The following is a 57,671-nucleotide window of genomic DNA, read 5'->3' as shown; positions in this document are numbered from 1 at the left end:
CATCAGCACGGGCAGGTTCTGTTCCAGCGGCGCCTGCGCAAAATGCAGATCCATCGCGTGCGCGCCGGCCAGCATTTCCTCGAAGCGGTCGGCGCCGACATACAGCATGATCGACAGGCCGATCGCGCTCCACAGCGAATAGCGCCCACCAGCCCAGTTCCAGAACGGAAATACGTTTTCCGGCGCGATGCCGAATTGCTGAGCCGCGTCGACATTGGTGCTGAGCGCGACGAAGTGCTGGCAGATCGATGCCTGCGGGCACCCGCGGCCGAGCATCCATGCGCGCGCGGTGCCGGCGTTGGTCAGCGTCTCCATGGTGGTGAAGGTCTTCGACGCGACCACGAACAGCGTGGTTTCCGGATCGGCCTGTTGCAGCGTGTCGGCCAAATGGCGGCCGTCGACGTTCGACACGAAATGCAGCGTCAGGCCTGGCTGTGCCCACGGCGCCAAGGCGCTGCAGGCCATCTGCGGGCCGAGGTCGGAACCACCGATACCGATGTTGACGATGGTACGAATCGCCTTGCCGGTATGGCCGACCCAGCGGCCGTCACGCACCGCGTCGCTGAAACTGCGCATCCGCGCCAGCACTGCATGGACATCGGCGGCAATGTCTGCGCCGTCCAGCAAAAAGCGCGTGCCCTTCGGCAGACGCAGGACGCTGTGCAACACTGCCCGGTTTTCCGTGCTATTGATCGCCGCGCCAGCCAGCATCGCATCGCGCCGCGCTTCGAGCTGCTGCTGACGCGCCAGTGCCAGCAGTTCCGACAGCACCGGGGCATCGATCCGCTGCTTTGAATAGTCCAGCAGCATGCCGCAGGCCGACACCGAGAAGCGTCGAAATCGCTGCGGATCGGCGCGGAACAATTCCTTGATGGTGGAAATGCCGGCCGCGCGCTGCTGCAGCGTCGACCACAGCGGCGTCTGCGAGACCAGATTGACGGCGGTATTGAGGCAAGGCGGCTCGGATGGCGCAGAGGCGTTGAGCGATGCAACGGATGCGTGGGAAGACATGATTTTTGTGGGAGTATAGGTTTTTATGTACTGAATGCGCTTATATCTAAAGCGCCCCGAATGAATTTAATTATTTACTGGGGGCAGTATTTACCCTGCCAGCGGCACTGGCCTGCGCCGCCAGCTGGCCGATCGCCTGCCAGTCGTTGGCCGCGATCAATCCGGCCGGACACATCCAGGAGCCGCCGACGCACAGCACATTATCCTGTTGCAGCAACTGCGGCGTGGCGTCCAGCGTGACGCCGCCGGTCAGGCAGAAGCGCACATCGGGGAACGGCCCGCCCAGCGCCTTCGCCATCTTGACGCCGCCGACCACATCGGACGGAAATAGCTTGACCACATTAAAACCGTGTTCCAGCGCCAGCATCAGATCGCTGGCGCCGCCGACGCCGGGAAAATACGGCAGGCCCGATTCCCCCGCCGCGCGTGCCAGCACCGGCGTGATGCCCGGGCTGATGCCAAAATGCGCGCCGGCGTTGCGCACCGCGTCGAGCTGGGCCGCGGTCAGGATGGTGCCGGCGCCGACCACCACGTCCGGGCAGGCCTTGACGACTTCGCTCAACACCGTCAGCGCGTTCGGCGTGCGCAAGGTGATTTCCACCACCGGCAGCCCGTTCGCCGCCAGCGCAGAGACGCAGCGGATGGCCTGGTCGACATCGTCGCTGACCAGGATCGGCAGCACGCGCACTTGTTGCAGCTGCTGCAGGATGGTTTGCTTGTTGTATATCATATTCAATCGACTCCTTCAGATATGGGGTGCAGTGGCGCGCCACCCGCACGATCACACACGGTAGATAAACAAAGACGGATATTGGTTCTGAATCATTGGCGCTGATGCTGATTCTGCTGATTATGCTGATTATGCTGATTATGCTGATTATGCTGATTATGCTGATTATGGCCGCTACCGGCTCAATCGACAAACAGGGTGGACGCGCCGTGCTCCGGCGTGCTCACCACGCGACGTTGCGCCACGAACAGGTCGCGACCGTAGCCATGCGCCGATTCTGCGCGCATCGGATGCGGCGTGCGGGCAGCCCATTCCGCGGCTGGCACCAGCGCAGCCAACTCGCCGGTGTGGATATTCAGTTCGATCAGGTCGCCGTCCCTGACACGCGCCAGCGGGCCGTCCTGCGCCGCTTCCGGGCTGACGTGCAGGGCCGCCGGCACCTTGCCGGAGGCGCCCGACATGCGGCCATCGGTAACCAGCGCGACCTTGTAGCCGGCCGACATCAGGCTGCCCAGCACCGGCGTGAACTGGTGCAACTCCGGCATGCCGTTGGCCTGCGGACCCTGATAGATCACAACTGCAACAAAATCCATGTTCAGCTGGCCGGCCTGGTAGCCGTCGACCAGCGCCTCCTGCGAGTCGAACACCCGGGCCGGCGCGCGTATCACCCAAGCGTCCTCTGGCACCGCCGACGCCTTGATGATCGCGCGTCCGAGATTGCCCTGCAGCAGACGCAGTCCGCCGGTCGGCGCAAACGGCTCGCTCACATTGCGCACTACGCTGGTATCGGTCGATTGCGGTGGTAGCGCTTGCCATTGCACCCTGCCATCCTGCAACGCCGGGCGTGCGGTATGCCCGTTCAACCCGGCGCCACCAAACACGGTCTTCACATCGCCATGCATCAGCCCACCCGCCAGCAGTTCCCGGATCACGAACGTCGGGCCGCCCGCGTCTTCGAACGCGTTAACGTCGGCACTGCCGTTCGGGTAGACCCGCGTCAGCAGCGGAATCACCGCCGATAACTCGTCGAAGTCCTGCCAGTCGATCACGATCCCGGCAGCGCGCGCCACCGCGACCCAGTGCATCGTGTGATTGGTCGAGCCGCCGGTCGCCAGCAGCGAGACCAGCGCATTGACGATCGCCTTTTCATTGACGACATGACCGATCGGCGTGTAGTCGCCGCCGTGCTCGGTCAGCTGCAGCACGCGCTCCACCGCGCAGTCGGTCAATGCGGTGCGCAGCGCGGTATTCGGATGCGCGAAGGAGGCGCCCGGCAGGTGCAGGCCCATCGCTTCCAGCAGCATCTGGTTGCTGTTGGCGGTGCCGTAAAAAGTACAGGTGCCGGCGCTGTGATAGGCCGCGCTCTCCGATTGCAGCAATTCTTCCTTGCTGGCCCTGCCCTGCGCATAGCGCTCGCGCACTGCCGCCTTGTCCTTGTTCGACAGCCCGGAACCCATCGGCCCGGCCGGCACGAAGATCGCCGGCAAATGGCCGAAGGCGAGTGCGCCGATCAGCAGGCCCGGCACGATCTTGTCGCAGATGCCGAGACACAAGGCGGCGTCGAATGCGTCGTGCGACAGCGCGATGGCGGTCGCCTGGGCGATCACGTCGCGCGAGAACAAGGACAGTTCCATGCCGGGCCGGCCTTGCGTGACGCCATCGCACATCGCCGGCACGCCGCCCGCTACCTGGGCGGTGCCACCATGGCGCAGCGCCGCCTGCTTGATCTGGTCAGGATAAGTGGCATACGGTTGGTGCGCTGACAACATATCATTGTAGGCAGTGACGATGCCGATGTTGGGCCGTTGCGCCTGATTCAGCCAGATCTTGCTGCGCGATTCGGCGGCGGCGTTGGCGTGTGCCTGGTTCGCGCAAGACAGGCTGGCACGGCGCGGACCGCGCCCGCGCATCTGCTCCAGCCGGGCCAGATAGGCATCGCGCAAGGGCTGGCTGCGCTCGCTGATGCGGCGGGTCACCTGCGCGACGACAGGGTGGATTTTTTCTTGCTTGATGAAGGTCATAGGAAGTTCCGGCGCTTGGTTCAGATGCCTAAAAAGATAGCACGGAACGCGCTCTTTTTGTAGCAAACTTTCATTTAAAGTCGTTTTTACGTGAATATCACGAAATAAATAGACATTGATTGTAATTAAATTACATTTATGAAGGCAGTCTGGCATAATCGACAGCACGGATTATTCGCCACACATTCTCTTCCATCGGAGTCAGCATGACCACTTTTGTCTTGTTCGGCGGCACCGGCGATCTCGCGAAGCGCAAGATCATCCCTGCCCTGTATAGCGCCTTCGTCAACGGCCGGCTGGATGCCAATTTCAGCTTTATCGGCGTCGCACGCGAAGCGCTCGACGACGCCGATTTTCGGCAGCGCGTGTTGGCCAGCGTTTCGGCCAGCATCGAAGGCTCCTCGGCGAATGGCGGCGGCAGTACGCCGGCCACCTTGCAGGCGTTCCTGGCGCTCACCAGCTATTGCAAAATCGATGCGCGCGAAGCGGCCGATTTCGAACCGCTGAAACAACGCATCGACACCAGCGGCGCCAACGCCGCCCTGTTCTATCTGGCGACCGGCCCCGATCTGTTCATCCCGGTGGTGCAGCAGCTGGCGGCGCACGAGCTGGTCGGCGACAATGCCCGCGTGGTACTGGAAAAGCCGCTGGGGCGCGATGCGCAATCGGCGCGCGAGATCAACGCCGCGCTGCGCACCTATCTGAAGGAAAAGCAGATCTATCGTATCGACCATTACCTCGGCAAGGAGATGGTGCAGAATCTGCTGGTATTACGCTTTGCCAATTCCTTCCTCGAGCCGCTGTGGAATCGCAAATGGATCCAGGACGTGCAGATCTCGATTTCGGAGCAGGTCGGCGTCGAGTCGCGCGGCGACTTTTATGACCACACCGGCGCCTTGCGCGACATGGTGCAAAACCATCTGCTGCAGTTGCTATCGATCGTCGCGATGGAGCCACCGGTCAATGCCAACCCGGACGCGATCCGTGATGAGAAAGTGAAAGTATTGCGCGGCCTGCACAAGTTCACACCGGAAGAAGTCAGCAAGCACACCGTGCGCGGCCAGTACCGGGCCGGTGCGATCGACGGCAAGCCGGTGATCTCGTACCAGGCCGAACCCGGCGTGCCGGCGGCGTCGCGCACCGAAACCTTCGTCGCGATCCGGGCCGAGATTGACAACTGGCGCTGGGCCGGCGTGCCATTCTTCTTGCGCACCGGCAAACGGATGGCCAGCCGCAGCGCCGAGATCACCATCAATTTCAAGCCGATTCCGTATTCGATCTTCGGCACCAACCAGCGCAATCTGCGCTCGAACCGCCTGGTCATTTCGCTGCAGCCGGAAGAAAGCGTCGAACTGTTCCTCAAGACCAAGGAGCCGGGCGAAGGGATCCGGCTGTCGGACGTTGCGCTCAACCTGGATTTTGCAGAAGCGTCCACATCGCGTCGGGTCGAATCCTACGAACGCCTGCTGCTCGATGCGATGCACGGCGACCTGACGCTGTTCGTGCGCGACGATGAACTGGGCGCCGCATGGGACTGGATCGATCCGATCCTGAGCGCCTGGCAGGGCGACAGCGAGGGACTCAAATCCTACATCTCCGGCAGCTGGGGCCCGGCCGCGGCCAGTTATTTGCTGGCGCAATGCGGCTCGGCCTGGGGCGAAGAATACGTCGAGGATTAAACCATGCTGCGTCTGCATGAATATGAAAATTTTGACGCGTTGCGACCTGCACTGCTGGCGCAATGGCTGGCCGTGATCGACAACGCACCGGCGCATGCCGGCGCCAGCTTCGCGCTGGCCGGTGGCACCACGCCGGCCGCACTGTATCGCGAACTGGATCAGGCACTGGCGCAGCGCGACGCCGGACCACACCCGATCCGGCTGGTCGCGACCGACGAACGCTGGGTCATTGACGCCGATGCGCAGAGCAACGAGGGCTTGTTCCGGCGCTGCCTGGCGCAATCGAATCGCACCGCCGAACGCTGGGAGCTGGTGTCGTTGAAAAACGCCGCAGCCACACCGGAAGTGGCGATTGAGGCGATCGGCACGCGCTTGCACCAGCAATTTCCCGACGCGTTCAGTGCAGTGCTGCTGGGCATGGGAACCGACGGCCATATTGCGTCGCTGTTCCCGCATCATCCGACCGAGGACAACCAACAACCTTGCCTGGCCGCGCTCCATCCGCAGACCCGGCAAAGCCGGATCTCGCTGTCGCTGCCACGCCTGCTCAATACGGAACGGTTGTGGCTGCTGATCACCGGCACCGACAAGCGCAGGGTGTTGGAAAAGGCGACCAACAGCGACCTGCCGATCGGCGCCTTGCTGCGGGGCGCGCAGTGCGATGTCGACGCGTTCTGGTGCCCGGCGTAACTCCTTGGCGTCGACCGGCAATGACGAGCTCTGGTGCCAATAGCAGCATTTTGGCGAACCAATTCACAATGCCGCAATACTTCAGGCTGACAGCTGTCGGTGTGAGAAATGCATTTACTCCGCAGGTCGGCAGCACATGTTCTGACAGCCGGGAGTAAGACTTTGTGGCGCCGTTGATCATTGATGGACGGCGCTTTTTTGTTAGCGTTGGCGCTCTGAGTGGCCCCGCTCGAAAATTGCGGCGCCATTAACCTTCGTCAATCGATTTATTTGTCCAACTTCAGGAACAGATCACGATCGGGTGCAAAGTTCGCATAAAGCGGAAGTAAAGCACCGCCGATCGCTCTGGCATCCGAGCCGATGGTACCGGCCAACACAACGGGGCGGGTAATACCTTCCCAGCTATAGTAATCCAATGAAGTTTCAACTTCCTGCATGAGTTTATCGAGTAATTCTCGATCGATAGAGCCATCGATAATCACGCCATCCAGATCGAGCAGGCAGGTTGCGCTATTGATCGCAAATGCGATGGCGCGCGCGGCGTCGTCCAGCCATGCGGTCGTATGCGTCAGCCACGGTGCTTGCAGTGCCCGCGCATCCACCGATGCAGTCTCATCCAAACCTGCGGCACCGAACAATTGTTCCAGATTGAACAGCGATGCGTCACTCAGCAACTGCTCCGGCAAAGTACCCTTCTCACGTCTGGCTAGTCCTAGCGGGATGGAACCTACAGCCCCCGCATTGCCATGCCGTCCGCTGCGCAGATGACTGTCAATGACCAGGCCACCACCAATAAACGTGCCAACGAACACATAGAGAAAGCTCTTGATGCTGCGTCCCCTGCCAGCGACTAATTCAGCCACGCAGGCAGCTGCTGAGTCTTTTGAGAACTCTACCGGCAAGTCAGTCATGGCTTGCACCCGTTCGCGGATATCGATCCGGTTCCACTTATCGGCTAAGTCTGGCTCGATACTGAGCAATTGTTGCCATCCTCCCAGCGCCAGAGGTGCAGCAATCCCGATACCACTCAGTCGCGATTCTCGTTTTGGTCCAAGGAGAGCGCGCATACGGTCGAGTTGCAGTGCGATCTCAGCGAACAGCAGGTCGGGATCGGGGAATGCATACGCCAACGCAGAACGTTCACGCACCCGCCCGGCGAAGTCCACCAGCAACACATCCAGACTGCGGCGGCCAATTTTGATGCCGATAGAATAAGCACCGTCGGGATTGAGCGCTATCGGCACGGATGGCTGGCCGACCTTGCCGCGCAGGGATGCCTGTTTGGCCACCAGCCCCTCTTCCAGGAGACGGTTGATGATCAGTGACACCGTTTGGGTGCTGAGGTTGGTGAGCCTGGCAATATCTGCTTTCGGCATGCTGCCGTGAAAGCGGATCGCCTGTAACACGACACGCTCATTGAACTGGCTCATCCCGATCTGATTTGAGCCACGTGGTCTGAGTCGGTTGAGGTCATCTTCACCTGGCTCAGTGAAAGGGGTTTGCATGGTAGTGTCTAACATAGCCGAGAATTATGCCAGAGCTTCAGCGATGACCCCTTTTTTGAAAATGAAGTTCGCGTATGGCTGCATTTCACCGGTTTGCACGATCGCGTAGGCTTGCTTTACACGCTCATAAAATGCGAAGCGCTCGACCGCCTCACATTGTGCCGGGTCGGCCGAGCCGGTTTCTGCCAGCAAGCCAATCACCGCTTGTTGCAACGCTGATGCGTATCCTGCCGGTGTATCGCATACTTTCATGTAAGCAACGGGCTGCGAGATAGCCGCGTCCAGCGGAAACACCGACAGCACCGCCTGGCATGCGCGATGCAGGCTGATGCCGGGCAGCCGGATGAGTTGCTTGTCATGCCCGAGTGTTTCGGCCGTAAAGTTGGCATCGGCCACAACGACCTCATCGCCATGCCCCATTTCGCACAAGACCTTGAGCAACTCCGGTGAGAGCAGAGAATCGATACCTTTAAGCATGGGCGTCCTGCGGCAAATCTGCCGGATTTTTAGCGCCGGTCATGACGGCAACCGTATCCGACATGCTGATGGTTTTTGGATTGACGACTGCGGCCCGTTTGCCCAGTCGCTGAATATGGATACGGTCCGCGATTTCGAACACATGCGGCATGTTGTGGCTAATCAAGATTACCGGCAAACCTTTGTCGCGCACCCGACGAATCAATTCCAGTACCATATTGCCTTCTTTTACGCCCAGTGCAGCGGTCGGTTCATCCAGAATCACCACATGCTTCGCAAATGCGGTACTGCGCGCCACCGCCACGCCTTGACGCTGACCGCCGGACAAGGTTTCAACCGCCTGATTCATGGAACGGATGCCGATTTTCAGGTCCTGCATGTGACGGGTCGCCTCCGACAGCATGGCCTTCTTGTCGATGATCCGCAGCCACTGCCCCAAGATGCCTGAACGCAATATCTCCCGACCAAGAAACAGGTTTTCAGCGATGGTCATCGCCGGGCATACAGCGAGATCCTGGTAAACCGTTTCGATGCCATGCTTGCGCGCATCAATCGGTGAGTTGAAATGCACCTGCTTTCCATCCAAAAACATTTCCCCCTCATCCGGCACGAGGGCACCGGAAAGCGCCTTGATCAGCGAGGATTTGCCTGCGCCGTTATCGCCAATGACCGCCAGGATTTCTCCGGCCCGCAAATCGAAATCGACCCCATCGAGTGCCGTGACATGGCCGTAACGTTTAACCAGACCGCGGGCCTGGAAGATCGTGGTTGAATTAGCTGCGTTCATGATTCAACCTTTCTTGTGCGTGAGTTGGTCGGTTGCAACCGCCAGGATGACGAGGATGCCTGTGACCAGGATCTGGAAAACGGACGGTACCCCCATGAGAGTGAGGCCGTTACGGAATACACCGACGATCAGTACACCGATCAAGGTACTGATCACCACACCACGGCCACCGAACAGACTGGTGCCACCAAGCACGACGGCGGTGATGCTGTCCAGATTGTCGGTTTGACCGGCTTGCGGGTCGCCTACCCCCATGCGGGCAACAGACAATAGCGCGGCGATGCCGTAAAAAAGACCCGCCAGCGTATACACACCAATCAACACGCGATTGGTCGCGATACCGGTCAGGCGTGCGGCTTCCGGATTGTTGCCTACCGCATAAATGTGCCGGCCAGGTGCTGTGTCACGCAAGAACAGCCAGGTCAGCAGATAAAGCGAGACCATCAGCACGGTGCCGTAAGTAATATTGGTCTGCCCAATCTGGAAGGTATTACCCAGGAACAGCATCGCTGCCGGTAAATCTGTGACGGTCTGCGCTCCGGAATACAGTTGGGTGGTGGCGAAAATGATGTTCATCGTGCCGAGTGTCACGATGAATGACGGCAGCTTGATCAGCGTGACCAACGCGCCATTGGCAAATCCTATCAAGGTACAAACCAGAATGCCGCACAACATGGCAAGGTAAGGATTCATGCCATGCGCCACCGCAAATTTGGTGATGACGATCGACCCCAATGCCATCGCCATGCCACAAGACAGATCAATGCCGGCGGTCAGGATGATCAATGTTTGGCCAATCGCAATGACGCCGACGACCATTACTTGCTGCAAAATGAGTGAAAAATTTTGCCCGCTCAGAAAACGGTCCGATTGAAAGGCAAAGAAAATACACGCTGCTAAAAGCGCGAAGAATGGCCCCGTGGAAGAAAGGGGCGGCAAACGGTCGAGGAGCGATTTCATGACGTTTGATCTTTCCGAATTCAGTGATTTCAGTGATAAATGAGCAGTACGCAAAACGGTCTCCCAAAATTTAAATATGCATCACCAGTGATGCTGTGAAACCTATAACAGCTAGATTCGTTGCGGCCATTACACCCGCCCAATAGAACCGGGCATCATGGCCGCGTTTTTATCCAGCCCTCAGGCATACATATTGATGTGCCGGCCTTATTTGTTGCCCCAGCAGGCATCAAGGCCGAATTTTGTATCTTTGCTATTGATGTCTTTCATCGCCTTGTTCGCAATCAATGTCACGCCGGTATCGTAATAACCCGCTACCTTTTTACCGGTTTTCGCGTAAGCAATCCCTGCATCCACGCCCATCGCAGCCATTTTCAATGGGTATTGCTGGGAGGTTGCAGCGATCATGCCGCTCTGCACATCTTTAACACCGGCACAACCGCCATCCACAGAAACAATCATCACGCTCTTTTCCTTGCCGGCGGCCTTCAATGCCTTGAATGCACCCTCGGCAGCTGGTTCGTTGATCGTATAGACCAGATTGATGTCAGGATTTTTTTGCAGGCAGTTTTCCATGGCGGTCTGGCCTTTTGCCTGATCACCGAAACTGTCCGCCGTACAGACCACCTCCGCCGTTTTTACGAGTTCAACCGTCTTTGCGTCGATACCTGCGGCGCCAAAACCGGACAGGAAACCGTTATGGCGTGTAATACCGACCGGGTGCCCCGGGAACAGGTCCAGCATGGCGATTTTTGCGGGCTTGCCCGCCAAGGCTGCCTTCGCATACTGGCCGATCAACACCCCTGCTTTGAAGTTGTCTGTAGCAAACAAGGCATCTACCGCCGCCAACGGCTCGGTCGGGCTATCTAATGCAATCACCATGACGCCCTGCTCACGCGCTTTCTTGATTGCCGGCACGATGGCTTTCGAATCGCTAGGCGTAATCAGGATCGTCTTGGCGCCTGCCGCAATCATGTTTTCGATTGCCGTAATTTGCCCTGCATTATCGCCATCCGACTTGCCTGCGCCAGTGAGCAGTTTGGCGCCATTGGCTTTAGCGGCCTGCTGCGCACCTTCTTTCATTTTCACAAAAAAAGGGTTGATCTCGGTTTTCGTGATCAAGCCAACGACAGGTTCAGCCGCCATTGTCACACCTGCCATGGTGGTCAAGATGCCCGCTGCGACGATCTGTTGAAGCTTCATTTGATGTCTCCTCATGTTGTATTGGATTGGGTTTTATTGTTTTGCGAAATACCACTTTACTGCAGCAACGATTAGGAATATATTCTCTAAAAATTAATAAATCAAGTGGTTTTATTAATTAACTGAATGCGAGGGCTGAGCCGATTTCAAGCCCTCTACTTTTGGTGTGTTGTTAATTCCACCACTACCCCTAAGAACCTACGAGCAAATTATGATCGCGACTATCGGTGAAGCATTGGTTGATTTGATTGAACAGGCGGATGGACGCTTCGAGGCCTGCCTGGGTGGTTCCGTCTGCAATTTCACACAAGCCCTTGCCATGCAGGGTGTGCCGACGACCTATCTCAACCCCTTGTCTCACGACAAATTCGGCACACGGTTTAGCGAGCTTCTGCTGAAAAAAGGCGTCAGTCTGGGCGCAGGCAACCGCAGCAGCTGCCCTACTTCCCTGGCCATCGTCAGTCTGGACGAGCAAGGCTCGCCAACCTATGCCTTTCACCGGGAATCAGTTGCGGATCGCGACATCACTGCCGACCTGCTGATAGCCGGCCTGCCAGTGCCATGTGCGTTGCTGCATACCGGCGGACTGACCCTGGTTCCGGCCGATCTTGACAAGATCCTCACCACCATTGGTACTGCGACCAGCCGCGGCACGCTGATCTCGATTGACGCCAATCTACGCCCGATGGCGGTCAAGCAGCATGCCAACTACATCGCCGGCGTAAAGCGCGCACTGCAGCAGTCACATATCGTCAAAGTCAGCGATGAAGACCTGGAGCTGCTCGGACTGGGCAGTGCCACTCTGGAGGAGCTCTCGGCAGCCCTGTTTGCAGAATCGAGCGTGCAACTGATTGCATTGACCCGCGGCGCTGCCGGCGCTGCCTTACTGACGCGGCACTGCCAGGTCGAAATGGCCGCGCCTGCTGACCTGGATGTCGTCGACACGGTCGGCGCAGGCGACTGTTTCCACGCCGGATTGATCGCCTATCTGCAGCGGGCGGGCAAGCTCGGCTCGGCAGGCGCACTCGAACAACTCGATCGCGACTTCCTGCAATCGGCACTGCAGCATGCGGTCGCTGCGGCCAGCCTCAACATCGCACGCGCCGGCTGCGACCCGGCCACATGGGAAGAAACCATTCAATTTAAAAATTGCCACGCCGTGGCTAATGACGTGCTGTAGCACGCGACAGACCGAGCCGCAAAAAGCGGCTCAAATCACGAGGAGATGCAGGACGATGAATTCCACAAAAAAATATGCACTAGCGGTCGCTATCTTGAGCTCAAGCATGGGCCAGGCATACGCCAGTGATGCGGAGGGCGAATACCATGGTTACTTCAGGGCGGGAGTCGGGTCGAACTCATCGAAAGGCTCGCAAGCCTGCTTCGGCCTGGAGGGCGTCGGCAAATACCGTCTTGGCAATGAATGCGATACCTACGGTGAATTCCTGTACAAAAAGGAGGTCGCCAAGTCAGCCAACGGCGCCAGCTTTGTCGGCAATGTGATGGCCGATTTCTCTAGCCCTTCTTCTGACATCGGCGACAACAAGCTTGGCCTGGCGCAGATGTTTGTGGAAGCGAAGAACATCGACTTCCTGAAGGGCGGCACTGCCTGGATCGGCAAGCGTTTTTACAATCGTCCCGACATCCATATTCTCGATTTCAAATGGCTGCAGGGCGACGGCGTCGGTGGCGGCATAAGCGATCTGCCTTTGGGTCCAGGCAAGTTCAGTTACGGCCTGTTCCGCAACGATATCGACAAGAGCAATGCCGCGACGCGCCACAATTTTACCTATGAAGGTTTGGCCGTGAATCCGAACGGCAGCCTCAAGTTCGATCTGACATTGATCAAGAAGGATGCCGCGGTCGTCGGTGCGCATAACGGCTGGTCGTTATCGGTGGTGCATATTCAAGACAAGGTACTCGGCGGCGACAACAAACTCGGTGTGCAGTACGGTGTCGGCCCCGGCATCAAGATCGGCGGCACCGGCGACATCATGCAGGGCTCGGAGGTTAAGCGCACGCGCGTGTTCGACAATATTACCTGGCAGGTCACGCCGGAATGGAGCGGCTCGGCCGTCGCGCTGGTACAACGCGACAAGAGCAGCGCCGGGACGCAAACCTGGACTTCGTTCGGCGTGCGTCCGGTATATGCATTGACGGACAACATCAAGCTGCAGCTCGAACTCGGTCACGATCGCATCAAGCCGGCAGCCGGCGGTGATGTACAGCAACTCACCAAGCTCACGTTTGCACCGACCCTCGCGGCCGGCAAGGCATTCTGGTCGAGGCCTGAATTGCGCGCATTCGTGACCTATGCCAAATGGAACCGCGCAGCGCAACTGGCTGCGAGCGCAGGCACGACGCTGTCGAGCACCGGCGTTTTCGGTGGCAGTACCAACGGCACATCGATCGGTCTGCAAGTCGAAACCTGGTTCTGATTTTGCAGTTTTATCCGCGCACGCAGAGTTTTTTGTGCGAGCCCAAGACTTCACATTCGAGTCAATTCGGGGGTCCGAGTTTTACGGTTTGCACGAGAACCGTTTCGCGTAATCGGTTCTCGGCGGCGCCGCGGCAGAGCAATTTCAACGTAAGCCGGTCATCATGCGCAGTGGCTGCTGGCAATCGTGCCGGTCCAGTTGGCGCATTCTCGATTCCAGGTCGTAAATGGACGTTGCCTCGGCAAGAAACGCTTCCTGCCGTGCGCGCTGCCGGTCTTCATGGCGCTGCGCCAGTGCGTTCAGGATGCCGGACAGATAAGCCGAGACGGACTTCACAGCCGACTTGTACGACACGCGGCCGAATGGCGATACAGGCGTACGTGCGGGCGGCGCCAAACTGGCGAGGTGGTTGGTAGCGGGTAGCGTAGACATTGAAAACTCCTATAAGGCTATCGAATTGCTGCATTGCGATATCACTATAAGAGATCGACAGTTATACATCCAATTGTTATCAATGATAATTGTTATCAATTTTGTGAATGGATTGGAACGCAGATGAATCACAATGTAGGCTGGGGACTGATTGGCGCCAGTAACATTGCGCGCGAGTGGATGATTGGTGCAATTCGTGCACAACCCGGGAATTCCGTGGTTGCGGTCATGAGCAGCAACGCTGCGCGCGGGGCCGCATTCGCTGCGTCGAATGGTATTGCCGCGTCGTACACCTCGGTAGCGGATTTGCTCGCCGACCCCGCGGTTGATGCCGTCTATATCAGTACCACCAATGAATTGCACGCTCAACAGGCCATCGCCGCCGCCGCCGCAGGCAAGCACGTTTTATGCGAAAAACCCCTGGCACTAACCATCGCTGATGGACATGCAATCATCGACGCCTGTCGGCAGGCCGGGGTCGTACTAGGCACCAATCACCACTTGCGAAATGGCGCGTCACATCGAGCCATCCGCGCACTGGTACAAGAAGGTGCAATAGGCCAACCCTTGTTCGCTCGCGTATTCCACGCGGTAAAGCTGCCCGAGAACCTGCAGGGCTGGCGCGTCAACAACCCGGCCGCAGGTGCCGGGGTCATTCTTGACATCACCGTGCATGACGTGGACACCTTGCGCTTCATCCTTGATGCCGAGCCGGTCGAAGCGATCGCGATGACACCGCGATCAACACTTGCGACTGAACTGATAGAAGACGGTGTAATGGCCGTGCTGCGTTTCGGAAACGGCGTACTGGCCCAGCTGCATGACGCCTTTACCGTGGAATACGCTGGAACGGGGATTGAGATACATGGCAGCGCGGGGTCGATCGTGGGACGCAACGTGATGACCCAGCAGCCCATCGGTGAAGTCGTGCTGCGCGATAGCAAGGGGGAGCATGTAATTGCCATAGAGCACACCAATTTGTATGACCACGCCTTGGCATCGTTCAATGAAGCGATTAAGGGTGCCAGTTCACCCGCTGCAACTGGCGAAGATGGCCTTCGGGCGTTGGCCGCGGCGTTAGCAGTGCTGGAATCATCACGCACGGGCAAGAGTGTCTTGGTGGCAGTGTGAAGCGGCAGCATGAAAAAGTGGATTGCGATGTCGTTATCATTGGCTAGTGATGCGTTCCCGTGCCGCGCCAATGCCAAGGGTAATATGGAAAAATGCCTGATTAACCCAGCATTGCAGAGTCCCAGCATCACGCCATCGCTCGTCGTGCTAATTGCAGGTGCAATTAATTCGGCAGTGCTGTTAAAGCTGGCGCTCTGAGCGGACCCGCTCGGAAATTGCGTGGCCGCAACATGGGAGGGTATTGGGACCTCCTTATATAGACCGATTCTCAATATTTTCTACAGGAGAACTAAAATGGCAGCGAAGAAAATTCTATTCTTGGTCGGTGATTTTGCCGAAGACTACGAAACCATGGTGCCGTTCCAGGCGCTGCAAATGGTCGGCCACACGGTGCACGCAGTCTGCCCCGGCAAGAAGAGCGGCGACAAGATCAAGACCGCGATTCACGACTTCGAAGGCGACCAGACCTATACCGAGAAGCCGGGCCACCTGTTCGCGCTGAATGCGAACTTCGATGACGTCGATGTCGGCAAGTACGACGCGCTGATGATCGCCGGCGGCCGCGCGCCGGAATATCTGCGCCTGAACACTCGGGTGATCGAGATCGTGCGCCAGTTCGCCGCCGCCAGCAAACCGATCGCCGCGGTCTGCCATGGCGCGCAATTGCTGGCCGCGGCCGACGTGATTCGCGGCAAGCGGATTTCCGCCTATCCCGCCTGCGCGCCGGAAGTGCGGCTGGCCGGCGGCGACTATGCGGACATCGAAGTGGATCGTGCAATCACCGATGGCAACTTCATCACGGCGCCGGCCTGGCCCGCCCATCCACAATGGCTGGCGCAATTCCTCAAAGTACTCGGAACCGAAATCGCACTCTGAGCATCAGATCGGGCCTCGCGGACCATCACTCCGGGCCGCGAGGCTGTCCTCACCGCTATCGCAAAGGCTGAATACCCATGCTCTCGAAGCCTCCCCGTTACAGAATCGGCCTGGCTGCAAGCCGGGCCCATCAAGATGCTGCCGACTCGGCATTAGTACGCTTGCTCCAGGGCGGGCAGGCGGCGATCGAGACCCATCTACAGCCGCAATTCATCGTCGTCGGCAGAACCCTGGATGCGATCCGCAATCACGGGCTGCTCCCGGGCTATCCATCGATCGAGCGATTTCCTTATGGCCGCGAAGGTGGCCTGATGATGCTGGTGTCGCGCGTCGTCGATACCGATCCGGCAAAGACCCTGGATGCGGTGATTTACTTGATGGATCCGGTCGATCCGTCGTCTAATTTTCCCGAAGCGCAGGCGCTGAAACGCCAATGCGTCATCCACGGAAAACCGTTTCTTTCGACCCTCGCCGGCGCCCGCGAGTGGCTGGAACTTGAAGCGGTGGCCGTCGGCGCAGCGCCCGATCCGACGCTGGATGCGACCTTTGATCTGGCCAATGAAAGCATCGCGCTGATTGCGCACGACGCGATGAAAGGCCGGATGCTGGAACTGGCCGAACAGCATTTTGAGTTGCTGGACAGGTTCGCGATGCGCTGCGCGACCGGCACCACCGGTGGATTGCTGAATCAGCTTGCGCAAAAGATCAAGGGCCAGGATGCCGGGCGCAATTGGGTGAGGCCTTTCCTGAGCGGTCCGATGGGCGGCGATGCGCAGATTGCCGAACTGATCCTGCATCGCCAATGCCGCCGTGTGCTGTTTCTGGAAGACCCGCATGTCGCGCGTCAGCATGAAGCCGATATTCAACTGCTGGAGCGCGCAGCGCGTACCGTCACCGATTATGCCTCTTGCAGCAGCGATGCCAAGGGTGTGGAGCGCTGGCTGAGTTTGCTGGCCGTGCGGAGCGAGCGCACTGCATGAACGCCGCTGCGGGACCGAGTGCAACAGACACAGGCGAAGCTCTTTGTCGCAATGCCTGACGCAGGTTGCACCGGGCGACGATCATTTTGATTGTGCTTCTTCACGCTGAAAATCGATGGCGATACAGTCGCAACACCAGTCCATAACCCGCCTGCGCCATCAAGCCAGGTTACCAACTTCGGATTGCATCGGAAGATAGCGATACGCTTCACTTCTGGATAATTCCCGATCGCCAAAAGCCGATTCGTAATCATCGCGCGATAGCGCCATCCTGATACCGACGCCACGCGTATCGGGGATTGCCCTGGGTTTTGCAATGACCACATCGACCCACTCGATCCGCGCATCATAGTCGAAAATAAAGTGCATCAATTCGCGCAATCTTGTCTCAAGCAGCGGCGTGTGCGGCTGCGCGGGCCATTCATCGGTGATCCACCGACATACCGGTTCATAATTCAGGCAATCCTCGATCGATTGCGGAAATGCCGGTGCGATCGCGCGCAGCGAAAGACTGATCCGTAGCGGTTGCAGTTCGCGTTCATGCTCCCAAATGCCGACCCGCGATTGCGTTTGTATCTCGTCGACCTCGATTGTCCAAGGTATTACTCGTGGGTTCATCTGGAACATTCAAAAAATTGAAACATGAGAAAAAAATCTTGCTAATCGGCCAGCTCGCGCAAGCGAACCTGATGCCGGCGCAATGCAGCAGGTCGCCGCTATCGGGGCGCGCCCGATCTCGGCAAGCTTATGCCGCCCGGGAAATGCGTGCTAGCGGCATGCAGTCTTCTGCATACACCGGGAAATGCCTGCACAACTGCCTTACCTGTTCACGCACGTGATGAATGACGGACTCATCGCCAGGGCGATCCAGCACATCGCACACCAGTGCCGCAATCAACTTCACCTCGGGCTCCTTGCAGCGTCGTGTTGTAACCGCTGGCGTAGCGATCCGTATTCCGCGCGCGGCGCAAGGCGCTTGCGCATTGTTGTTGACCGCAATGTGGGCCTGGCCCAATGCCAGATGCGCCTCTTTGGCACTGATCCGCTTACCCGCCAAATCGACAACAAACATATGGTTATGGGTGCCGCCCGAGACGACCTTGTATCCGCGCGCGAGAAATATCTCCACCATCGCACGGGCATTGGTAATCACCTGGCACTGATAGGCGATGAAGCTGCGGTCTAGCGCCTCTTTAAAGGCAACGGCTTTCGCCGCCATGACATGCATGGATGGGCCACCGTGCGCGTCAGGAAATACCAGCGCGTCAAGCTTCTTTTCGATCTTCGGATTGGTGCGCGCCAATATCACGCCGCCACGCGGACCACGCAGTGTCTTGTGGGTGCCGGCGGTGACGATATCCGCGATGGGAACCGGATTCGGGTACAGTCCCGCGGCCACCAAGCCGACCACATGGTCGATATCGACCAACAGATACGCCGCCACCTCATCAGCTATTGCGCGCAGGCGCGCAAAATCGAGTTTCCTGGATTGTTCTGAAAACACCGCAACGATGAGGCGTGGCCGGTGCTTGCGTGCCAGCGCATGCATCTGCTCATAGTCGATCTCGCCCGTTTGGCGATGCAGTCCGTAATGCACAACGTGATACAGACGGCCTGAAGAACTGGCGGCTGCGCCATCAGCCCAGTGTCCGCCATGCGCCAGGCTTGGTCCCAGAATGGTGTCGCCGGGATTGAGAAGCGCGGCGTATGCTGCCGTATTCGCCTGCGCGCTTGAATCGGGTTGCACATTCGCATAGGCGGCGCCAAACAATTGCTTGACGCGAGCAAGCGCCAGTTGCTCGATGCGGTCGGCCGGATTGGGATGATGTGCCGTATATTGATTGCTCAAGACCGACGCTTGCGCCTGCAACACACGTGGGCTGGCATAGTTCTCAGAAGCGATCAGCGTGACATGCTCTTCCTGGTAGCCCGATTCGTGCACCATTGCACCCCACAGCGCGGGATCGAAGGCGGCAATTGCATCGTGCTGGTGGATCATGGCTGAGACTCCGAGCAGCGATAGGACCCGCGGGAGGCTTCCCGCGGCCCTTGTCGCCAGCAGTTAGGCCGCTTTCTTCAGCAAGTTGTGCGGATCGATGACAAACTTTTTCGGCGTGCCGGCATCGAATTGCGCATAGCCGCTGGGCGCTTCGTCGAGCGTGATCAGTTGCACGCCGACGATTTCCGCAATATTGATGCGATCCCACAAGATTGCCTGCATCAACTGGCGGTTGTACTTCATGACCGGTGTTTGGCCGGTGAAGAAACTGTGCGATTTGGCCCATCCCAAACCGAGGCGGACGCTCAGACTGCCACGCTTGGCAGCTGCATCGACCGCACCCGGGTCTTCGGTCACATACAGTCCCGGGATGCCGATGCGGCCGGCGGCGCGCGTGACTTCCATCAATGAGTTGAGCACGGTCGCGGGGGCCTCCGCACGTGATCCTTCGTGACCATGCCCGCGCGCCTCAAACCCCACGCAATCCACTGCGCAATCGACTTCCGGCGTGCCGAGTATTTGCTCAATCTGTTCGGAAAGCGTCGCATCCAGCGATAGATCGACCGTCTCGAAGCCCACTTTACGGGCGTGCTGCAGTCGCGCCGGATTGACATCGCCGACGATCACCACGGCGGCACCCAGCAAGCGCGCCGATGCCGCCGCCGCCAATCCCACCGGGCCAGCGCCGGCGATATAGACCGTCGTGCCGGGGCCGACGCCGGCGCTCACCGCGCCGTGGAAACCGGTCGGCAGAATGTCCGATAGACACGTCAGATCCTTGATCTTGGACATGGCCTGATCCTTGTCTGGAAAACGCAGCAGGTTGAAGTCCGCATACGGCACCATCACGTATTCGGCTTGTCCGCCGACCCAGCCACCCATGTCGACGTAACCATACGCGCCGCCGGCGCGCGACGGATTGACCGTGAGGCAAACACCGGTGTGCTGTTCCTTGCAGGTGCGGCAACGGCCGCATGCGACATTGAACGGCACCGACACCAGATCGCCCTTCTGCAGCGTCTCGACATCGGCGCCGAGCTCGATCACCTCGCCGGTGATCTCATGGCCGAGCACCAGGCCCGCCGGCGCCGTGGTTCTGCCGCGCACCATGTGCTGGTCAGACCCGCAAATATTGGTCGAGATGACTCTCAGGATCACGCCGTGCCCGATTTTCTTGCCGTTCGGCGTTTCCAGCTTCGGAAACGGAATCGAATGCACTTCCACTTTGCCCTGCTCAATATAAACGACACCACGATTGCCTGACATATCATCTCTCCAGAATTTGGCGCTACGTCTTCGGTTCCCGCTAAAGTGCTTGTACGGGGCTAAACTGCTCTACTGCAAATTCGGCATGCAAATAATTTCAAGCAGATCGTTTGCGCAACACCGGCCAAACACCGGGCTCATTTTTCGCTGCGAGCCAGTTTTAGACGGGGTGTGTCTAGCGTTCAAGGACCACGTCACCGAGCGGTTTGCTGCAACAAGGCAAAATCCATCCCTGATCGATTTCACGCTGACGGATGCCGCCTGCGTGTTTCATGTCGACTTGCCCTGAAACCATTTTTGTTTTGCAGGTGCCGCACAGACCCTGCGTACACGATACCGGCAAGCGCATACCGACCTCACGTGCCGCTTCCAGTATGGTTTGACTGCCGCTGCAGGCCACTTCGTCGCCGCTGCGCGCGAAGCGCACCGTATGCCGGGCGGCCGGCTCGGGACTGGCGGCCACGCGCTGTTCCGCCTGTGCGGCAGGGACCGTTGCTGCGCTCAATGTTTCGAACGAAAAGCTCTCTTCGTGGTAACGCGCCATGTCAAAACCGGCTTGCTGCAATATCGTTCGCACCGCAGCCATATACGGTGCCGGGCCGCAGGTAAACACTTCGCGCTCCAGAAAATCGGGTGCGATGTTGTGCAGCACCGCCTGGCTCAGAAAGCCATTGAAGCCGGCCCACGCAGGCTGATCGCCGTGACGTTCGCAGACGAAGCCCAAACGGAAATATTGGTGATTGCGCGCCATCAATTCCAGCTCGCGCGCAAAAATGATATCGCTGGGCGTACGCGCACTATGCACGAACGCAATATCGGCATTCAGCGTCAAATCGTGCACCGCGCGCGACATCGACATCAGTGGCGTAATGCCGCTGCCTGCCGATAAAAACAAATATTTATGCTGCGCTGGCACGGCTTGCATGAAGCAGGAAAATTCACCCGCCGGACCGAGCACGCGTAGCGCGTCGCCTGCTTTCAGATTGTCGTGCAACCAGTTCGATACCGCGCCGCCTGGTACGCGCTTGACGGTAATCGACACGGTATCCGGACGCGTCGGGCTGGATGACAAGGTGTAGCATCGATTGATATTCTGACCGTCGATTTCCAGCTCAAGCGTGATGAACTGCCCCGGCGCATAGCGCAGCAAGCGTGGTTCCACTGCGCTTAGCACGAAGGTTTTTACATCGTGGGTCTCCTGCCGCACTTGGCGGCAGACCAGCGTGTCATCGCGATTGCGATCCCACAGGATCGGCGCCATCGATAGATCGGGTAGCTGCAAATCGACCATGAATTACTCTACCAAGGCAGACAAGCGATTGACATACCAGTTGCAGAATTTTTCCACCAGCATTTCGGTGAAAGGCGAATACGGCCCCGGCTCATAGGCATCGCTGCGAATACCCTGCTGCGATTGCTCCACCAGCGCCCGATCCTGTGCATTGGTGGCGACCCATACGGCGGTCAGATTGTCGAGGTTGTAGTCGCGCCCTTCGACTGCATCCTTGTGCACCAGCCAGGTCGTGCGCACCATCGTTTTTTCTGCCGAAATCGGCAATACCGTAAACGTCACGATGTGATCGCTCATGAAATGGTGCCACGAGTTCGGCTGCGTCCAGAACGACAAGCCGCCCAATGCCGCCTCGTCGAAATCGCCCAGCAATTTTTTGCAGGCCACTTCGGCATTCATGGTTTGCGATTGCCCGGCGCGATCCAGCGGCAAGCGTTCGGTGCGGAATCCGGTAATGCGGTCATCCAGATGTTCCAGCTCATTCGAGGGCAAACCGAGCGCTTCCCATTCGGCATGGCGGCGCTTCACGGTTTGCTGGTACTGCTCGAGTCCCTCGCAATTCTCCGGATTGGGCGCATAGCCGAAACCGTATTCGTACAGCGAGATGGTGAGTTCCGGATGGTTGGCGCGGCAGTGATAGCACTCGCGATTGTTTTCCATCGTCAACTTCCAGTTGCAGTCTTCGATGATATCGATCTGCTTGGCGATTTTGCAGTCGGCCATGCGATGCGGCGCGATATAAGGCTCCATCGCGCGCGCCATGTCGTCGATATCGGACGGCGGATTGTCAGCCAGACAAATGAACAGCAGGCCGCCGATATTACGCAAATGCACGGGTTTCAGCTTGTGCTGCGATACGTCGAATTGTTCACCCATATGCTCGGCAAACATCAGCGCGCCTTGCAGGTTGTAGGTCCATTGGTGGTAAGGGCAGACCAGGTTGCCGACTACGCCTTTTTGTTCCTGACACAAACGCGAACCGCGGTGGCGGCAGACATTGTGGAAGGCGCGCACCTGCATGTCGTCATCGCGCACGATCAACACCGAGGTGCGTCCGATCTCGACCGTGATGTAATCGCCCGCTTCGGGCACGCTCGGTTCCGGGCCGACATAAATCCAGTGCTTGCCGAAGATCAATTCCATGTCCAGCTCAAAAATCCCTGGATTGGTATAAAACGGCGCTTCCAGACTGTACTGCGGCTTACGGCGTGCCAACAGGGCGTGAATATCCGGTGTCTTGGCTGTCATTTGAATGGTTTTCATACGCAATAATCAAAAGTCGATGAGACGATGTTCACGTAAATAGGTGAGCAAGACTTGTGCTTTTGCGACAGCATTTCCCTGTTTAACGACTTCTCCGCCGCGCGCACCGCTATCGCCGCCGATTGCACCCAACATCCGGCTATGGCCGCTTTGCGCCACCGTGGCCTTGAACGGACGGGGGCGACGGGCGGGCTCATATTGCCAGGCAGACGCGGCAATATTGCCAGAATGACCACCACCTGTGGTTTGCGTGATGCGGCCGACTGCGGCGCGTGCATGGGCGAACTGCCGCGTTTGCGGCGCGCGCGGGTGCACCGCCAGTATCGCCGGCGCCGACATTTCCAGCCGGCGCCGCATCCCCTTGGGCAAAAACTGGCGCACAGTGAGCAGGCGGCCTTGCAGCGTCGCTTCCAGAACGTCGGCGATCAAGGGCATGCGCAATCCCTCGGCCAGCAGATAGGGCAACAGGCCGGACGCAGTTTGTCCCTCCGATCGGTTGCCGCATAGCACGAGATCAAAGCCGGATAAGCGCGCCAGCAAGGCCGGCACCACATCGGCTTCGGCCGGCACTGCCAATACCTCGATGCTGGCGGCGCCCAGTCCCAGGTAATCGCGCAAGTCATCTGCGCTCGCGCTGCCTGCGCACAGCACCGTGAGTCGTTCCGGCAGCGCCAGCGAGCAAGCCAGTTCGAGTGCCGCCGCGTCGCTTGCGCTGCGCAGCGGTCGGCCACTGACCGGGTGCCGGGCGTGTGATACGAGTACCGCAATCTTGAGGGAATGGTTCATATTGTCGGGAGCCTTGGGGAAAAATTTCACTTGCATTCCCGCCCCTTCAAGGGGAGGGTTAGGGTGCGGATGGGTTAAAAATTATGGCGACACTTGCGATGTACCCCATCCCCCACCCAACCTCCCCCTTGAAGGGGGAGGAGCCTAAAAACCGCGCTGTGCTTGACTCTTGAGACTCACGGGTAAAGACCAGGTCGTAGGATGGGTAGAGCATAGCGAAACCCATCGCTTTTTCCTGATACACCTGATGATGGGTTTCGCTACGCTCTACCCATCCTACAAATGCACTCATTTGCGTAAGTCCTACTAATACGTACTCGCAGTACGCGCCTGTTGCACCAATTGCAACAACGCTTGCATCAAGGCTTGCGTATCCTCGACCAAGGTCAGATTGGCGCGCTTGGCAATCGGTGCGCTCTCATCCAGGTTGACCGAAATCACATGGCGGCAATCTTTAATGCCTTGCAAATGCTGGACCGCGCCGGAGATGCCGAGCGCCAGATACACGCTGGCCTGCACGGTCTTGCCGGTGGCACCGATTTGCTTGCCGCGCGCAAAGCGCCCATCGTCCACAGCGACCCGCGACGCGCCGGTGGCGGCACCCAGCACTTGCGCCAACGCGGTAAAACTTTCCATATCGCGCATGCCGTTGCCGCCCGACATAATGAAATCGGCTTCTTCCAGCGCAATCTGATCCGGGCTGCTCGCTTCCAAACCCAGATCGCGCACGCCTTCGTCCGGCAAGGCCGCCAGTACTGGCGCCGGTTGCACTTGACCATGCCCGACGAAAGGCAGATTCGCATCGACGGCATGGCGCGCCAGCAGCATGATGTCAGGCAAGGCACAGCGCGCGAATCTGCCGCCTGGAATGATGCGGCAAGCGCTGTCGCTGCTCAGCTCCACCACGTCGGTCGCAATCGTGCGCCGGGTGCGCGCAGCCAGCCGGCGCCCCAGATCGGCATCGGCGTTGCGGTCGGGCAGGAGAATGTGCTGCGGCTGATATCTGGCAATGAGTTCCTGTACCAGCGCCAGCTTGAGGGCCGGATTAAACTGCGTGGCCGCGAGTTGCGGCAGCTGGATCACGGTATCCGCCGCAGCCGCGCCCAGCTCTTCGCCGGTGCCGCCCAGCACGGCCACCACGACACCGGTGTGCGCATCGGCCAGCAGCGCGGCAGCGGCAATCGCCTGTCGCGCATGTTCGTCCAGCGCGCCGCGTTCGCTATGCAGCAACACCAGGATGTGACGGCTGGCTGCCTGCGTGCTGCGCAAGGGCTTTTGTTGTGCCGCATGTTGCGACGTATGCACCTCGCGCGAACCCTGTTCGGTCCCGACGATGATGCGCTTCCTGCCGCTGGCGGCGATGACATAGGGACGGCGCGGATTGACGCGGCGCACAGCCTGCTGATGTTCCATTTAATCCCCCAAGCGTTGCGCAACCAGTTCGGCCAATTCCATCACTTCCGGGCGTGGACCCACCACGCCTTCGAGCATCCCGGTACAGTTCGGGCACGCTACGGCGACCGTCTCGGCACCGGTGGCGCGCGCATCGGCAATGCGAATATCGGGAATCCGCGTGGTACCCGGAATATCGGTAAACGGCGCCCCGCCGCCGCCGCCGCAACAGCGGCCGCGTTCGCGCGAACGTTCCATTTCGCGCACGCTGATACCGAGTGCGCGCAATACCGCGCGTGGCGCTTCGAGTTCGCCGTTATAGCGGCCCAGATAGCAAGGGTCGTGATAAGTCAGCGGCGCAGCGGGCGGCGCGTCTTTCAGGCGGATCCGCTGCTGCTGGAACAACTGCGCTAGCAATTGGCTGTGGTGCCATACATCGTAGCGACCACCCAGTACCGGATATTCATTTTTCAGGCAATGGAAGACATGCGGGTCCGGCGTGACGATGTGCTTGAATTGCAATCCATCGAGCAGCGCGATATTGCCCTGCGCCAGTTTTTGAAACGTCGCTTCATCACCCAAACGGCGCGCCAGATCGCCACTATCGAGCTCGGCCTCGCCCAGCACCGCAAAGCGTACGCCCGCATGTTGCAGCACCCGCACCAAGGCGCGCAGCGCCCGCTGATAACGCATATCGAATGCGCCTTCACCGGCAATCAATAGCCATTCGATTTCCTGCCCGGTCGCGAGCGTCGGTACATTCAAGTCGATCGCCCAGTGATAACGCACCGCCTTCGGATAGCCGCCGACGGTGTCGGTATGGCGTAAATTCTCCAGCGCTTGCGCCCCCTTTCCAGGCACCGCACCTTGCACCATAGTTTGCTCGCGGCGCAGGTCGACGATGGCATCGACATGCTCGATCAGCATCGGGCATTCCTGCACGCAGGCGCGGCAAGTGGTGCAAGACCAGATCGTGTCGGCATCGATCAAGCCCGGCACGATCGCCTGGTGCGGCGCGCCCCGGTGTTGCCCGACCGGCTTGCCGGGATAAGGCGTGCCGGCATAGGCCGCATCGCTTTTGCTGGCCAAGCCTGCCACCAGATCCTGAATCAGCTTTTTGGGATTCAGTGGTTGCCCGGCCGCGAGCGCCGGGCAAGCCGCTTCGCACTTGCCGCACTGCACGCAGGCATCGAAGGACAACAGGCGGTTCCAGGCGAAATCCGCCGGTTTCGCGACTCCATAGTCGCCCCTGGACAATTGGAGCGGCTTCAAATCGGTCGAGCGCTTGCCGGAAAAACGTTCGGGACGCGGATGAAATGCCAAATGCAGCAAACCGGCGACCGCGTGTTTCATCGGGCCGCCAGCACCAATCCCGAGTGCCAGTTCGGCACCGCCTATTACCAGCAGCGCAATGACGATGAAAGCCGGAGCCTGGCCGCTGGCAGGCGCCCACCATGCGGCCAAACCGGCACCGCAGGCAAAAACGGCCAGCGTAAAAGGCAGGCGCATCCAGGGCCCGCGCGACAAACGGGTGGGTGGCGCACGCCGACGCCAAGCCATCAGTGCCGAGCCTGTCAACATCAAGGCCGAGGCTGCCAGCAGCACGCGGTCCAACAGCGGTGAATACAATGCCAGCCCGTAGTTGATCGCAATGACCAGAATCGCCAATACCGCACCGCCTGCCACTGCCACGTGAGAACGCGCAATGAAAGGCTCGCGCGCCACCACATGATGCAAGTCGACAAAATAGCGTTTCGGAATCGCCAGCAAACCGCTCCACGCAACTCTCGCAGGGCGACCGTTGTGCCACAGTCGCGCGCGCTGCGCCAAGCCCAGCAGCAGCAGCCCGAAGGCACACCAGAACAATAGAGTCAGGACCAGCGGAAGCATATTAAAAGTCCTTGCACAAGCGCAGCGCATCGTAAATGGCCGCATGGATGTTATGCATCGACACGCAGTCGCCGACCCGGAACAACAGGAACTGGCCGTTTTCCAATGGCTGCGCCAGACTGGGTTGCGGCTCTGCGGCAAACAGCGTGTGGATGTCGGTTTGCCCCAGATTGGCGGAACGCTCTTTCAGCTCCCAATACAGGCCATCGTTGGGCAGGATGCCGTTTTCGATCACGACTTGATCGACTTCGCGCTCTTCCAGCTCTTCGGTATATTCGTTGCGCAGCACCGCAATCAGCTTGTCGCCCTCGCGCTGCACGCTGTCGAGCCAGTAATTGGGCGTCATCACGACGCCTTGCGCATACATGCGGCGGTAGAAAATCGGGAAGGTGGTACCGCCCACGTCGTCCGCCACTTTGACATCGGGCGTGACGATTTCGACGACACTGCCGCGGCTCGCCAAGAAGTCAGTCACGCCGGCACCGGCCTGGTTGCTGACGCCGTCATACACCAGCACATTTTTTCCAGGCGCCACTTTGCCGGAAAGTATGTCCCAACTGCTGACCGCCAAGCCTTCACTCGCGCCCCACGCCGGCACTTGCCCGGTATGACTGGTGCCGCCGGTGGCTAGCACCACGATATCGGGTTGCTCCGCCATAATGGTTTTAGCATCGGCTGCCACACCCATGCGACGATCCACCCCCAGGCGCTTGGTTTCCATATCGAACCAGCGCACGATGCCGGCCATTTGTTCGCGTTGCGGCGCCTTGGCAGCGAGCATGATTTGACCACCGACCTGCTCGCTCTTTTCAAACAACACCACGTCGTGGCCGCGTTCGCGCGCGACGCGGGCCGCTTCCAGCCCGGCTGGGCCGGCGCCGACCACGACCACCTTGCGCTTTTTCCCTTGCGATTTTTCAATCAGGTGCGGCATGGTTTGCTCGCGGCTGGTGGCGGCGTTTTGCACGCATAGCACATCCAGTCCGTTATATTGGCGATCGATGCAATAGTTGGCGCCGACGCATTGCTTGATCTGGTCTTCGCGCCCGTCGCGAATTTTCACCACCAGATACGGGTCGGCGATATGCGCGCGCGTCATGCCGACCAGATCGCACATGCCAGCCGCCAGAATGCGCTCGGCCTGCACCGGGTCGCGTATGCTTTGCGCGTGCATCACCGGCAACGACACGACCGATTTGATGCCGGTCGCCAAGTGCACGAAAGGCTCCGGCGGCAACGCCATCGGCGGCATGCAATTGACTAGCGTGTTATGCGTATCGGCACCGGAGCCAATCACGCTGATGAAATCGATCAGCCCGGTCTGCTCCATTGCTTGCGCAATTTCCTTGAGCATCTCGTGGCTCAAGCCATCTTCGTGGAATTCATCGCCGCACATGCGCAAGCCTACGCAAAAATCGCTGCCGACTGCTTCGCGCACCGCGGTCAGCACCTCAATCCCGAAGCGCAAGCGGTTTTGCAGACTGCCACCATATTCGTCGACCCGCTTGTTGGTGCGCGGGCTCCAGAATTGGTCGATTAAATGCTGGTGTGCGGCAGAGATTTCGATGCCATCCATGCCTGCCGCCTGCACTCTCTTTGCGGCCGCAGCAAAATCTTGCACGATGCGGCGGATCTCATGCATCTCGATGGTCTTGGCATTGCCACGATGCACCGGCTCGCGGATGCCGGAAGGGGTGACCAGGTGCGGCCAATGTTCGCCGTGATAATTGGAACGGCGCCCCATATGGGTCGCCTGAATCATGATTTTTGCACCATGCTTGTGCATGGTTTCGGCCAGGCGCGCCAACGGCTCGATGATGCGGTCATGCGACAGATCGACCGATTTCCACCAGCCCTGCGGGCTATCGATGGAGACCGAGCTGGAGCCACCGCAAATCGCCAGGCCCAGGCCGCCTTTGGCTTTTTCTTCGTAATAGCGGATGTACCGCTCGCCCGGCAAACCGTTTTCGGCGTACACCTCGGCATGCGCGGTGCTGATGATGCGATTGCGAATCGTCACCTTGTTCAAGGTGATCGGCGCAAACAGGTTCGGATAGCGCATGCAAACCTCTTATTTTGGTTCAACGGTAAACACGCAGTACGCATGGCCTTCGGCCGCGCATTGCGTTTCGCGGCTGACAGTCGTGTAACTGCGGTCGGTGTTCTTGGCCACCCAATCCATCGCACCGGAAAACCAGCCGGCAAACATGTAGCACAGCTTGTCTGTCGCTTCGGGTTGCGCCAGCACAAAGGTGGAATGGTGCAGCGTAATGCGGGCATGGCCGGTTGCCGCGTCGGCTGACTCAAAAGCAAACAAGCCCCAGCCGCGCTGCGACAGGCGCTTCAGATAATGCTCATACACTGCGATACCGGATAAGCCATGCATGGCCGCTTCCTTGTCGCACCAGTAATAGGCCGACTTGTAGCCGGCATCGTATAACTGTTGCGCATAGCGCTCGCGCCCCAACGCAGCTTCAATCGCCGCATGGTTGTTGACAAAAAAATGCCGCGGCACATACAGCATCGGCAGGCTGTCGGTAGTCCATACGCCGGTGCTTTCATCTACGTCGATTGGCAATTGCGGTTTCATGGTTGGGTCTTTCTTATGAGAGAACAGTTGTAATCAATGCGCCAACAAAGCTGTCGTCATGCGCCCCAGACCTCAGCAAACACACGCACCCAGTTCTCGCCCAATACCTTGCGGATACGCGCTTCCTTCCACCCTGCTTTTTCCATCGCTGCGGTCAGATTCGGAAATTCACCTATGGTGCGGATGCCGAGCGGATTCAATATCGTGCCGAAGCTGGTCAGCTTGCGATAGCGTCCCTTGTCATGCGTGATCCAGTCAAAAAACCCCTTGTCGTAACCTTGCGTGAAGTCGGTGCCGACGCCAACGCAATCTTCACCAACCAGGTTGATCACGTAATCGATCGCCTCCACATAGTCATCCACCGTTGCCTCGATGCCGCGCTTCAGGAATGGCGGGAACATGGTCACGCCAATGAAGCCGCCGTGATCGGCGATGAAGCGCAACTGTTCGTCGCTCTTGTTGCGCGCATGTTCTTTCAGGCCGGAAGGCAGGCAGTGCGAATAGCAGACCGGTTTTTTCGATTCGAGAATCGCTTCTTGCGAAGTGTTGCCGCCGACATGCGAGAGATCGACCATGATGCCGACCCGATTCATTTCCGCGATCGCTTCGCGGCCGAAACCGGACAAACCACCGTCGCGCTCATAACAGCCGGTGCCGATCAGGTTTTGCGTGTTGTAGCAAAGCTGCACTACCCGCACCCCCATGTCGGCATAGGCTTCGATATAGCCGAGGTTGTCTTCAAACGCATGCGCATTCTGAAAGCCCAGCACGATGCCGGTTTTATTGCTCTTTTTGGAATCCAGAATGTCTTGCGTGGTACGCACCAGCGAAACCAGTTCGCCGTTCTCTCGGATCAGCTTCTTCATGTCCGCGATATTGTTGACGGTATCCTGAAATCCTTCCCACACCGACACGGTGCAGTTGGCCGCGCTCAAGCCGCCGCGGCGCATGTCCTCAAATATCGAGCGATCCCATTTGGCAATAATCAAGCCGTCGATTACCACGGAATCGTTATGCAGATTGCTCATGTTCTCTCCTGAAAATTGTGTGGCGGCGCTCAGTAAATCGGGAATTGTGCGCACAGTGTCGACACTTCGGCACGTACGCGTTGCTCGATCGCGGCATTGCCTTGCGGGTTGTCGCGCAAGCCGTTCAACACTTCCAGCATCAACGCGCCAATCCGGCGGAACTCCTCCACACCGAAGCCGCGCGTGGTGCCCGCCGAAGTGCCCAGACGCACGCCGGAGGTGATGGTCGGCTTTTCATCGTCGAATGGAATACCGTTTTTATTGCAAGTGAAGCCGGCGCGCTCCAGCGCATGCTCGGTTTGATTGCCTTTTAATCCCATCGGCCGCAGATCGACCAGCAATAAATGGTTGTCGGTGCCGCCGGTCACCAGGTCGACGCCGCCGGCTTTCAGCACTTCGCCCAGCGCGCGCGCATTGTCGACCACGGACTGGATGTAGTGCTTGAAGTCGGGCCGCAGCGCTTCGGCAAACGCAACCGCCTTGCCTGCGATCACGTGCATCAAGGGTCCGCCTTGCAAACCTGGGAATACTGCGGAGTTGATCTTTTTCGCGATCTCTTCATCGTTCGTCAAGATCAGGCCGCCGCGCGGTCCGCGCAGGGTCTTGTGCGTGGTCGACGTCGTCACGTGCGCATGCGGCACCGGGCTGGCGTGCACGCCAGCCGCGACCAGTCCGGCAATGTGTGCCATATCGACCATCAGGTAAGCACCTACCGCGTCGGCAATCGCGCGAAAACGCGCCCAATCGATCTCGCGTGGATAGGCCGAAAATCCGGCAATGATCATCTTCGGTTTATGTTCATGCGCCAACCGTTCCACTTCGTCGTAATCGACCCGGCTGTCTTCGCGCCGCACACCATATTGCACCGCCTTGAACCATTTGCCAGACATGGCCGGCTTGGCGCCATGCGTCAAATGTCCGCCCGCCGACAACGCCATGCCCAGCACGGTGTCGCCCGGCTGCAGCAATGCCAGCATGACCGCGCCATTGGCTTGTGCGCCCGAGTGCGGCTGCACGTTGGCAAAGCGCGAGCCGAACAATTGCGTGACGCGCTCAATCGCCAGGCTCTCGACCACATCGACTTGTTCGCAGCCGCCGTAATAGCGTTTGCCCGGATACCCTTCGGCGTATTTGTTGGTCAGCACCGAACCCTGCGCTTCCATGACCGCGCGCGAAACGATGTTTTCGGACGCAATCATTTCGATCTGGTCGCGCTGGCGCAACAGTTCGCCGCTGATGCCGGCCATGATTTGGGGATCGGTTTCGGACAGCGTGCCGCTAAAGAAAGACTGGTTCAACATGGGTTCTCCGTAGATTAGGTTGCCTAAGTTTCGTTGTTAGCAGTAGACGACGTTGACCGCCAGTCCGCCAAGCGAGGTTTCTTTATATTTGCTCTGCATATCGACGCCGGTCTGGCGCATGGTTTCGATCACTTGATCGAGCGACACCAGATGCGTGCCGTCGCTCATCAAGGCCATCCGGGCCGCATTGATCGCCTTGATCGCGCCCATGCTGTTGCGCTCGATGCAAGGCACTTGCACCAAACCATTGATCGGATCGCAGGTCATGCCCAGGCAATGTTCCATCGCAATCTCGGCGGCATTTTCAATCTGTGCATTGCTGCCGCCCAGCACCGCCGCCAAGCCGGCAGCCGCCATCGAGCACGACACGCCGATCTCGCCTTGGCAGCCCATTTCAGCGGCGGAAATCGAGGCGTTGCGTTTATACAGCATGCCGATTCCTGCTGCGGTGAGTAAAAACCGCTGCACGCCATCGTCGTCGGCGCCCTCGCAATAGCGCGTGTAATAAGACAGCACAGCGGGAATCACGCCGGCCGAGCCATTGGTCGGCGCGGTGACCACGCGCCCGCCGCTGGCATTTTCTTCATTCACCGCAATCGCAAACGCGCTGACCAGATCCATCAAGGCAAAATCGGCGGTCAATTTGCCGTTATGCCCGAAGCCCGCTTGCCGATACAGCGCAGGAGCGCGGCGTTTCACGTTCAAGCCGCCAGGCAGCACGCCCTCGGTGTTGAGACCGCGCTCGATGCAGGTGCACATGACCTGCCACACCGCCATCAGCCGCGCGCGGGTGCTCTCCGCGTCTTGATAGGTCAGTTCATTTTTCCAGACGATATCGGCGATGCTGCAATTTTCACGTTCGCACCATGCCAACAAATCCTGTGCGCTGGCAAAAGGGCATGGCCCGGCATGGGCTTGCCCGCTGCTGCTGGCGTGCGCTGCGATTTCCGCCTCGTCCATCACCGCGCCGCCGCCAATCGAAAAATAATCGCGCTGCAACAGCAGTGCGCCGTGCGCGTCGTAAGCACGCAAGCGCATCCCATTCGGGTGTTGCGGCAGACTCTGCCGCTTGTGAAACAACAGATCGTGGTCGCAGGCAAAAGCTATCTCCTGCACGCCGCCCAGCACTAAGCGCTGTTGCGAGCGAACCGCATCGATGCGCTGCTGCGCGCTGGCCGGATCGACCCGATGCGGCACTTCCCCCAGCAATCCCAACAGCACCGCACCATCGGTGCAGTGACCAACGCCGGTCAACGCCAGCGAGCCATATAAATCTACCTGCACGCGCGCCACTTGCGTCAGTTGCGGATGCAATAGCTGCAAGAAACGACTGACTGCCAGCATCGGGCCGACGGTATGCGAGCTGGAAGGCCCGATGCCGATGCGGAACACTTCGAATACGCTAAATGGCATGGCGCGGCCTTCCTATAGCAAACCGAGGACGGGATGGCCGGCGTCATGTTCGAGCTCGCTGATGCCCAAGCCATACGGACGGGCTGCCTGGCGCAGCAGGGGCCACACATAATCGGCAAAGCTGCGCCGGAAAATCACAAACACGCCGTGTGCATCGATCCGATACACCAGCATGTTGGCCTTGCCGCACACGGTGCCGACTGCCCGTCCCTCGGTAATCGTCGAAAAGTCGTACACGCCCACATGGTGCAGCACCGCGAGCTGCTTGGTTCCGCTCAAATACACTTGCGTCAAGCCGCCGGAATTGTCCACCATCTGCGCATGCAGGCCATCCGATGCCGCTTGCAGGCGGGCCAGGCAATTTGCCAGTTGTGCACGGGCACACACCAGCAGCCATTCGTCCGGTGCCTGCCACAACAGCACGCCATGCGGTGTGCGGATAAAGCTGCTGGGCTGGGTCGGCGGCGCGACACCGAGCACGTCTTGCACGGCCGCGTTGAAAGCGGCATCTTGCGCATCGCCGCGCACCACGAGGTAGCCCAACAGCGGCACCTCGTTCATCCAGACGCCGCACGTGTCGTCTTGCGGGCGCGCTTTGGCCTGCAGACCGAAGGCATGCAGCGGCGATTGCAGATACGGTTTGAACGCGGTGCCGGCTCCCGACGGCGAGTGCGAGTAGCCTTTGAGCATCGGGCCGCCTCCCGACGGAGCTTGCAAATAGGCATTAAACATTGTGACGTCCTCCTTGCGGATCAACAAATACCGGTGAAACGATTTTCGCCTTGGTGACTTTGCCGCCATCCCACGCATACAGGGTTTGGCCTTCCTTGACCGCGCCGCCTTCCACCATGGCCAGCGCGACTGAATGTCCCAGGAAAGCACTGTGATAACTGGAGGTGACATGCCCCAGCATCTGCACCTGGCCGCCGGTGTGCGGGCTCTCCAGGATCTGCGCACCCTCGGTCAATACCGCGTGCGGGTCTTCGGTCATCAAACCGACCATTTGCTTGCGATCGCTGCGGGCCGTATCGGCGCGCGCCAGCGAACGCTTGCCGAGGAATGAATACGGCTTCTTCATGCTGACCGCCCAGCTCATGCCAAGGTCGATCGGCGTGACCGAACCATCGGTATCCTGTCCAACGATGATGAAGCCCTTTTCCGCACGCAGCACGTGCATGGTTTCGGTGCCGTAGGGCGTAATGTCAAATTCAGCCCCGGCCTTCATCAGCGCTTCCCACATGTAGTGGCCGTAGCTGGCATCGACGTTGACCTCATACGCCAACTCGCCGGAAAAGCTGATGCGGAATACGCGCGCCGGAATCCCGGCCACGGTCCCGGCCCGACAATCCATGAACTTGAACGCTTCGGGCGACAGATCGATATCGCTGCATAATCTGGCGAGCACGGCGCGGCTCTTCGGCCCCACCAGCGCGGAGGTGGCCCAATGGTCGGTGACCGACGTCAGATACACCTTCAGCTCAGGCCATTCCGTTTGCAGCCAGCGTTCCAGCCATGACATCACGCGCGCGGCGCCGCCGGTGGTCGTGGTCATCAGGAAATGCTGATCGTCCAGGCAAGCGGTCACGCCGTCGTCCATGACCATGCCGTTTTCATCCAGCATCAAGCCGTAACGGCATTTCCCCGGTGCCAGCTGACTCCAGGCGTTGGCGTACACCCGGTTCAGGAATTCGCGCGCATCCGGCCCGCGCACATCGATTTTCCCGAGCGTGGAGGCGTCCAGCATGCCCACCCCATTGCGGGTCGCGACGCATTCGCGATTGACTGCCGCGTGCAGATCTTCACCAGCCTTGGGAAAGTACCAGGGGCGCATCCACTGGCCGACCACCTCGAACTTCGCGCCGCGCGCGCTATGCGCGGCTTGCATTGCCGTGTAGCGGGATGGATCGAAGGTGTCGCCGCACATGGCGCCGGCCAGCACCCCGAACGCAACCGGCGTGTAGGCGGGACGATAGGTGGTGGTGCCCACTTCGGAAATCGGTTTGCCCAGTGCTTCAGCGGTAATCGCGAAGCCATTGACGTTGGATAACTTGCCCTGGTCGGTGCCGAACCCCAAGCCCGTGTAACGCTTCACAAGTTCGATCGAGCGGTAGTTTTCACGCACCGCCAGATGAATATCGGAGGCCGCCACATCGTTTTGGAAATCGACAAACGCCTTGGCGCCATGTCCTTCCGCCTTACCATCGGGCACCCGGAAAATGCGGCGCGCCGGCGCCGCATCGACTGCGCAATTGATGCCGACCGCGCGCGGTGCCGATACCGAAGTCGGTTTGCCGAGCGTCGTGCATAAAGCCAGCACCGTGCGCGTGGTCTGGGCCAGCGCGGCATGCAAACCGAATTCACCGACTACCGAGCCGACGCAAGCCACGCCGGCGCGGCCGTCAGATGGCGCAACGAAGGCCAGCTTTTCTTCGCTCCACTGCGGACGGCTGCCGTTGTGGCAAAACAGGTGCACGTTGGGCGACAGGCCGCCGGACGACAGCAGCAAATCACAGCGCACGTTCGGCCCGCTAGCGACCACGCGATTTTGTTGGCCATCAAGCCGCACCAACTGCGCGCCGCTCACCGCGCGACCGCCCAATGCCGACGCAATGCCATAGCCGTTGAGCAATTCCACACCTGCTTCTTTCGCCGCCTTGGCACGCGCGGCGAGGCCGCCTTCGGCACGGGTGTCGGCCAGCGTCACCGCTGCCCCGGCTTGCGCCAGATCGCGCGCCGCGCCATATGCCCAGTCGTTGCTGGTCAACACCAGCACGCGTTGTCCGGCACGCACCTCATAGCGGTTCAGATAAGTCTGTCCGGCGGCCGCGGTCATCACGCCCGGCAAATCGTTATTGCCAAACACCAGCGGTCGTTCAATCGCACCGCTGGCCAACACCACATGACGGGCGCGGATTTTGTGCAGACGTTGGCGCGGCAATTCGGGGTTGCGTTGCGCCGGCGACACATGGTCCTGGATCAGCTCGACCGCTTGCACCAGATTCTGGTCATGCAGCGCAAATGCGGTGGTGCGCGGCAAACGTGTCACATTCGGCAAGCCGTCCAGCTCGTTGACGCAACTGCGCAACCAGGTCAGCGCGCTGTAACCATCGACGTTGGATTCATGGTCCGACAATAACCAGCCGCCCATTTCCGATTGTTCGTCCACCAGCATCACGCGCAGCCCGGCGCGGGCCGCGATCAAGGCCGACCAGATGCCGCAAGCCCCGCCGCCCACCACCAACACATCGACATGGTGGTGCAAGTGATCATAGTGTTCCGGATCGGGCTGCTCCGGCGCATGGCCATAGCCCGCCGCGCGGCGAATCAGGTCTTCATACAGCGGCCACATCTTCGCCGGCGCCATAAAGGTCTTGTAATAAAAACCTGCCGGCATAAACCGTGCGGCACGGCCCATGATGCTTTTCACGTCGACCTTCAGCGAAGGCCAGCCGGTGGTGGAAAACGCCTGCAAACCGGCATACATTTCCACTTGCGTGGCTTTCAGATTGGGAACGGTGCCGGCGCCCTGCTCCAGCTGAATCAGTGCATTCGGCTCTTCCGCTCCGGCACCGATGATGCCACGCGGACGACCGTACTTGAAGCTGCGCCCGATCATGCGCACGCCATTGGCGAGCAATGCCGAAGCCAGCGTATCGCCGGCGTAGCCCTGATACGACTTGCCGTCAAAGCTGAAGGACAGCGACTGTTCGCGTTTGATGCGCGAGTTGGGGCGATTTACACGATGCGAGTTCAAGCTTCCTCCTGCAGATAAAGGCGTTTGCCTTCGGCCAGCGTCCAGCAGCCGGCGATTTCGTGGGTGGCGGTGTGGCGCTTGACCACCACCACCTTGCGGCAGCCGGCGGCGTGCAGCCATTGCTCCCAATGCCAGCCCTTGGAATTTTTGCGCATGAAGACGTAATCGCCCCATTCGGCATCGCTGGCGCTATCGGGCGTCGCCGGGCGCACAATAAAGGCTTCCCCGGCATTGCTGAATTCTTCTTCTTCGCGCGCCTCGGCGCAGTGCGGACAGTGCAATATAAACATGAGCCAGTTCTCCTTAACCTAGAAACGGTAGTTGAACGCGCCCGATGGTGCGTTCGGACGGATGGCTGGCGCGAAGCGACGACGCAGCAGGCCTATGCCTGCAAGGAGGAGCGACAAAGCCAGGCGCCCGTCCGAACGCACCAGCGGGTGCGTAGCGCTCTCACCCATTTGGTGACTTGTGCCGAAGGGCGGAATAGTTGTGTTCATATGGCTTTCCAAACAAAAGTGAGCGGTCAACTGCCGTTTCTAGGTTTAGTGCGCGACGGCGGCTGCACCGTGCTCATCAATCAAATGCCCGGTGTGGAAACGGTCCAGCGCAAATGCGGCATTCAGCGGATGCGGGTCATCGTGCGCGATGGTGTGCGCAAACACGTTGCCGGAACCCGGTGTCGCCTTGAAACCACCCGTGCCCCAGCCGCAATTGAAGTACAAGCCCTTGACCGGCGACTTGCCGATGATCGGGCAGGCGTCCGGCGATACATCGACAATGCCGCCCCATTGGCGATTCATGCGTACCCGCGAGAACATCGGGAACAACTGGATAATGGCGGCGGCCGTATGTTCAATGATGTGCGGACTGCCGCGTTGCGCGTAGCTCAAATAACTGTCGATGCCGGCACCGATCACCAGTTCGCCCTTGTCGGATTGACTGACGTAACCGTGCACCGCATTCGACATCACCACGGTATCCAGCATCGGCTTCAGCGATTCCGACACAAAGGCCTGCAGTGGATGGCTTTCCAGCGGCAGGCGTATGCCCGCCATTTTGGCCAGCGTCGACGAGTGCCCGGCAGCCACGCAACCGACTTGATCGGCACGAATCAAGCCGCGCGAAGTTTGCACGCCGCGGATCCGTCCGCCTGCAATATCCAGCCCGGTGACTTCGCATTGCTCGATAATGTCGACTCCCAGATTGCTGGCCGCGCGGGCAAAACCCCATGCCACCGCATCGTGGCGCGCGACACCGGCGCGCGCCTGAAAACTGGCACCCATGATCGGGTAGCGTGCTTTGCTGCTGGTATCGAGCAGCGGGATGCGCTGCTTGACCTCGGCTGCGGACAGCACCTGGGCGTCGATGTCATTCAACAGGTTGGCATTGACGCGGCGTTCGATGTCGCGCATATCCTGCAGCGTGTGCCCGAGATTGAACACGCCGCGCTGACTGAACATGACGTTGAAGTTGATTTCCTGCGACAAGCCTTCCCACAACTTGAGCGAGTGCTCGTACAGCATCGACGCTTCGTCGCACAAATAGTTGGAACGCACGATCGTGGTGTTGCGTGCGGTATTGCCGCCGCCCAGATAACCGCGCTCCAGCACCGCGATATTGCGCACGCCATGTTCCTTGGCAAGGTAAAAAGCGGTCGCCAGGCCGTGCCCGCCGGCACCGATGATGATGACGTCGTAGGAGGACTTGGGCTCGGGACTGCGCCAAGCCGGTGTCCACCCTTCATTTTGTTTGAAGCCCTCTTTGATCAGGCTCCAAATTGAGTAGTTCTTATATGCCATGGTGCGCTTTCAAGCGTTGGTTTGTAGTCGTTATTATTGAGATTCCGCGCAACAAAAAATTGATTGCAACGGACAGCGACTTGCTTAATTACGACACGCAGGACGATGCCCAGCGCTTTTGTGCATCGATCAGGAACAGGCAACGAAATTGAGTGGGAAATTAAATGAAAACGCTGCGTGACAGAGCACTATCCGATGCGGCGATCAGGGACTCCGCCTGGGCGTTGGCTGGTGGGAGCGCGGCTCCAGAAAGTGTTGGGTTCTGATATGAACGCTTTATTCCCCCGTTTTATCAAACGCCCCCTACTGGAAAGATTTGGACGCCGATTGACAAGCAATGCGATGAATGACGCATCGGGAACTTAAAGCGTCGCGCCAAGACAATTCCGGACCCAGATTAAGCGTTTACATTGCGTTTGCTTTACTGCAAGAAACAAAGAGCGAGCTCGGCTACGTCAACGTCGACCACAAACCGGTCAACATGGTGGACATCGCCGCAGGCGTGGAGGCGATTACCGCTGACTGCACGCCAACTACTAAGGGTTGGCGGGCGGCGTCTCAAAAGGGCGCTTTTTTTTTGAGAATAGGTCCGGGAAGTCAGCCAGCAACCAGCGCGTGCGGGCCAAAGTATCGGCGCCGCACAAACGCTTCCCTATCTATTGAAATTCATTGACAGCAACTATTTAGTGGCCTTGCTGAAGGCAGAAAATCTTGGCATGACAACCTTTACAACCTTTGGAATGACTCAATGAAACAATCCCTACTCGCACTCGCCGTTATCGGCGCATTTGCAAACGCCGCACATGCGCAATCTTCCGTGACGGTCTACGGTCTGCTTGATCTTGCCTACACCTACCAAAACAAAATTGCAAAGCCTACCGCTACCGACCCGCGCGCCACTGACAGCTTGTGGTCGATGGTGCCGGGCAACCTGAATGGTTCCCGTCTCGGCTTCAAAGGCACGGAAGACCTCAGTGGCGGCATGAAGGCATTTTTCAAGATCGAAGGCGGTTTCAAGGCTGACACCGGCGCATCCGCGCAAGGTGGCCGCACATGGGGCCGCGCCACGGTGGTTGGCCTGTCCGGTGGTTTCGGTAGCGTTAGTGTCGGCCGTCAACCTGACCCTCTTTATGACCTGTCCTATCTCGGTAGTGCCATTGTTCCCTTCGGCCTGATCGTAAACAACGTCCACTCGTTGAACCTGGACCGCCTCGGCGGTGAGCGCACTGAAAACTCGATCCGCTGGGATTCCCCGAACATGAGCGGCGTCCGCGTCAGCGCCATTTATGGCCTGGGTGAGGAAGTTGGCTCGAGCTCCGCTGGCTCGGCATTCGGTGTGGCCGGCCAATACACCAACGGCCCGTTCGGCATCGGCGCTGGTTACTACCAGGCCAAACTCGGTAAGACGCCGGCTGATTTCGGCATTACCAATGGCTTTGACTGCGCTACTGGTGGGGGCGTTGCTGGCGACACCTGCGTCAAAACCTGGAGCGTGGTCGGCAACTACCAAGCCGGCCCGGCGAATCTCTACGCCTCCTGGTCGCACGTCAAACAGCCGCTAGCAAGTGCTGGCGCCGCTGTCGCCCCGTTGGCAACCGTGTTCGGAAAAGGAGTCGGTGGCCAATTCACCATCGCTGGCACCAACAACGACAAAATCGACACGCTGGACATCGGTGTCAATTATGCGCTGAACAGCCAGTTGACCTTGCTCGCCGCTGCGCAACAATCCCGCGCTAATTTCATCGGCGCATCCAAAGGCAAGCTGACCCAGTTCAACTTGGGCGCCGACTATGCGTTCAGCAAGCGCACCGACGTGTACGCGCTGGTCGCAAACCTGCACGCAACTGACATGTACAACCCGGGCATGTTCAACCAGAACGGTGGTGGGTCTGTCGGGCCTGGTGCTGACAATTCCCAAACCGCATTCCAAGTGGGGATTCGTCACAAGTTTTGATTTCCGCGGGGCTGGCGTGGCGCCGGCAACACTCAGCCCAATGAAGCCTAATGCGCTGCGAAAAAAAGCGGCGCCGGCGCGCCGCGTCAATCATCACTACCATTGCTCACCGAAGGAGACATCATGAAGCAATCTCTGAAACGGGTCGCGGCTGCATTCGCCGCGTCCACCCTTTGTGCGGTCGCCTGCATGCCAGCCCATGCAGCCGATGCGCCGAAGCGACCCAAGCACGTCCTGATTGTCGTATTCGACCAGATGCGGCCCGAATATGCGCAGCGCTTCGGCATGCAAAATGTGCTGACGCTCGAAAAAGAAGGCGTCCATTTCAAGAACGGCTACCTCGGTCATGTGCCGGCAGAAACCGTTATCAGCCACAACGTGATGGTGAGCGGCGTCTTTCCGAAGCATATGGGGTGGACGGAAGAAGCGTATCGCGACACGCATAACCTGCTCGGCAAAGGCGAAGGGGCGATGTGGGAGAGCGGCAGCCTGACCCTCGACCAATTCGGCACGCTGATTCGCCATAGCGGCTATCCGAAGCTGGTCGATTATCTGCATCTGGCGCGCCCCGGCGGCAAATTCATCGTGGTCGGTGAAAAGAGCTATGCAGTCGAGTCGATCGCCGCACCGAACGCCGACATCGCCGTGCGCATGTCGGATCGCATGAAGGACGTCACCAGGGAAACCGGTTGCGCCGAGCTGGGCGGCGCATGGCGCTACCCGACCGGACTCAATGTGCCAAGCTATCTGACCGAGCCGAAGTGCGGCCGTTTCTACATCAATTCCGACAAGGGCAACGATTACGGCACCAAGGCGCAGTCGCCTTCATGGCTGTATGCACTTGACGGCAACCGCATGGTGCCCGGCCACGATCCCGAGCATCTCGGCGGCGACGCCTGGGCCGCCGATGCCGCGATCACGATGATGGAAAAGGAAAATTGGAGCGGCATGCTGGTGACGATGGGCGGCATCGACAAGGCCGGCCACATGTGGGGCGCCTACCATGATGACGGCGGCAAGCCTGGCAGCGCGGATGAGCAGACCCATCTGCCGTTCGTCGCCAAGTACGCCGACGAACAGTTCGGGCGCATTCTGAGCAAGTTGAAAGAGCTCGGCCAGCTCGATGAAACGTTGATCATCATCACTGCCGACCACGGCGCAACCTACGCCAAGGAATTTCACGGCAACGATGCGGTTGGCGGCGGCGACTATAACTGGTATTACGGCAAGACAGTCAACTCCGAGGACTACAACAAGCCCTCGCCCGCTCTCAAGCCTTTGATCGATACCGGCAACGTCCAGTTGAGCTATCAGTCGACCTCGATCCAGACCTGGCTGAAAGACAATTCACCGGCGAAGAAGCACGAAGCCGCGAAAATCATGCGCACATTACCTGGCGTAGCCGCCACCTATTGGCGCGACGGCGATCACTTCACACTCGATGCCGCGCCTGGTCAAGGCACTGCCGCCACGCTCAGCGCAACCGAACTCGCATGGTGGAAGAAGCACGGCCAGGAACTGGTCGACACCATGGCAGCCGACAACGGGCCGGATATTATCGGCTTGCTGGCCGACGAAGTCGGCTACGGTGTGAAAGGCGATCATGGTAGCGCCAAGCAAAGCGATCAACGGGTGCCGATGGTGGTATGGGCGGCCAATATCCAGGCCGAGCAACCAGCCTATGCATTCCGCACGGTCGACATTTTGCCGACCGTGTTGAAGGCGATGGGCATCCGTCAGGATCAGCCGGGCGACGGCAAGGCTTATTCGCTGAAGTTCCGCTAACCGCAACGACGGCAGGCAGTGTTGTTGGAAAACGACGCTGCCTGCGAGGGATTTCCGATGTCGGAAATGGTTACATGGAATTAGTTAACCTGACGGCACCCTTCTTTACGCCAATGCTCGCCAATCGAACAACCAGGTGACAAACATTAATAGCGCAGTGGCCAACAAGCAGTAGGCGCCGCCAAACCACCAGAGGGCCAGCGGCACGGCAAAGAAAAACAACCGGATGCCAGTTGAGTAAAGGGCGCCGGCAGTATTCAATAATCTGGCGATACGCGATACCGTCACCGCATCCTCAGCCTGCCCAGGCCTTGCCAGCAGATATCCCGAGTGATTGAATACGCGCACCGACATGGAAAAATGCCAAAAAGAAAAAAAGAAAGTCAGCAGCAGCGCCGCTATTTCCATAAACACAGAGCACCGACCATTTGATCTGATCGAAGCCAGTGTGCAGAAAATCTTCCCGGGTCCGACATCAGCGTCAATATCGCCATCACCAGCAAAATGGAAGTCGCCATGGGCGCTGCAAGCCGATCATCGGTTCCCGTCTGCGGGCACGTTGCCTGCCGGGGCGACGCGCCCGCAGCGGATGGCCGCTTGAGAGAGTGACCCAGCACCTCCGCCTCTTTGTCCGCGCACGATCAGCGTACGATCAGCAGCCGATCAGCTCCCCGCCGGTTTTTTCGGAAACGACGGCGGCGGGCAAGCGCCCACTCATGCCCGCAGCCGGTTAGTGCAACACCACCGTCCTGTTGCCATTGAGGAAAACGCGGCGTTCGATCTGCAGCTTCACAGCACGGGACAGGGCCAGGCATTCCATGTCCCGGCCGGTTGCCAGCAATTGATCTGGATCGTAGGAGTGATCGACCCGTTCCACCACTTGCTCGATGATCGGGCCTTCGTCGAGGTCCGTCGTGACATAGTGGGCGGTGGCGCCGATCAATTTGACGCCTCTGGCATACGCTTGATGGTAGGGCTTGGCCCCTTTGAAGCCGGGCAGGAACGAGTGATGGATATTGATCGCGCGGCCGCGCAAGCCGGCGCTCAGTTCGGACGACAGGATCTGCATGTAGCGGGCCAACACCACCAGCTCGCTGCGGGATTCCTCGATGATGGCGAGTAGCCTCGCCTCCTGCTCCACTTTGGTTTCCGGCGTGATCGGCAGATGGTGAAACGGGATGCCGTGCGCCGTCGCGATCGGCTCAAGGTCCGGATGATTGGACACCACGGCGGCAATGTCGATCTTCAGTTCGCCGATGCGCCAGCGGTAGATCAGGTCATTCAGGCAATGGTCCAATTTCGACACCATGATCAACACGCGTGGCCGGACGGTGGCGTCACGCATCGACCATTCCATGCCAAACCGGTTGCTGATTGCCTGAAAGTCCTCTCGCATGCGGTCTAGCGGCAGGACGCTGCCCGAAGCCGCATGAAACACGCAACGGACAAAAAAAGTTTGGTTGACGTTGTCGTCAAATACGGAGATTTCATCGATATAGCAACCACGCACTTCGAGAAAGCCGGCGATCGCCGCCACCTGGCCCGGCGCGCTGGCGCAGGACAAGGTCAGAATGTATTTGGTTATCGAATCAAGTGTCGCCATGGCGGATACTCCCGGTACTGCTGCTGAATCATGAATGGGACGAAGGGTGCGGATTCATTGGTGATTCCGCCCCGTTAGGTACAGGCATCCAGGTTATTTTCTGACGAACCCTTATGGTGCGCCCGGCACCCGCATGACTACCGCGCGATGCCCTACATGCGATAAAAATGTCGCCAATGCCGCATGCGAGATCGAAACGGTCGCGGTATTGCGCAACGGATGGCCCTGCACTCTTTCCGCGTGCCAGATCTCCTCGTCGAGGATCAGCTCGACTGCCGCGGCGGAATCGTTGACCAGCGAAAACACGCTGACGGCGCCGGGGGTGACGCCCAAGTGCCGTTGCAGGCGCTCAGGCGAGCCCATGCTGAGCTTGGTGGAAGGAAGGACCCGCGCCAGCGCCAGCAGGTCTACCCGCCTGTCATGCGGAACCACGACCAGAATGTGCCGATTGCCCTTGGCATCGCGCAGGAATACATTCTTGGTTTTCACGCCGTCGATCGGCGGGACCGCCGCCATCGCTTCTTCAATGGTAAACACGGGGCGATGCTCGACCATTTGATAGTCGAGATCGAGCTGTGAAAAAATCGGTAGGAGCGCGTCCTCGACCTGATGTATCTGTGAATCCATTTCAACCTTTTCCATCACTCTCAATTGCACACGAGCCAGGCGTACCTGCCATGCCTGGCCACCGGATTCAGGCCATTACAACCGAAAGAAAAGGAATAAAACAGAATAAATTCGCCGGATATCCAGACAAATCCGACACGTCGCACCCGGGCAACGCGGTTGCCGTACCGCCGAGGACGAGGTCTATGCCCGACGTCTATGCCAACTATCAGGGAATTGGTGCTGCCGGGTGCGCCACAAAGCACCCGGGGTGGCACAGTACGAGCAGGGCATACGATGGGCAGCGCCGTAGCGCTCCAGGCACGACCAGCCAAAATGCGACAATCATTTCGTCACAGGCGCTTAGTGTGCGAGCTTTAATGTGATGACCCCGGATATGATCAGCAATGCACCGAAATAGCGACCAAGGCTTCCAGCGTCTCCAAAAAGAAAGACGCCCACGATGAAGGTGCCCGCCGCACCTATTCCCGTCCAGACTGCATATGCGGTGCCGATGGGAATCTGGCGCTGCGCAAGCCATAATAGAAAACCGCTGATACCCATGCACACAACCGCCATTACGATTCCTATAAGCCGCTTGTCCCCCGACTGCGATATTTTAAATCCCAGGGGCCAGCCAATTTCAAAGAAACCCGCAATAATCAGGTAAATCCAACTCATTGCTGCTCTCCCAATTGCCTTATGTGATTGCGTTGAGGGGGCGCCGCTTAAGGCGCGCAATTTTCGATCAAAAAAGTTATCGAAAATCTTCGATTCAGCGCAATCCTGGTTAGCGTTGGTGCGACGCATATTTTGGCGATACGTAGACTGGCACTTGCGCCACCGGCAGCGGTGTCGTGCCGCGAATCAGATCCGCCATCTTCTCGGCCATCATGATGGTCGGCGCATTCAAATTACCGCTGATCACATTGGGCATGATGGACGCATCGACCACCCGCAGGTTCTGTACTCCGTGCACGCGACCCGCACCGTCGACCACAGCCATCTCATCATTACCCATACGGCAGCTGCAGGATGGATGAAACGCGCTTTCCGCTTTTTCACGAATATAGGCATCGATGTCGGCATCGCTTTGCACCTTGAGTCCGGGTGCCAGCTCCGCGTTCCGGAAAGGCTCAAATGCGGCCTGCGCAAAGATTTCGCGGGTGAGCCGCACGCCCGCCCGCATTTCCTTGCGATCCTGCTCGGTCTGCATGTAGTTGAACAAGATACGCGGATGCGCCTTCGGGTCGGCGGAGCGCAGCTTGATGTGGCCGCGACTGGTCGGGCGCATCGGGCCGACATGCGCCTGGAAGCCATGCTCGGTGGCAGGCGATTTGCCATCGTAGCTGATTGCCATCGGCAGAAAATGGTATTGCAAGTCCGGCTGCATGACGCCGGCTTCGCTGCGAATAAACCCGCCCGACTCGAAATGGTTGGTCGCGCCCAGACCTTTTCCGGCAAATAGCCATTGCACGCCGATTTTAAGTTTTGCCAGAGGATTCATCGCACTGTATAAAGTGATCGGCTGCTTGCTCGCGTATTGCACATAGGTTTCGATATGGTCTTGCAGATTTTGGCCGACGCCGGGCAAATTCACTTTGACTGGAATCCCTAGTGCACGCAGTTCCCCGGCATTACCGATGCCCGACAGCATCAGCACCTGCGGCGAGTTGATCGCACCGCCGGACAAGATCACTTCGCGCGCGGCATACACCTGATGCGTGCGTCCACCTTGCGCATATTCGACGCCAATCGCACGTGTGCCATCGAATAAAATGCGCGTCACCAGCGCGCGCGCGGTCACCCGCAAGTTGCCGCGTTTGGCGGCTGGGCGCAAATACGCTTGCGCCGCGCTCCAGCGGCGGCCCTTATACACCGTCATATCCATCGGCCCCAGGCCTTCCTGCTGGTAGCCATTCATGTCGTCGGTGTACGGATAACCAGCTTGCTGCCCCGCTTCCACAAACGCGCGGTAGAGTGGATTCCTGCACGCACCGGTCGATACATTCAACGGCCCCTGGGCGCCGCGATACGCGTCGCCACCCTTGAGACGATTTTCGGCCTTCTTGAAATAAGGCAGGCAATGAAAATACGACCATTGCGCCAGCCCAGGCATGCTTGCCCAGGCGTCGTAATCGAACGCATGCCCACGGATATAGACCATGCCGTTGATCGAGGATGAGCCGCCAATCACGCGGCCACGCGGACAATGCATGTGACGCTGGTTCATGTACGGCTCCGGCTCCGTATCGTAAAACCAGTTGTATTTGTCGTTCGCCAATGGATACGCGAAGGCCGATGGCATATGGATGAAAATACTGCGATCCGATGGCCCAGCTTCCAGCACCAGTACGCGCACCTCCGCATCTTCGGTCAACCGATTGGCCAGCACACAGCCGGCCGAGCCAGCACCGACAATGATGTAATCGTATTCTTCGCGCATCTTGTTATTTCCAGATTAAGTTTTAGCTCACTCTCACTCGGAGCTAGCAATCCAAGGGTCTTGCATGCCAGCCCATCCCGGCAAGACAATGCTCACTCGTAAGGGCAAGCGACGTCGCCCAATTCCACATAGACGCTCCTTAACTGCGTGTAGTAGTCAATCGTCACCTGGCTATTTTCATGGCCGATGCCCGATTCGCGCATACCGCCAAACGGCATTTCGATCGGCGTGATGTTGTAGTTGTTAATCCAGCACACACCCGACTTCAATTGTGCCGCCACGCGATGAGCGCGTGCCAGGTCGCGCGTGAACACACCCGCTGCCAGCCCAAAGCGCGTGTTATTGGCGCGCGCCACTGCTTCGGTTTCTTCACTAAATCGCAACACCGACATGACCGGACCAAAAATTTCTTCGCGCACAATGGCCATTTCGTCATGGCAATCGGCAAAAATCGTGGGCTCGACGAAGTTGCCACTGGCCAATCCATCCCTGCTGACCCGTTTTCCACCGACCAGCAGGCGCGCGCCTTCTGCCACTCCTTTTGCGATATAGCCCAGCACGCGCTCCATATGGCCGCGCGAAATCAGTGCGCCAATCTGCGTATCCGCATGCATCGGGTCACCTACTCGCAGCTTGCCGGTGCGCTCCACCAGCTGCTCCAGAAAGGCATCGTAAATATCCGTATGGACAAAGACGCGTGTGCAATTGGTGCAAATTTCGCCTTGCGTATAAAAATTGCCAAGCATGGCGGCAGAGACGGCTTGCTTCAAGTCGGCGTCGGGAAACACCAGCAGCGCGGATTTACCCCCTAGTTCCATCGTGACGCGCTTCAGGGTTTTGGCCGCATCGGCCATGATGGCTTTGCCGGTCTCGACCGATCCGGTCAGCGACACTTTCGCCACCTCCGGATGCGCAACCAGCATGCGCCCGCTGCGGGCATCGCCCTGCAATACGTTGAATACACCATCCGGCACACCAGCCTCGGTATAAATTTCTGCGAGTTTGGCGGCGGTGAGCGGGGTCAAATCCGACGGCTTGAAAATCATCGCATTGCCGCACGCCAATGCAGGCGCCGATTTCCAGCATGCAATCTGCAGCGGGTAATTCCATGCACCAATGCCAACGCAAATGCCCAGTGGTTCGCGCGTGGTGTAGGCGAACGCGTTTTTTAATCCATAGTGGTGGCCGTGAATACTCGCAGCCAAGCCAGCGAAGTATTCGATGCAATCGGCGCCGCTTGCCACATCGACGACCTCAGCCTCTTGAATCGGCTTGCCACTATCTTGCACTTCCAGTTCAGCCAATTCGCGGTTGCGCGCGCGTAAAATTTGTGCCGCTTTATACAGAATACGGCCGCGCTCGGCGCCAGTCATCGCGGACCAGAGAAGAAATCCGGCGCGGGCAGCTTCAATTGCGCGTTCAACTTCTGGCGCACCTGCTATCTCCACCTCACACAATACTTGCCCGGTCGCGGGATTCAGATTGGCAAATTTTTCCGCTGCGGTGCCTGGCACATAGGCGCCACCGATGTAACTGCGCAATACTTGGGATGTCACGGTTTCACCTGTATTTTTTCCACATAAAAAACCGGGCCGGATGGGCTGCTGCCCTGACCGACCCGGCAAGCTCACAGTCTATAGCTGCGCTTGACGTCACTGTAGTGCGCCCAGCCGTCGCCGCTACCTTGTACCTGCCATTTTTTCAGCCTTCCTGAGCTGTCCTTTTTCAGAACGCCTTGCTGATAGACGCCACAAAAGTACCCGTGGCAGGATTCGACGTCTCTGCCACCCCCGCCGTATTCAGGGCGCCGGTCGTAAAGTTATCATAGACATTGGTCGCCCCCTTTGCTTTGGTGTACGCGCCAGCCAGGGTCCAGCCTCCTTCGAAGGTTTTGCTGACGCCGACCTTGTAATCTTTCCAGTTCCAGATCGAATTGTCGGCAGCGCCGGTACTTGCGACGCGTCCGATACCGTAATGTAGGTTCAGGGTATAGCCGGAACCGAGATCATAATTGGCGCCCAGGTCCAGATAGCCGGTGCCGCGCGCGTCGGTAATGCCGAAAAAGTCTTTGGTAAACGTATAGTTGTATTTGGCGTACAAAAATTTGTAGGTTGCTCCAAATGACAATTCGCCATAATCATACTTAGTGTTGGTAGCGGTAAAGCTGGCGCCAGGATATTTATAATAATAAATCAAGGCGCTATAGCCAAAGTCGCTCGCCGTACCGGTATAGCCGCCATATAAATCCCATTCCATCGTTCCGTTTTCTATATAACGGTTGCTGACGTTAGACGCCCAGGTACCGAAAGAAAAGCCACTCGGATGCGCATAGTCAAATCCGCCTTGCAATGCCGGTTTGCCCCAGGTTTGCCGAAAGCCGCGCGAAACATATTGCGAGGCCAAGGTCACATTGGCAGTGACGGGCCAAGCGGATGAAACTGGCGGAAACGGCTTGTTGCCGGCATACGGCGCCACGGCTACCACTATGGGCTCAGCCAGGGGCTCCGACGTCTGGGCTTGCACCGTAGCGGCGAACAGGGTTAAGCACAGCGCTGACAATGGTTTATTAAATACAACTTTCATTATGCATCCTCTATGTGGCGGTTTTTATCTATGGCATGGAAAGCGCAGATTCAGCCTGGGAAGCCGAAGAAACGCGCCATCCGCCAGCTGCCATCATCGAAACGGCGATACACTTCAAGCAAGCGCATTTTGAGGCTGTTGGCACGGCCACCGGCCAAGGTGTGGGTAAAGGTGCGATTCGAACGCACGACTGCCACGTCCCCGGATCCGACCACTTCTTCGATATCATTGCTCCAAGTATCTTTGGAGTCTTTATCATCAGACCCACTAATGGTGAGTTTCAGGCTGCTCTCAAATGCGCCGCCGTCATAATCTGCCGCCGCTCCCTGATAAGCCCCCTGCAGATCGTTCACGACATAATCGCTGAACGATTTTGGATCGCGCGCGGATAGCGCCTCCATCCATTTATCGATAGACGCGCGCAACTGGTACACGTCACTGCTGGAAAGCGGGGTTTCATTGACAACATCCGGCGTTTGGGCATTCGCCGCAGGCATGAAAACCACAGCTCCCGCGATCAGGGCTCCTACACTTAGCAAACGGATTTTTTTCATTTAGCATCCTCCTCAGGGTGGCAAAGAACGATCAGACAAGCACTCATTATTTTTTTAATGTGTGCCAATTCTGCATGCAGTACGCTACCGGCAAGCCGCTCAATTACGACATAAAGCAATATGAAAACGACATGCACCAATGCTGCGGGTGAATCAAGCCGCCGCAAGGTTTTGGGCGCTGCGAATCATTGTCTAAACAATTGTTGTGAGGTGCATGTCGTTATCCATTTCACTGGTCCTTGCACGTCAATCCCCACCAATTTTTCTCTGCAAAGAAGCCGCTCGCCTATGCTTTAAGGTTGGCGCCGACAACCTCGGAGACGGCGATTTTTAGCTTAATGATGTCGGGTTCGATAAAGTCATCGCCAAAGGGGCCATGGTATTTTTGTTTCACTCGATGAGCGGTTACCGATAGCGCAGATAGACGTGACCCCGTTTGTTTGGAAAGAATTTCGCAGCAACAACCACCTAAGCAGCATCCACCAGCGTGAGAAAAGGGGAGCACCATGTTACAAAAGACTATGCAGACGCTGCGCAGCGTGTCTACTGCGCTGGCAATTACGTTGGCAATGCTGGCCGCGACGCCAGCCGAAGCGGCCGAGGGCAAAACGTTGCGGATCGGCTGGACCGCATGGTCGGATGCGGAAGCCGTCACCAATATCGCCAAGCAAGTACTGGAGCAGCGACTTGGTTACAAGGTCGAACTGGTGATGACGGATATCGGCTTACAGTACCAAGGGGTCGCCAAAGGTCAACTGGACCTGATGCTGATGTCGTGGCTGCCGACCACGCACAAGGCTTACTGGGACAAGTTATCACCGGAGCTGGTCGACGTAGGCGTGCTGTACGACAATGCCAAGCTGGGCTGGGCCGTGCCGGCGTATGTGCCGGAAAGCGAACTGAACAGCATTGCGGACATGAAGAAACCCGAAGTACAGAAGAAGCTGAAGAGCCAGGTCCAGGGCATCGACCCCGGTGCGGGACTGATGAAGGCATCTTCCGGTGCGCTTAAAGATTACGGTCTGGACGGTTATCAGCTGTTGACCGGGTCGGATGCAGCAATGGTGATCGCACTCGACCGGGCCATCAAGCGCAACGAGTGGATTGTCGTGACCACCTGGACACCACACTGGATGTTCTCGAAATACAAGCTGCGTTATCTGCAAGATCCGTCGCAAGCCTTGGGCGGGGCGGAAGCGATTCATGCGTTATCGCGCAAGGGCTTTGAACAGGACTTCCCGAAGGCGGCTGCGTTCATCAAGAACTTCAAAATCCCCCTGGCGGATCTGGAAAGCGTCATGCTGAAAGCCAAGGACACCTCGTACGAAAAGGAGGCGGCAGCTTACATCCAGAGTCACCCGGAAATGGTCGAGAAATGGCTCAAGGATACGAAGTAAAAACTGGCTGACGCGACAACCTGGCGACACCCTAAAAAAAGCCCGCATCGAGCGCTCGATGCGGGCTTTTTTATCATCCGTTTTACGCAGGTACCTGGGCTGCGTGCGTCGATGCTTGCGGACATATGGATCTGAATCCGTGGACGCATTGCCGCCTGTCGCAACCCCTGAATCAGCACGGCGGCTCCTGATGACATTCGCTGGTACCTTGGCGTGCGCGACAAAACCGGATAGGATCAGCATCGGTAGCATGGCAAGCCGCCTGATCTTGGCAAACTGTTCATTGTTGTCGCCTGCAAATAATGCAAGAAGCGGCGATCTCTTATTTATCTAAGGTGGCGTTGATGAGCAGCATTGCCCTAGAGAATGTGCAATGAACATTGCTTGACGCCAAACCTTGAAGCCGCTGCGACGTGAGCAAAGCCCCCTTTAGTCCAGGATTACCCGGAAAAATACTTGCCATTGCTTTTTTGACATCGGCAAAAATCGACCTCCCGCGCAGCGTCAATGGCAGCTTGATTACGACGCAAAGCAACCTGGACACGACATGCACCAAGATGGAGGCACCATGATGGGGCCGCCATCTTGGTGCATGTCGTTTTAAGGATGGTCCATGTCGCTCTACAGTTACGTTTTTATCCAGATAGACTTATATTGGCAAACATAATAAAGACAAGAGTGCGCATTCAAGCAAATGACGTGGAACCAAAAGGAGAGACAGTATGCCGTCCGGCAAAGTAGTGGTAGAAAATCTGTACAAAATATTTGACCCCGATCCGTGCGACGCACTGGCCATGCTCAAACAGGGCGTCAAAAAAGAGGCCGTGTTGTCCCAGACCGGCAAAGTAGTCGGCGTCAACGACGTGTCATTCAGTGTGAATGAAGGCGAAATCTTTGTTTTGATGGGTTTGTCGGGCTCCGGAAAATCCACGCTGATTCGCCTCATCAATCGTCTGGTTGACCCTTCTGACGGTAAAATTTTTGTCGACGGTCAGGATGTTGCCAAACTTTCAGCAAAGCAATTAGTTCAATTGCGGCGCAGTGACATGAGCATGGTGTTCCAGTCTTTTGCGCTGATGCCGCATCGTACCGTTCTGGATAACACGGCGTTCGGACTTGAGATTGCGGGCGTCGCGCGCAAGGAGCGCGAGCAGCGCGCGGCACGGGTGCTGGAACAAGTAGGACTGAGTACCTATGCCAAGAAATATCCGCATCAACTTTCCGGCGGCATGCAGCAACGTGTCGGCCTGGCACGCGCATTGGCGGTCAATCCTTCGTTGATGTTGATGGATGAGGCATTCTCGGCGCTTGACCCGCTTAAACGCAAGGAAATGCAGGACGTCCTTTTGAACCTGCAAAGCGAACAACGCCGCACCATTTTCTTTGTCTCGCATGATCTGGAAGAGGCATTGCGAATCGGCAACCGGATTGCGATTATGGAGGGCGGACGCCTGGTACAGGTTGGCACACCGCAGGAAATTATCGAAAACCCGGCGGACGAATATGTGCGCGCGTTCTTCAAGAGCGTAGACACGTCACGCTATTTGGTTGCGTCAGACTTGCTTGATACCGCCGGGATTCCGATTTTGGTAAAAGGCCAGACCGTAGGCACACAACCTGCTTGGCACCCATGGTTGGCGTTTGTCAATCCGGAACGCAAATGGTTAGGTTTGATCAGTACCGACGCGCTGTCTGCCTGTGGCAACCTGGTGCAATCTGTACAGGCACAACACACTGCCGTGTCAGAACGCACGACCTTGCAAGATATCTTGCCGCAGCTATTGGGCAAGGCCGCCCCGCTGCCGGTACTGGATGGCAACGGCTCTTATCTGGGTGTCATTACCGCCGCCAGCGCGTTGCGCAAAATCTCCCAGGGAGCTAACCATGCCTGAACTGCTTCAACACTTTCTTGCCAATCCTCGCGACTATCTGCCGATCGGGAAATGGGTCAATAATTTCATTACCTATTTGCTCGATCACAACAGCACCACCTTTGATGCGATTGGCAAAACCATCGACAGCTTTGCCGAGGCGATTGAACTGGGCTTGCAAGCCCTGCCGGCATGGTTGTTAATCGGGCTTTTTGTCGCGGTCGGTTTGTGGCGTTTGCGCTGGAAATTCGCCTCCTTCGCGGCCGCATCATTCATTTTCATTGCGGCCATCGGTTTTTGGCATCAAACAGTAGTGACCTTGGCGCTCACTTTTTCCGCGACCGTGATCAGCTTGCTGCTCGGTATACCTCTCGGGATCTGGTGCGCTAAAAATAACCGCGTCAACGCCTTGATTCGTCCGGTGCTGGATTTTATGCAAACCATGCCAGCCTTCGTGTACCTGATCCCTGCCGCGATGCTATTCGGCCTCGGCCGCGTTCCCGGCATCCTGGCTACCGTGATCTTTGCGATGCCGCCTGCGGTGCGCTTGACCAACCTTGGGATTCGTCAAGTCAACAAGGAGCAAGTCGAAGCCGGCTGCGCCTTCGGCTCCAATGCGCGCCAGTTGCTGTTCAAGGTGCAATTGCCGATTGCGTTGCCGTCGATCATGACGGGCGTAAACCAGACCATCATGATGGCCTTGTCGATGGTGATCATCGCGTCCATGGTGGGCGCAGGCGGTTTGGGCAATGACGTGCTGGCCAGCATTCAACGCCTCGATGTCGGTTTGGGTTTTGAGAGCGGCCTGAGTGTGGTGCTGCTCGCCATCATCCTCGATCGTATTACCGAAAGCTTTGGCAATGGCCATGCGTTGCAGGCAAGCTGATACGGGCATGTATGAAAAGGCCTGCGTATCAACAGGCCTTTTATGGACATGAATATTCACGCGCGCGTGCTTACTGCGCGCCGTTAGCCGAGTTCTTGTAGGAGTGCGCGATGTCCCCCCAGAAAATTGCAGAAGTTTCGCATATCGGCTTTTTGGTTCTGAAAAATTTTTCGATGATTGCATTTGCCAATGCGCTGGAACCGCTTCGCATGGCCAATTATTTGAGCCGAAAAAATCTCTATAGCTGGTCCGTCATCAGTGCTGATGACGCATCGAGTCCAGCCAGCAATGGCTTGAGTCTGTCACCCATCTACCATCCGAACGATGCACCGCCGTGCGATATCCTATTCGTATGCGGCGGAACCAATGTTCGTGAAGCGGTCAGCGACGACGTGATATCGCTGCTACGCACCTATGCCGCCAATGGCACGCCTATGGGAGCGCTGTGTACCGGCACGTTCGCGCTTGCCAAGGCGGGCTTGTTGAATGGCTACCGCTGTGCGATTCACTGGGAAAACCTGGCGGCAATCCGGGAAGAGTTTCCAAAAATTCTGTTTTCCCAGGAATTGTTTGTGATCGACCGCAATATGTTCACTTGCTCCGGCGGCACCGCTCCATTGGATCTGATGTTGAATCTGATCCGCCTGAAAGGGGGGAAAAGTCTGGCGGCAGATGTTTCCGAACAATTTAGCGTGGAGCGTATTCGCGATCACAAGGATCAACAGCATATCCCGCTGTTGGCGCGCATAGGGTCCGGGCACGAAGCCTTGCTGGACGCCGCGGTATTTATGGAAATGAATATCGAGGAGCCGTTTGCGCTGGATTACCTGGCCGACCAGGTGGGACTGTCGCTGCGCCAGCTTGAGCGGCTGTTCAAACGCTATCTGGACACCACCCCGGCGCAACATTATCTCAATTTGCGCCTACGCCGCGCCCGCGAATTTTTATTGCAAACAAATATGTCGGTGATGGATGTAACAGTCGCATGCGGCTTCCAGTCGTCATCCCATTTCTGCAAATCCTATCGCAGTTTATTCGGCTATCCGCCGAGCCGCGAACGGTATCAGGAAAGTCTTTGCGATGCGGCTTGAGGAACAAATGCGCGCCCGTGGAAAAACAGTTCGAAACACGGCGAAAAAGAGCAAGATCGAGTCGTCGGGATGCAAGTTTTTGATGACTCCGGCGTGTCATGCTTACACTGCGTCAAAGGCTTGAGCGAGTGCGTTGAAGACACGGCATTTCCTCAAAACATAGTTAATTCCCAGGCATATGCATCACCATATAAGGAGGAGTTCCATGAAGTTGCTCTCAAAACTCGGCGCGGTTGGATCTATTGCACTAGCCTTGTCCGCCATCCCCGCTGCGGCTCAGGAGCCGGCAAGTTGTCGCACCGTTCGGTTCGCCGATGTGGGCTGGAGCGATATCGCAGCGACCACAGGGCTGGCAACCGTGGTGCTGGAAGGTCTGGGTTACCGCCCAACGACTACGCTCGCGTCAGTGCCCATTGCCTTCTCCGGTATCAAAAGCAAGCAGATTGATGCCTTCCTCGGTTATTGGAATCCCAGCATGACGCCCATCATCGCGCCGTTTGTCAAGGCGGGCCAGATCAAGGTGCTGGATCAGCCCAATCTGGTGGGCGCCAAGTATACGCTTGCCGTCACCAGCAATGCGGCGGAAGGCGGCTTGAAAAGCTTTGCCGACATTGCCAAGTTCCATAAAGAGCTCGACGGCAAAATCTATGGCATTGAACCCGGCAATGACGGCAATGCGCTGATCCAGCGGATGATAGACAAGAACGAATTTGGTCTCAAAGGATTCAAGATGATCGAGTCCAGCGAAGCCGGCATGCTAGCCGAGGTACAGCGGGCCGTGCGTCTGAAAAAATGGATCGTGTTCCTGGGCTGGGAACCGCATCCGATGAATGTGCAGGTAAAAATGAATTACCTCGAGGGTGGTGAGAGCGTGTTTGGCCCGAATTTCGGCGAAGCCAAAGTCTATACTGCGGTCGCTCCGGATTACCCGACACGTTGCCCGAACGCAGCCAAGTTGATCGCGAACCTGCAATTCAATACCGACCTGGAAAATCAGGTCATGGTATCGATTATCGATAAAACCAATCCGGTTGCCGCAGCCCGAACCTGGCTGAAGAAAAACCCGAGCGTTCTGCAAAAATGGCTCGACGGCGTGACCACCTATAACGGCGGCGATGGGCTGGCGGCAGTCAATAAAGTCCTGGGCGTTTGACGACGCAGCGATCGAACGTCAGTGTAGGGCTCGGCTAAATCCAAGCGCTTACACCGCAGGGCGCAGCGGTTTTTCAGTTCGCTGCGCCCAATTTCAAAGTACTTGCCGCATTTGGCTGAGCAAAAGAAATTCCGGTCTCAACACATCGCTGCAACTATGGCAACTATGTGCACTCACCTTTGAGCTTGTACAACGGCGTCGCCGCTCCCGCATTCACCCGCTTGCGGTCGGGCTCCGCTTCCGTCAGCGCTTCCACCTGTTGCATGGTGCGCAGTGAACGCTCTGCGAGCGCCTGATATTGCGCGGTGCCATTGCTTTTCCAGGCGATCTCTTCATCGCTGAGCGCACGCACGACACGCGCCGGAATGCCCACCACCAGGCTGCGCGGCGGCACGATCATACCGGCTTTGACAAAGGCCATCGACGCCACAATGCTGGCTTCGCCGACGACTGCGTCGTCCATCACCACCGCATTCATGCCGATCATCGCGTTGCGTCCGATGCGACAACCGTGCAGCACTGCGCCGTGGCCGATATGGCCATTCGCTTCGACCACCGTGTCACTGTCGGGAAAGCCGTGCATGACACAGGTATCCTGCAAATTCGCGCCCTCTTCCAGGATCAAGCGCCCGAAGTCGCCGCGAAGGCTAGCGCCAGGGCCCACATAGCAGCGCGGACCGATGAGCACGTCGCCGATCAGCACCGCACTGGGGTGCACGTATGCGGTGGGATGTACGACCGGCGTTACGCCGTCGATGGAATACACTTTAACCAATGATTTCTCCCCGAAGTCTGGTCCATCACATGCTTGCCCCTCAGCCGCCAACACGCAACGCGTGGCGCCCGACAAGGCCATTGACGCAACACAACCGTTGCAGAGCGTACACGCACCGCCATAGCCCGGTTCATCGCGCAGCCGCTAAATCATGTCCGGATCATAGACCAGCGCCCGCCTAAATATTGATGATTTTTCAGTAGTGTCCCAACGTTCGTCATAGGAGAGTGAGCTGAATTTGCTCACTTCGCACATCATATTTTTCGATGGGTGGT

General features: G+C 58.2%; 51 protein-coding genes (1 of these 51 running past the window's edge). 15 read left to right on the top strand and 36 right to left on the bottom strand.

Annotated features, from left to right (window positions below):
• The 3 genes from pgi to edd form a co-directional block, all read right to left on the bottom strand.
• Window positions 1-1,011: the 5' portion of a glucose-6-phosphate isomerase gene (gene pgi, locus ACFOFO_RS19080; RefSeq protein ID WP_390322486.1), read on the bottom strand. The gene continues 672 nt to the left of window position 1, outside the view; only the first 1,011 of its 1,683 coding nucleotides appear in the window; its start codon is at window positions 1,009-1,011; its stop codon lies off the left edge, out of view.
• Window positions 1,012-1,081: 70 nt separating this feature from the next.
• Window positions 1,082-1,741, bottom strand: a complete 660-nt coding sequence (gene eda, locus ACFOFO_RS19075) for a bifunctional 4-hydroxy-2-oxoglutarate aldolase/2-dehydro-3-deoxy-phosphogluconate aldolase (protein ID WP_390327875.1) — start codon at window positions 1,739-1,741, stop codon at window positions 1,082-1,084.
• A 182-nt stretch (window positions 1,742-1,923) separates the two neighbouring features.
• Complete coding sequence (gene edd, locus ACFOFO_RS19070) at window positions 1,924-3,762, bottom strand: phosphogluconate dehydratase (RefSeq protein WP_390322485.1); 1,839 nt, start codon at window positions 3,760-3,762, stop codon at window positions 1,924-1,926.
• 206 nt (window positions 3,763-3,968) lie between these two features.
• On the opposite strand from edd, the gene zwf reads away from it, so the two are divergent.
• Together zwf and ACFOFO_RS19060 are read left to right on the top strand one after the other, a co-directional pair.
• Entirely contained in the window at window positions 3,969-5,441 is a 1,473-nt protein-coding gene (zwf, locus tag ACFOFO_RS19065) for a glucose-6-phosphate dehydrogenase (protein ID WP_390322484.1), read from the top strand.
• 3 nt (window positions 5,442-5,444) lie between these two features.
• Entirely contained in the window at window positions 5,445-6,131 is a 687-nt protein-coding gene (locus tag ACFOFO_RS19060) for a 6-phosphogluconolactonase (protein ID WP_390322483.1), read from the top strand.
• Window positions 6,132-6,397: 266 nt separating this feature from the next.
• Here ACFOFO_RS19060 and ACFOFO_RS19055 read toward each other — a convergent pair whose 3' ends face one another.
• The 5 genes from ACFOFO_RS19055 to ACFOFO_RS19035 all read right to left on the bottom strand — a co-directional run bounded on the left by ACFOFO_RS19055 (window position 6,398) and on the right by ACFOFO_RS19035 (window position 11,063).
• Entirely contained in the window at window positions 6,398-7,651 is a 1,254-nt protein-coding gene (locus tag ACFOFO_RS19055; protein ID WP_390322481.1) for an ROK family transcriptional regulator, read from the bottom strand.
• A gap of 9 nt (window positions 7,652-7,660) precedes the next feature.
• On the bottom strand, window positions 7,661-8,113 hold the full coding sequence (locus ACFOFO_RS19050; protein WP_390322479.1) for an RbsD/FucU family protein: 453 nt from the start codon (window positions 8,111-8,113) through the stop codon (window positions 7,661-7,663).
• A complete protein-coding gene (locus tag ACFOFO_RS19045; RefSeq protein ID WP_390332431.1) occupies window positions 8,106-8,900 on the bottom strand; it encodes an ATP-binding cassette domain-containing protein in 795 nt (264 codons plus the stop codon). The genes ACFOFO_RS19050 and ACFOFO_RS19045 overlap by 8 nt, the downstream gene beginning before the upstream one ends.
• Window positions 8,901-8,903: 3 nt before the next feature.
• Window positions 8,904-9,860, bottom strand: a complete 957-nt coding sequence (locus ACFOFO_RS19040; protein ID WP_390322478.1) for an ABC transporter permease — start codon at window positions 9,858-9,860, stop codon at window positions 8,904-8,906.
• Window positions 9,861-10,067: 207 nt separating this feature from the next.
• Complete coding sequence (locus tag ACFOFO_RS19035; protein ID WP_390332429.1) at window positions 10,068-11,063, bottom strand: sugar ABC transporter substrate-binding protein; 996 nt, start codon at window positions 11,061-11,063, stop codon at window positions 10,068-10,070.
• Window positions 11,064-11,274: 211 nt separating this feature from the next.
• Here ACFOFO_RS19035 and ACFOFO_RS19030 point away from each other — a divergent pair, with 211 nt between their 5' ends.
• Together ACFOFO_RS19030 and ACFOFO_RS19025 are read left to right on the top strand one after the other, a co-directional pair.
• Window positions 11,275-12,243 carry a PfkB family carbohydrate kinase gene (locus ACFOFO_RS19030; RefSeq protein WP_390332427.1) on the top strand — a complete coding sequence of 323 codons (969 nt, stop codon included), beginning with the start codon at window positions 11,275-11,277 and terminating at the stop codon, window positions 12,241-12,243.
• A 55-nt stretch (window positions 12,244-12,298) separates the two neighbouring features.
• A complete protein-coding gene (locus ACFOFO_RS19025; RefSeq protein WP_390332425.1) occupies window positions 12,299-13,501 on the top strand; it encodes a maltoporin in 1,203 nt (400 codons plus the stop codon).
• A 144-nt stretch (window positions 13,502-13,645) separates the two neighbouring features.
• On the opposite strand, the gene ACFOFO_RS19020 is transcribed toward ACFOFO_RS19025, so the two are convergent.
• Complete coding sequence (locus ACFOFO_RS19020) at window positions 13,646-13,933, bottom strand: DUF3563 family protein (protein WP_390322475.1); 288 nt, start codon at window positions 13,931-13,933, stop codon at window positions 13,646-13,648.
• Window positions 13,934-14,056: 123 nt separating this feature from the next.
• Between ACFOFO_RS19020 and ACFOFO_RS19015 the strand changes: the two genes are divergently transcribed.
• The 4 genes from ACFOFO_RS19015 to ACFOFO_RS19000 all read left to right on the top strand — a co-directional run bounded on the left by ACFOFO_RS19015 (window position 14,057) and on the right by ACFOFO_RS19000 (window position 16,920).
• Complete coding sequence (locus ACFOFO_RS19015) at window positions 14,057-15,064, top strand: Gfo/Idh/MocA family protein (protein WP_390322474.1); 1,008 nt, start codon at window positions 14,057-14,059, stop codon at window positions 15,062-15,064.
• A gap of 9 nt (window positions 15,065-15,073) precedes the next feature.
• Entirely contained in the window at window positions 15,074-15,262 is a 189-nt protein-coding gene (locus ACFOFO_RS19010; RefSeq protein ID WP_390322472.1) for a hypothetical protein, read from the top strand.
• A gap of 96 nt (window positions 15,263-15,358) precedes the next feature.
• Window positions 15,359-15,940 carry a DJ-1/PfpI family protein gene (locus tag ACFOFO_RS19005; RefSeq protein WP_390332423.1) on the top strand — a complete coding sequence of 194 codons (582 nt, stop codon included), beginning with the start codon at window positions 15,359-15,361 and terminating at the stop codon, window positions 15,938-15,940.
• A gap of 77 nt (window positions 15,941-16,017) precedes the next feature.
• Window positions 16,018-16,920: a methylglyoxal synthase gene (locus ACFOFO_RS19000; protein ID WP_390322471.1), complete on the top strand. Its 903-nt coding sequence runs from the start codon at window positions 16,018-16,020 to the stop codon at window positions 16,918-16,920.
• 159 nt (window positions 16,921-17,079) lie between these two features.
• On the opposite strand, the gene ACFOFO_RS18995 is transcribed toward ACFOFO_RS19000, so the two are convergent.
• From ACFOFO_RS18995 to ACFOFO_RS18910, 18 genes are all read right to left on the bottom strand, one after another.
• Complete coding sequence (locus ACFOFO_RS18995) at window positions 17,080-17,538, bottom strand: dihydroneopterin aldolase (RefSeq protein ID WP_390322470.1); 459 nt, start codon at window positions 17,536-17,538, stop codon at window positions 17,080-17,082.
• A gap of 127 nt (window positions 17,539-17,665) precedes the next feature.
• Window positions 17,666-18,919 (bottom strand): serine hydroxymethyltransferase, encoded by a 1,254-nt coding sequence (glyA, locus tag ACFOFO_RS18990; RefSeq protein WP_390322468.1) that lies wholly within the window; start codon window positions 18,917-18,919, stop codon window positions 17,666-17,668.
• A gap of 63 nt (window positions 18,920-18,982) precedes the next feature.
• On the bottom strand, window positions 18,983-20,185 hold the full coding sequence (gene fdhA / locus ACFOFO_RS18985) for a formaldehyde dehydrogenase, glutathione-independent (RefSeq protein ID WP_390322466.1): 1,203 nt from the start codon (window positions 20,183-20,185) through the stop codon (window positions 18,983-18,985).
• Window positions 20,186-20,360: 175 nt separating this feature from the next.
• Window positions 20,361-21,476, bottom strand: coding sequence for an FAD-binding oxidoreductase (locus ACFOFO_RS18980; RefSeq protein WP_390332421.1), 1,116 nt, complete (start codon window positions 21,474-21,476; stop codon window positions 20,361-20,363).
• A gap of 3 nt (window positions 21,477-21,479) precedes the next feature.
• Window positions 21,480-22,739 carry an aromatic ring-hydroxylating oxygenase subunit alpha gene (locus ACFOFO_RS18975; RefSeq protein ID WP_390332418.1) on the bottom strand — a complete coding sequence of 420 codons (1,260 nt, stop codon included), beginning with the start codon at window positions 22,737-22,739 and terminating at the stop codon, window positions 21,480-21,482.
• A gap of 9 nt (window positions 22,740-22,748) precedes the next feature.
• A complete protein-coding gene (locus tag ACFOFO_RS18970) occupies window positions 22,749-23,555 on the bottom strand; it encodes an electron transfer flavoprotein subunit beta/FixA family protein (protein WP_390332416.1) in 807 nt (268 codons plus the stop codon).
• A gap of 276 nt (window positions 23,556-23,831) precedes the next feature.
• Window positions 23,832-24,938, bottom strand: coding sequence for an electron transfer flavoprotein subunit alpha/FixB family protein (locus ACFOFO_RS18965; protein WP_390322464.1), 1,107 nt, complete (start codon window positions 24,936-24,938; stop codon window positions 23,832-23,834).
• Window positions 24,939-26,807, bottom strand: a complete 1,869-nt coding sequence (locus tag ACFOFO_RS18960; protein ID WP_390332415.1) for a (Fe-S)-binding protein — start codon at window positions 26,805-26,807, stop codon at window positions 24,939-24,941. It lies immediately after the preceding gene.
• Between the two features lies 1 nt (window position 26,808).
• A complete protein-coding gene (locus ACFOFO_RS18955; protein WP_390332413.1) occupies window positions 26,809-28,869 on the bottom strand; it encodes an oxidoreductase in 2,061 nt (686 codons plus the stop codon).
• A gap of 9 nt (window positions 28,870-28,878) precedes the next feature.
• Window positions 28,879-29,397, bottom strand: a complete 519-nt coding sequence (locus tag ACFOFO_RS18950) for a DUF5943 domain-containing protein (RefSeq protein WP_390322462.1) — start codon at window positions 29,395-29,397, stop codon at window positions 28,879-28,881.
• Between the two features lie 56 nt (window positions 29,398-29,453).
• Window positions 29,454-30,425 (bottom strand): dipeptidase, encoded by a 972-nt coding sequence (locus ACFOFO_RS18945; RefSeq protein ID WP_390322461.1) that lies wholly within the window; start codon window positions 30,423-30,425, stop codon window positions 29,454-29,456.
• A 29-nt stretch (window positions 30,426-30,454) separates the two neighbouring features.
• A complete protein-coding gene (locus ACFOFO_RS18940) occupies window positions 30,455-31,726 on the bottom strand; it encodes a serine hydroxymethyltransferase (RefSeq protein ID WP_390332410.1) in 1,272 nt (423 codons plus the stop codon).
• A 36-nt stretch (window positions 31,727-31,762) separates the two neighbouring features.
• Window positions 31,763-33,139 carry an L-serine ammonia-lyase gene (locus tag ACFOFO_RS18935; RefSeq protein ID WP_390322459.1) on the bottom strand — a complete coding sequence of 459 codons (1,377 nt, stop codon included), beginning with the start codon at window positions 33,137-33,139 and terminating at the stop codon, window positions 31,763-31,765.
• Window positions 33,140-33,151: 12 nt separating this feature from the next.
• Complete coding sequence (locus tag ACFOFO_RS18930) at window positions 33,152-33,871, bottom strand: sarcosine oxidase subunit gamma (RefSeq protein WP_390322458.1); 720 nt, start codon at window positions 33,869-33,871, stop codon at window positions 33,152-33,154.
• Entirely contained in the window at window positions 33,864-36,893 is a 3,030-nt protein-coding gene (locus ACFOFO_RS18925) for a sarcosine oxidase subunit alpha family protein (RefSeq protein ID WP_390322457.1), read from the bottom strand. The genes ACFOFO_RS18930 and ACFOFO_RS18925 overlap by 8 nt, the downstream gene beginning before the upstream one ends.
• Window positions 36,890-37,183, bottom strand: coding sequence for a sarcosine oxidase subunit delta (locus tag ACFOFO_RS18920; protein ID WP_390322456.1), 294 nt, complete (start codon window positions 37,181-37,183; stop codon window positions 36,890-36,892). Before ACFOFO_RS18920 ends, ACFOFO_RS18925 begins: the two co-directional genes overlap by 4 nt.
• An 18-nt stretch (window positions 37,184-37,201) precedes the next feature.
• Window positions 37,202-37,390: a hypothetical protein gene (locus ACFOFO_RS18915; RefSeq protein ID WP_390332409.1), complete on the bottom strand. Its 189-nt coding sequence runs from the start codon at window positions 37,388-37,390 to the stop codon at window positions 37,202-37,204.
• 45 nt (window positions 37,391-37,435) lie between these two features.
• Complete coding sequence (locus tag ACFOFO_RS18910; protein WP_390322455.1) at window positions 37,436-38,692, bottom strand: sarcosine oxidase subunit beta family protein; 1,257 nt, start codon at window positions 38,690-38,692, stop codon at window positions 37,436-37,438.
• Between the two features lie 748 nt (window positions 38,693-39,440).
• Here ACFOFO_RS18910 and ACFOFO_RS18905 point away from each other — a divergent pair.
• Both ACFOFO_RS18905 and ACFOFO_RS18900 read left to right on the top strand, forming a co-directional pair.
• A complete protein-coding gene (locus ACFOFO_RS18905; RefSeq protein WP_390332406.1) occupies window positions 39,441-40,646 on the top strand; it encodes a porin in 1,206 nt (401 codons plus the stop codon).
• Window positions 40,647-40,769: 123 nt separating this feature from the next.
• Window positions 40,770-42,431, top strand: a complete 1,662-nt coding sequence (locus ACFOFO_RS18900) for an alkaline phosphatase family protein (RefSeq protein ID WP_390332404.1) — start codon at window positions 40,770-40,772, stop codon at window positions 42,429-42,431.
• A gap of 105 nt (window positions 42,432-42,536) precedes the next feature.
• Here the strand turns inward: ACFOFO_RS18900 and ACFOFO_RS18895 are convergent, their stop codons facing one another.
• From ACFOFO_RS18895 to ACFOFO_RS18860, 8 genes are all read right to left on the bottom strand, one after another.
• Window positions 42,537-42,869 (bottom strand): DUF599 family protein, encoded by a 333-nt coding sequence (locus tag ACFOFO_RS18895; RefSeq protein WP_390327869.1) that lies wholly within the window; start codon window positions 42,867-42,869, stop codon window positions 42,537-42,539.
• 292 nt (window positions 42,870-43,161) lie between these two features.
• Window positions 43,162-44,034, bottom strand: coding sequence for a formyltetrahydrofolate deformylase (gene purU, locus ACFOFO_RS18890; protein WP_390322449.1), 873 nt, complete (start codon window positions 44,032-44,034; stop codon window positions 43,162-43,164).
• A gap of 111 nt (window positions 44,035-44,145) precedes the next feature.
• Window positions 44,146-44,661: a prolyl-tRNA synthetase associated domain-containing protein gene (locus tag ACFOFO_RS18885; protein WP_390322447.1), complete on the bottom strand. Its 516-nt coding sequence runs from the start codon at window positions 44,659-44,661 to the stop codon at window positions 44,146-44,148.
• A gap of 342 nt (window positions 44,662-45,003) precedes the next feature.
• Entirely contained in the window at window positions 45,004-45,321 is a 318-nt protein-coding gene (locus ACFOFO_RS18880; RefSeq protein ID WP_390322446.1) for a DMT family transporter, read from the bottom strand.
• 109 nt (window positions 45,322-45,430) lie between these two features.
• On the bottom strand, window positions 45,431-47,086 hold the full coding sequence (gene betA / locus ACFOFO_RS18875; protein WP_390322445.1) for a choline dehydrogenase: 1,656 nt from the start codon (window positions 47,084-47,086) through the stop codon (window positions 45,431-45,433).
• A 92-nt stretch (window positions 47,087-47,178) separates the two neighbouring features.
• Window positions 47,179-48,642 (bottom strand): betaine-aldehyde dehydrogenase, encoded by a 1,464-nt coding sequence (betB, locus tag ACFOFO_RS18870; RefSeq protein WP_390332402.1) that lies wholly within the window; start codon window positions 48,640-48,642, stop codon window positions 47,179-47,181.
• Window positions 48,643-48,811: 169 nt separating this feature from the next.
• A complete protein-coding gene (locus tag ACFOFO_RS18865) occupies window positions 48,812-49,669 on the bottom strand; it encodes a TorF family putative porin (RefSeq protein WP_390332400.1) in 858 nt (285 codons plus the stop codon).
• A gap of 50 nt (window positions 49,670-49,719) precedes the next feature.
• The gene (locus tag ACFOFO_RS18860) at window positions 49,720-50,223 is read right to left on the bottom strand and encodes a DUF4440 domain-containing protein (RefSeq protein ID WP_390322443.1); all 504 of its coding nucleotides are present in this window, start codon (window positions 50,221-50,223) and stop codon (window positions 49,720-49,722) included.
• Window positions 50,224-50,729: 506 nt separating this feature from the next.
• On the opposite strand from ACFOFO_RS18860, the gene ACFOFO_RS18855 reads away from it, so the two are divergent.
• The 5 genes from ACFOFO_RS18855 to ACFOFO_RS18835 all read left to right on the top strand — a co-directional run bounded on the left by ACFOFO_RS18855 (window position 50,730) and on the right by ACFOFO_RS18835 (window position 56,621).
• A complete protein-coding gene (locus ACFOFO_RS18855) occupies window positions 50,730-51,620 on the top strand; it encodes a glycine betaine ABC transporter substrate-binding protein (protein WP_390332398.1) in 891 nt (296 codons plus the stop codon).
• A 722-nt stretch (window positions 51,621-52,342) separates the two neighbouring features.
• Window positions 52,343-53,512: a quaternary amine ABC transporter ATP-binding protein gene (locus tag ACFOFO_RS18850; RefSeq protein WP_390332396.1), complete on the top strand. Its 1,170-nt coding sequence runs from the start codon at window positions 52,343-52,345 to the stop codon at window positions 53,510-53,512.
• Window positions 53,505-54,377, top strand: a complete 873-nt coding sequence (locus ACFOFO_RS18845; protein ID WP_390332394.1) for an ABC transporter permease — start codon at window positions 53,505-53,507, stop codon at window positions 54,375-54,377. The genes ACFOFO_RS18850 and ACFOFO_RS18845 overlap by 8 nt, the downstream gene beginning before the upstream one ends.
• A gap of 110 nt (window positions 54,378-54,487) precedes the next feature.
• The gene (locus ACFOFO_RS18840) at window positions 54,488-55,468 is read left to right on the top strand and encodes a GlxA family transcriptional regulator (RefSeq protein WP_390322439.1); all 981 of its coding nucleotides are present in this window, start codon (window positions 54,488-54,490) and stop codon (window positions 55,466-55,468) included.
• Between the two features lie 205 nt (window positions 55,469-55,673).
• Window positions 55,674-56,621 (top strand): choline ABC transporter substrate-binding protein, encoded by a 948-nt coding sequence (locus ACFOFO_RS18835; RefSeq protein ID WP_390322438.1) that lies wholly within the window; start codon window positions 55,674-55,676, stop codon window positions 56,619-56,621.
• Between the two features lie 163 nt (window positions 56,622-56,784).
• Here the strand turns inward: ACFOFO_RS18835 and paaY are convergent, their stop codons facing one another.
• The gene (gene paaY, locus ACFOFO_RS18830) at window positions 56,785-57,396 is read right to left on the bottom strand and encodes a phenylacetic acid degradation protein PaaY (RefSeq protein ID WP_390332392.1); all 612 of its coding nucleotides are present in this window, start codon (window positions 57,394-57,396) and stop codon (window positions 56,785-56,787) included.
• Window positions 57,397-57,671: the final 275 nt, after the last annotated feature.

Origin of the sequence: Pseudundibacterium arcticum (assembly GCF_042646465.1) — a bacterium.
In the GTDB taxonomy this organism is placed as follows: domain Bacteria; phylum Pseudomonadota; class Gammaproteobacteria; order Burkholderiales; family Burkholderiaceae_D; genus Undibacterium_A; species Undibacterium_A arcticum.
The sequence above is the reverse complement of the archived record's forward strand: the minus strand, read 5'-3'. Positions and strand labels throughout refer to the sequence as shown.

Excerpts from the sequence above, each read along its gene's own strand:
- ACFOFO_RS18950 (WP_390322462.1), bottom strand. The coding sequence starts at position 29,397 with ATGAAACCGCAATTGCCAATCGACGTAGATGAAAGCACCGGCGTATGG.
- ACFOFO_RS19010 (WP_390322472.1), top strand. The coding sequence starts at position 15,074 with ATGAAAAAGTGGATTGCGATGTCGTTATCATTGGCTAGTGATGCGTTC.
- ACFOFO_RS19030 (WP_390332427.1), top strand. The coding sequence starts at position 11,275 with ATGATCGCGACTATCGGTGAAGCATTGGTTGATTTGATTGAACAGGCG.
- ACFOFO_RS19035 (WP_390332429.1), bottom strand. The coding sequence starts at position 11,063 with ATGAAGCTTCAACAGATCGTCGCAGCGGGCATCTTGACCACCATGGCA.
- ACFOFO_RS19060 (WP_390322483.1), top strand. The coding sequence starts at position 5,445 with ATGCTGCGTCTGCATGAATATGAAAATTTTGACGCGTTGCGACCTGCA.
- ACFOFO_RS18935 (WP_390322459.1), bottom strand. The coding sequence starts at position 33,139 with ATGCCATTTAGCGTATTCGAAGTGTTCCGCATCGGCATCGGGCCTTCC.
- ACFOFO_RS18840 (WP_390322439.1), top strand. The coding sequence starts at position 54,488 with ATGTCCCCCCAGAAAATTGCAGAAGTTTCGCATATCGGCTTTTTGGTT.
- edd (WP_390322485.1), bottom strand. The coding sequence starts at position 3,762 with ATGACCTTCATCAAGCAAGAAAAAATCCACCCTGTCGTCGCGCAGGTG.
- ACFOFO_RS18835 (WP_390322438.1), top strand. The coding sequence starts at position 55,674 with ATGAAGTTGCTCTCAAAACTCGGCGCGGTTGGATCTATTGCACTAGCC.
- fdhA (WP_390322466.1), bottom strand. The coding sequence starts at position 20,185 with ATGTCAGGCAATCGTGGTGTCGTTTATATTGAGCAGGGCAAAGTGGAA.
- ACFOFO_RS18945 (WP_390322461.1), bottom strand. The coding sequence starts at position 30,425 with ATGAGCAATCTGCATAACGATTCCGTGGTAATCGACGGCTTGATTATT.
- ACFOFO_RS18885 (WP_390322447.1), bottom strand. The coding sequence starts at position 44,661 with ATGGATTCACAGATACATCAGGTCGAGGACGCGCTCCTACCGATTTTT.
- ACFOFO_RS19045 (WP_390332431.1), bottom strand. The coding sequence starts at position 8,900 with ATGAACGCAGCTAATTCAACCACGATCTTCCAGGCCCGCGGTCTGGTT.
- ACFOFO_RS18855 (WP_390332398.1), top strand. The coding sequence starts at position 50,730 with ATGTTACAAAAGACTATGCAGACGCTGCGCAGCGTGTCTACTGCGCTG.
- ACFOFO_RS18995 (WP_390322470.1), bottom strand. The coding sequence starts at position 17,538 with ATGAACCCACGAGTAATACCTTGGACAATCGAGGTCGACGAGATACAA.
- ACFOFO_RS19005 (WP_390332423.1), top strand. The coding sequence starts at position 15,359 with ATGGCAGCGAAGAAAATTCTATTCTTGGTCGGTGATTTTGCCGAAGAC.
- ACFOFO_RS18865 (WP_390332400.1), bottom strand. The coding sequence starts at position 49,669 with ATGAAAGTTGTATTTAATAAACCATTGTCAGCGCTGTGCTTAACCCTG.
- ACFOFO_RS18900 (WP_390332404.1), top strand. The coding sequence starts at position 40,770 with ATGAAGCAATCTCTGAAACGGGTCGCGGCTGCATTCGCCGCGTCCACC.
- ACFOFO_RS18980 (WP_390332421.1), bottom strand. The coding sequence starts at position 21,476 with ATGGTCGATTTGCAGCTACCCGATCTATCGATGGCGCCGATCCTGTGG.
- ACFOFO_RS19025 (WP_390332425.1), top strand. The coding sequence starts at position 12,299 with ATGAATTCCACAAAAAAATATGCACTAGCGGTCGCTATCTTGAGCTCA.
- betA (WP_390322445.1), bottom strand. The coding sequence starts at position 47,086 with ATGCGCGAAGAATACGATTACATCATTGTCGGTGCTGGCTCGGCCGGC.
- ACFOFO_RS18940 (WP_390332410.1), bottom strand. The coding sequence starts at position 31,726 with ATGTTGAACCAGTCTTTCTTTAGCGGCACGCTGTCCGAAACCGATCCC.
- zwf (WP_390322484.1), top strand. The coding sequence starts at position 3,969 with ATGACCACTTTTGTCTTGTTCGGCGGCACCGGCGATCTCGCGAAGCGC.
- ACFOFO_RS19020 (WP_390322475.1), bottom strand. The coding sequence starts at position 13,933 with ATGTCTACGCTACCCGCTACCAACCACCTCGCCAGTTTGGCGCCGCCC.
- ACFOFO_RS18915 (WP_390332409.1), bottom strand. The coding sequence starts at position 37,390 with ATGAACACAACTATTCCGCCCTTCGGCACAAGTCACCAAATGGGTGAG.
- ACFOFO_RS18845 (WP_390332394.1), top strand. The coding sequence starts at position 53,505 with ATGCCTGAACTGCTTCAACACTTTCTTGCCAATCCTCGCGACTATCTG.
- ACFOFO_RS19000 (WP_390322471.1), top strand. The coding sequence starts at position 16,018 with ATGCTCTCGAAGCCTCCCCGTTACAGAATCGGCCTGGCTGCAAGCCGG.
- ACFOFO_RS19050 (WP_390322479.1), bottom strand. The coding sequence starts at position 8,113 with ATGCTTAAAGGTATCGATTCTCTGCTCTCACCGGAGTTGCTCAAGGTC.
- ACFOFO_RS18960 (WP_390332415.1), bottom strand. The coding sequence starts at position 26,807 with ATGCTTCCGCTGGTCCTGACTCTATTGTTCTGGTGTGCCTTCGGGCTG.
- ACFOFO_RS18880 (WP_390322446.1), bottom strand. The coding sequence starts at position 45,321 with ATGAGTTGGATTTACCTGATTATTGCGGGTTTCTTTGAAATTGGCTGG.
- ACFOFO_RS18965 (WP_390322464.1), bottom strand. The coding sequence starts at position 24,938 with ATGGAACATCAGCAGGCTGTGCGCCGCGTCAATCCGCGCCGTCCCTAT.
- purU (WP_390322449.1), bottom strand. The coding sequence starts at position 44,034 with ATGGCGACACTTGATTCGATAACCAAATACATTCTGACCTTGTCCTGC.
- ACFOFO_RS18930 (WP_390322458.1), bottom strand. The coding sequence starts at position 33,871 with ATGTTTAATGCCTATTTGCAAGCTCCGTCGGGAGGCGGCCCGATGCTC.
- ACFOFO_RS18955 (WP_390332413.1), bottom strand. The coding sequence starts at position 28,869 with ATGCGCTATCCGAACCTGTTTGCGCCGATCACCTTGAACAAGGTGACG.
- eda (WP_390327875.1), bottom strand. The coding sequence starts at position 1,741 with ATGATATACAACAAGCAAACCATCCTGCAGCAGCTGCAACAAGTGCGC.
- ACFOFO_RS18975 (WP_390332418.1), bottom strand. The coding sequence starts at position 22,739 with ATGAAAACCATTCAAATGACAGCCAAGACACCGGATATTCACGCCCTG.
- ACFOFO_RS19015 (WP_390322474.1), top strand. The coding sequence starts at position 14,057 with ATGAATCACAATGTAGGCTGGGGACTGATTGGCGCCAGTAACATTGCG.
- ACFOFO_RS18910 (WP_390322455.1), bottom strand. The coding sequence starts at position 38,692 with ATGGCATATAAGAACTACTCAATTTGGAGCCTGATCAAAGAGGGCTTC.
- ACFOFO_RS18920 (WP_390322456.1), bottom strand. The coding sequence starts at position 37,183 with ATGTTTATATTGCACTGTCCGCACTGCGCCGAGGCGCGCGAAGAAGAA.
- ACFOFO_RS18905 (WP_390332406.1), top strand. The coding sequence starts at position 39,441 with ATGAAACAATCCCTACTCGCACTCGCCGTTATCGGCGCATTTGCAAAC.
- glyA (WP_390322468.1), bottom strand. The coding sequence starts at position 18,919 with ATGATCCACCAGCACGATGCAATTGCCGCCTTCGATCCCGCGCTGTGG.
- ACFOFO_RS19040 (WP_390322478.1), bottom strand. The coding sequence starts at position 9,860 with ATGAAATCGCTCCTCGACCGTTTGCCGCCCCTTTCTTCCACGGGGCCA.
- ACFOFO_RS18850 (WP_390332396.1), top strand. The coding sequence starts at position 52,343 with ATGCCGTCCGGCAAAGTAGTGGTAGAAAATCTGTACAAAATATTTGAC.
- ACFOFO_RS19055 (WP_390322481.1), bottom strand. The coding sequence starts at position 7,651 with ATGTTAGACACTACCATGCAAACCCCTTTCACTGAGCCAGGTGAAGAT.
- ACFOFO_RS18860 (WP_390322443.1), bottom strand. The coding sequence starts at position 50,223 with ATGAAAAAAATCCGTTTGCTAAGTGTAGGAGCCCTGATCGCGGGAGCT.